Source organism: Bacillus sp. V33-4, from assembly GCF_002860225.1.
Taxonomy (GTDB): domain Bacteria; phylum Bacillota; class Bacilli; order Bacillales; family Cytobacillaceae; genus Bacillus_BJ; species Bacillus_BJ canaveralius.
Map to the genome: position 1 here is coordinate 1 of NZ_PGVC01000035.1, position 56276 is coordinate 56276.

68 protein-coding genes, 4 pseudogenes and 1 riboswitch are annotated in these 56276 nt (G+C 39.6%); of the genes and pseudogenes, 20 read left to right on the plus strand and 52 right to left on the minus strand.

The window, feature by feature from the left end; all coding sequences use genetic code 11:
• Positions 1 to 93 precede the first annotated feature (93 nt).
• Positions 94 to 176, minus strand: a riboswitch (cyclic di-GMP riboswitch).
• Positions 177 to 331: 155 nt separating this feature from the next.
• Positions 332 to 474, minus strand: a pseudogene (locus tag CVD23_RS22505) (transposase); the annotation flags it as partial.
• Between the two features lie 176 nt (positions 475 to 650).
• On the minus strand, positions 651 to 1883 hold the full coding sequence (locus tag CVD23_RS13465; protein WP_101666296.1) for an ArsR family transcriptional regulator: 1233 nt from the start codon (positions 1881 to 1883) through the stop codon (positions 651 to 653).
• Between the two features lie 211 nt (positions 1884 to 2094).
• Here CVD23_RS13465 and CVD23_RS13470 point away from each other — a divergent pair, with 211 nt between their 5' ends.
• From CVD23_RS13470 to CVD23_RS13490, 6 genes and pseudogenes are all read left to right on the plus strand, one after another.
• Positions 2095 to 3465 carry a HAMP domain-containing sensor histidine kinase gene (locus tag CVD23_RS13470; RefSeq protein WP_101666297.1) on the plus strand — a complete coding sequence of 457 codons (1371 nt, stop codon included), beginning with the start codon at positions 2095 to 2097 and terminating at the stop codon, positions 3463 to 3465.
• Between the two features lie 309 nt (positions 3466 to 3774).
• A pseudogene (locus tag CVD23_RS22510) lies at positions 3775 to 3912 on the plus strand (HNH endonuclease); the annotation flags it as partial.
• A 69-nt stretch (positions 3913 to 3981) separates the two neighbouring features.
• Positions 3982 to 4242, plus strand: coding sequence for a hypothetical protein (locus CVD23_RS22515; RefSeq protein ID WP_257988474.1), 261 nt, complete (start codon positions 3982 to 3984; stop codon positions 4240 to 4242).
• A 261-nt stretch (positions 4243 to 4503) separates the two neighbouring features.
• Positions 4504 to 5181 carry a response regulator transcription factor gene (locus tag CVD23_RS13480; RefSeq protein ID WP_101576165.1) on the plus strand — a complete coding sequence of 226 codons (678 nt, stop codon included), beginning with the start codon at positions 4504 to 4506 and terminating at the stop codon, positions 5179 to 5181.
• A 3-nt stretch (positions 5182 to 5184) separates the two neighbouring features.
• Positions 5185 to 5757 (plus strand): TVP38/TMEM64 family protein, encoded by a 573-nt coding sequence (locus tag CVD23_RS13485; RefSeq protein WP_101666298.1) that lies wholly within the window; start codon positions 5185 to 5187, stop codon positions 5755 to 5757.
• 100 nt (positions 5758 to 5857) lie between these two features.
• Positions 5858 to 6121: a hypothetical protein gene (locus CVD23_RS13490; protein ID WP_101666299.1), complete on the plus strand. Its 264-nt coding sequence runs from the start codon at positions 5858 to 5860 to the stop codon at positions 6119 to 6121.
• A gap of 104 nt (positions 6122 to 6225) precedes the next feature.
• On the opposite strand, the gene CVD23_RS13495 is transcribed toward CVD23_RS13490, so the two are convergent.
• The 7 genes from CVD23_RS13495 to CVD23_RS13525 form a co-directional block, all read right to left on the minus strand.
• The gene (locus tag CVD23_RS13495; protein WP_101666300.1) at positions 6226 to 7164 is read right to left on the minus strand and encodes a F510_1955 family glycosylhydrolase; all 939 of its coding nucleotides are present in this window, start codon (positions 7162 to 7164) and stop codon (positions 6226 to 6228) included.
• A gap of 22 nt (positions 7165 to 7186) precedes the next feature.
• Positions 7187 to 8551, minus strand: a complete 1365-nt coding sequence (locus CVD23_RS13500) for a 4Fe-4S binding protein (protein ID WP_101666301.1) — start codon at positions 8549 to 8551, stop codon at positions 7187 to 7189.
• Positions 8526 to 8951, minus strand: a complete 426-nt coding sequence (locus tag CVD23_RS13505; RefSeq protein ID WP_101666302.1) for a hypothetical protein — start codon at positions 8949 to 8951, stop codon at positions 8526 to 8528. Before CVD23_RS13505 ends, CVD23_RS13500 begins: the two co-directional genes overlap by 26 nt.
• A gap of 175 nt (positions 8952 to 9126) precedes the next feature.
• Positions 9127 to 9453, minus strand: a complete 327-nt coding sequence (locus CVD23_RS13510) for a four-helix bundle copper-binding protein (RefSeq protein WP_180955664.1) — start codon at positions 9451 to 9453, stop codon at positions 9127 to 9129.
• A 304-nt stretch (positions 9454 to 9757) separates the two neighbouring features.
• On the minus strand, positions 9758 to 10576 hold the full coding sequence (gene lgt, locus CVD23_RS13515) for a prolipoprotein diacylglyceryl transferase (RefSeq protein ID WP_101576158.1): 819 nt from the start codon (positions 10574 to 10576) through the stop codon (positions 9758 to 9760).
• Positions 10577 to 10747: 171 nt separating this feature from the next.
• Positions 10748 to 11029: a DUF2933 domain-containing protein gene (locus CVD23_RS13520; RefSeq protein ID WP_308314941.1), complete on the minus strand. Its 282-nt coding sequence runs from the start codon at positions 11027 to 11029 to the stop codon at positions 10748 to 10750.
• A gap of 38 nt (positions 11030 to 11067) precedes the next feature.
• Complete coding sequence (locus tag CVD23_RS13525) at positions 11068 to 12297, minus strand: murein hydrolase activator EnvC family protein (RefSeq protein WP_101576157.1); 1230 nt, start codon at positions 12295 to 12297, stop codon at positions 11068 to 11070.
• A gap of 932 nt (positions 12298 to 13229) precedes the next feature.
• Here CVD23_RS13525 and CVD23_RS13530 point away from each other — a divergent pair.
• The gene (locus CVD23_RS13530; protein WP_257988438.1) at positions 13230 to 14453 is read left to right on the plus strand and encodes a hypothetical protein; all 1224 of its coding nucleotides are present in this window, start codon (positions 13230 to 13232) and stop codon (positions 14451 to 14453) included.
• A gap of 203 nt (positions 14454 to 14656) precedes the next feature.
• On the opposite strand, the gene CVD23_RS13535 is transcribed toward CVD23_RS13530, so the two are convergent.
• The 10 genes from CVD23_RS13535 to CVD23_RS13570 form a co-directional block, all read right to left on the minus strand.
• Positions 14657 to 15274 carry a hypothetical protein gene (locus CVD23_RS13535; RefSeq protein WP_101576156.1) on the minus strand — a complete coding sequence of 206 codons (618 nt, stop codon included), beginning with the start codon at positions 15272 to 15274 and terminating at the stop codon, positions 14657 to 14659.
• An 18-nt stretch (positions 15275 to 15292) separates the two neighbouring features.
• Positions 15293 to 16483, minus strand: a complete 1191-nt coding sequence (locus CVD23_RS22520) for a molybdopterin dinucleotide binding domain-containing protein (protein WP_257988440.1) — start codon at positions 16481 to 16483, stop codon at positions 15293 to 15295.
• 123 nt (positions 16484 to 16606) lie between these two features.
• Positions 16607 to 18391: a molybdopterin-dependent oxidoreductase gene (locus tag CVD23_RS22525; protein ID WP_257988441.1), complete on the minus strand. Its 1785-nt coding sequence runs from the start codon at positions 18389 to 18391 to the stop codon at positions 16607 to 16609.
• Positions 18381 to 19658 (minus strand): NrfD/PsrC family molybdoenzyme membrane anchor subunit, encoded by a 1278-nt coding sequence (gene nrfD / locus CVD23_RS13545; protein WP_101576154.1) that lies wholly within the window; start codon positions 19656 to 19658, stop codon positions 18381 to 18383. The genes CVD23_RS22525 and nrfD overlap by 11 nt, the downstream gene beginning before the upstream one ends.
• A 13-nt stretch (positions 19659 to 19671) precedes the next feature.
• Positions 19672 to 20565: a 4Fe-4S dicluster domain-containing protein gene (locus CVD23_RS13550; protein WP_101576153.1), complete on the minus strand. Its 894-nt coding sequence runs from the start codon at positions 20563 to 20565 to the stop codon at positions 19672 to 19674.
• Between the two features lie 16 nt (positions 20566 to 20581).
• Complete coding sequence (locus tag CVD23_RS13555) at positions 20582 to 20794, minus strand: twin-arginine translocase TatA/TatE family subunit (RefSeq protein WP_101576152.1); 213 nt, start codon at positions 20792 to 20794, stop codon at positions 20582 to 20584.
• Positions 20795 to 21031: 237 nt separating this feature from the next.
• The gene (locus CVD23_RS13560; protein WP_101576151.1) at positions 21032 to 22363 is read right to left on the minus strand and encodes a sigma-54-dependent transcriptional regulator; all 1332 of its coding nucleotides are present in this window, start codon (positions 22361 to 22363) and stop codon (positions 21032 to 21034) included.
• On the minus strand, positions 22351 to 23784 hold the full coding sequence (locus CVD23_RS13565; RefSeq protein WP_257988443.1) for an ATP-binding protein: 1434 nt from the start codon (positions 23782 to 23784) through the stop codon (positions 22351 to 22353). The genes CVD23_RS13560 and CVD23_RS13565 overlap by 13 nt, the downstream gene beginning before the upstream one ends.
• Before the next feature lie 12 nt (positions 23785 to 23796).
• A complete protein-coding gene (locus CVD23_RS22530) occupies positions 23797 to 24450 on the minus strand; it encodes a cache domain-containing protein (protein ID WP_257988446.1) in 654 nt (217 codons plus the stop codon).
• Positions 24447 to 25454, minus strand: coding sequence for an ABC transporter substrate-binding protein (locus tag CVD23_RS13570; protein WP_101666304.1), 1008 nt, complete (start codon positions 25452 to 25454; stop codon positions 24447 to 24449). The genes CVD23_RS22530 and CVD23_RS13570 overlap by 4 nt, the downstream gene beginning before the upstream one ends.
• Before the next feature lie 117 nt (positions 25455 to 25571).
• Here CVD23_RS13570 and CVD23_RS13575 point away from each other — a divergent pair, with 117 nt between their 5' ends.
• From CVD23_RS13575 to CVD23_RS13600, 6 genes are all read left to right on the plus strand, one after another.
• On the plus strand, positions 25572 to 25922 hold the full coding sequence (locus CVD23_RS13575) for a multicopper oxidase domain-containing protein (protein WP_374702639.1): 351 nt from the start codon (positions 25572 to 25574) through the stop codon (positions 25920 to 25922).
• A 198-nt stretch (positions 25923 to 26120) separates the two neighbouring features.
• Positions 26121 to 26828, plus strand: coding sequence for a cytochrome c biogenesis CcdA family protein (locus tag CVD23_RS13580; protein ID WP_101576148.1), 708 nt, complete (start codon positions 26121 to 26123; stop codon positions 26826 to 26828).
• 24 nt (positions 26829 to 26852) lie between these two features.
• The gene (locus CVD23_RS13585; RefSeq protein WP_373270880.1) at positions 26853 to 27548 is read left to right on the plus strand and encodes a response regulator transcription factor; all 696 of its coding nucleotides are present in this window, start codon (positions 26853 to 26855) and stop codon (positions 27546 to 27548) included.
• Entirely contained in the window at positions 27535 to 28635 is a 1101-nt protein-coding gene (locus CVD23_RS13590) for a sensor histidine kinase (RefSeq protein ID WP_257988448.1), read from the plus strand. Before CVD23_RS13585 ends, CVD23_RS13590 begins: the two co-directional genes overlap by 14 nt.
• Positions 28632 to 29255, plus strand: a complete 624-nt coding sequence (locus CVD23_RS13595; RefSeq protein ID WP_101666305.1) for a hypothetical protein — start codon at positions 28632 to 28634, stop codon at positions 29253 to 29255. Before CVD23_RS13590 ends, CVD23_RS13595 begins: the two co-directional genes overlap by 4 nt.
• Positions 29248 to 29835, plus strand: coding sequence for a peroxiredoxin family protein (locus CVD23_RS13600; protein ID WP_101666306.1), 588 nt, complete (start codon positions 29248 to 29250; stop codon positions 29833 to 29835). The genes CVD23_RS13595 and CVD23_RS13600 overlap by 8 nt, the downstream gene beginning before the upstream one ends.
• Before the next feature lie 91 nt (positions 29836 to 29926).
• Here CVD23_RS13600 and tsoY read toward each other — a convergent pair.
• The 5 genes and pseudogenes from tsoY to selD form a co-directional block, all read right to left on the minus strand.
• Positions 29927 to 31082 (minus strand): annotated as a pseudogene (tsoY, locus tag CVD23_RS23000) (selenoprotein TsoY).
• Positions 31083 to 31097: 15 nt separating this feature from the next.
• Positions 31098 to 31418: a DsrE/DsrF/TusD sulfur relay family protein gene (locus CVD23_RS13615; RefSeq protein WP_101666308.1), complete on the minus strand. Its 321-nt coding sequence runs from the start codon at positions 31416 to 31418 to the stop codon at positions 31098 to 31100.
• 200 nt (positions 31419 to 31618) lie between these two features.
• The gene (locus CVD23_RS13620; protein WP_374702642.1) at positions 31619 to 32521 is read right to left on the minus strand and encodes an MFS transporter; all 903 of its coding nucleotides are present in this window, start codon (positions 32519 to 32521) and stop codon (positions 31619 to 31621) included.
• Complete coding sequence (locus tag CVD23_RS22905; protein ID WP_374702640.1) at positions 32515 to 32916, minus strand: hypothetical protein; 402 nt, start codon at positions 32914 to 32916, stop codon at positions 32515 to 32517. Before CVD23_RS22905 ends, CVD23_RS13620 begins: the two co-directional genes overlap by 7 nt.
• A 281-nt stretch (positions 32917 to 33197) precedes the next feature.
• Positions 33198 to 34184 (minus strand): selenide, water dikinase SelD, encoded by a 987-nt coding sequence (selD, locus tag CVD23_RS13625; RefSeq protein ID WP_101666309.1) that lies wholly within the window; start codon positions 34182 to 34184, stop codon positions 33198 to 33200.
• A gap of 121 nt (positions 34185 to 34305) precedes the next feature.
• On the opposite strand from selD, the gene CVD23_RS13630 reads away from it, so the two are divergent.
• Entirely contained in the window at positions 34306 to 35193 is an 888-nt protein-coding gene (locus tag CVD23_RS13630; RefSeq protein WP_101666310.1) for a LysR family transcriptional regulator, read from the plus strand.
• Between the two features lie 55 nt (positions 35194 to 35248).
• Here the strand turns inward: CVD23_RS13630 and CVD23_RS13635 are convergent, their stop codons facing one another.
• The gene (locus CVD23_RS13635) at positions 35249 to 35485 is read right to left on the minus strand and encodes a hypothetical protein (protein ID WP_101666311.1); all 237 of its coding nucleotides are present in this window, start codon (positions 35483 to 35485) and stop codon (positions 35249 to 35251) included.
• Positions 35486 to 35705: 220 nt separating this feature from the next.
• Here CVD23_RS13635 and CVD23_RS13640 point away from each other — a divergent pair, with 220 nt between their 5' ends.
• The 5 genes from CVD23_RS13640 (at position 35706) to CVD23_RS22210 (ending at position 38145) form a co-directional block, all read left to right on the plus strand.
• Positions 35706 to 35966, plus strand: a complete 261-nt coding sequence (locus CVD23_RS13640) for a metal-sensitive transcriptional regulator (RefSeq protein WP_101666312.1) — start codon at positions 35706 to 35708, stop codon at positions 35964 to 35966.
• A 30-nt stretch (positions 35967 to 35996) separates the two neighbouring features.
• Positions 35997 to 36395, plus strand: coding sequence for a DUF302 domain-containing protein (locus CVD23_RS13645; protein ID WP_101666313.1), 399 nt, complete (start codon positions 35997 to 35999; stop codon positions 36393 to 36395).
• A gap of 291 nt (positions 36396 to 36686) precedes the next feature.
• Positions 36687 to 36890, plus strand: a complete 204-nt coding sequence (locus CVD23_RS22200; RefSeq protein ID WP_219619925.1) for a hypothetical protein — start codon at positions 36687 to 36689, stop codon at positions 36888 to 36890.
• Entirely contained in the window at positions 36887 to 37234 is a 348-nt protein-coding gene (locus CVD23_RS22205; protein ID WP_219619926.1) for a multicopper oxidase domain-containing protein, read from the plus strand. The genes CVD23_RS22200 and CVD23_RS22205 overlap by 4 nt, the downstream gene beginning before the upstream one ends.
• 137 nt (positions 37235 to 37371) lie before the next feature.
• Positions 37372 to 38145 carry a hypothetical protein gene (locus tag CVD23_RS22210; RefSeq protein WP_219619927.1) on the plus strand — a complete coding sequence of 258 codons (774 nt, stop codon included), beginning with the start codon at positions 37372 to 37374 and terminating at the stop codon, positions 38143 to 38145.
• Between the two features lie 203 nt (positions 38146 to 38348).
• On the opposite strand, the gene CVD23_RS13655 is transcribed toward CVD23_RS22210, so the two are convergent.
• The 25 genes from CVD23_RS13655 to CVD23_RS13770 form a co-directional block, all read right to left on the minus strand.
• A complete protein-coding gene (locus CVD23_RS13655) occupies positions 38349 to 38537 on the minus strand; it encodes a hypothetical protein (RefSeq protein ID WP_101666314.1) in 189 nt (62 codons plus the stop codon).
• An 80-nt stretch (positions 38538 to 38617) separates the two neighbouring features.
• On the minus strand, positions 38618 to 38968 hold the full coding sequence (locus tag CVD23_RS13660; protein WP_101666315.1) for a hypothetical protein: 351 nt from the start codon (positions 38966 to 38968) through the stop codon (positions 38618 to 38620).
• Positions 38969 to 39016: 48 nt separating this feature from the next.
• Positions 39017 to 39265 (minus strand): SHOCT domain-containing protein, encoded by a 249-nt coding sequence (locus CVD23_RS13665; protein ID WP_101666316.1) that lies wholly within the window; start codon positions 39263 to 39265, stop codon positions 39017 to 39019.
• A gap of 151 nt (positions 39266 to 39416) precedes the next feature.
• Positions 39417 to 39656 carry a hypothetical protein gene (locus tag CVD23_RS13670; RefSeq protein ID WP_101666317.1) on the minus strand — a complete coding sequence of 80 codons (240 nt, stop codon included), beginning with the start codon at positions 39654 to 39656 and terminating at the stop codon, positions 39417 to 39419.
• Between the two features lie 10 nt (positions 39657 to 39666).
• Positions 39667 to 40341 (minus strand): response regulator transcription factor, encoded by a 675-nt coding sequence (locus tag CVD23_RS13675; protein ID WP_101666318.1) that lies wholly within the window; start codon positions 40339 to 40341, stop codon positions 39667 to 39669.
• A gap of 41 nt (positions 40342 to 40382) precedes the next feature.
• Entirely contained in the window at positions 40383 to 41756 is a 1374-nt protein-coding gene (locus CVD23_RS13680) for a sensor histidine kinase (RefSeq protein ID WP_101666319.1), read from the minus strand.
• Positions 41757 to 42067: 311 nt separating this feature from the next.
• Positions 42068 to 42628 (minus strand): hypothetical protein, encoded by a 561-nt coding sequence (locus CVD23_RS13685; RefSeq protein WP_101666320.1) that lies wholly within the window; start codon positions 42626 to 42628, stop codon positions 42068 to 42070.
• Positions 42629 to 42642: 14 nt separating this feature from the next.
• Entirely contained in the window at positions 42643 to 43782 is a 1140-nt protein-coding gene (locus tag CVD23_RS13690) for an NAD(P)/FAD-dependent oxidoreductase (RefSeq protein WP_101666321.1), read from the minus strand.
• A gap of 38 nt (positions 43783 to 43820) precedes the next feature.
• Positions 43821 to 44060: a sulfurtransferase TusA family protein gene (locus CVD23_RS13695; protein ID WP_101666322.1), complete on the minus strand. Its 240-nt coding sequence runs from the start codon at positions 44058 to 44060 to the stop codon at positions 43821 to 43823.
• Between the two features lie 87 nt (positions 44061 to 44147).
• Positions 44148 to 44549, minus strand: coding sequence for a DsrE/DsrF/DrsH-like family protein (locus CVD23_RS13700; RefSeq protein ID WP_101666323.1), 402 nt, complete (start codon positions 44547 to 44549; stop codon positions 44148 to 44150).
• A gap of 264 nt (positions 44550 to 44813) precedes the next feature.
• Positions 44814 to 44984 carry a hypothetical protein gene (locus CVD23_RS22540; protein WP_257988458.1) on the minus strand — a complete coding sequence of 57 codons (171 nt, stop codon included), beginning with the start codon at positions 44982 to 44984 and terminating at the stop codon, positions 44814 to 44816.
• Entirely contained in the window at positions 44962 to 45402 is a 441-nt protein-coding gene (locus tag CVD23_RS22545; protein WP_257988459.1) for a 5'-nucleotidase C-terminal domain-containing protein, read from the minus strand. The genes CVD23_RS22540 and CVD23_RS22545 overlap by 23 nt, the downstream gene beginning before the upstream one ends.
• 48 nt (positions 45403 to 45450) lie before the next feature.
• The gene (locus CVD23_RS22550) at positions 45451 to 46080 is read right to left on the minus strand and encodes a hypothetical protein (protein WP_374702641.1); all 630 of its coding nucleotides are present in this window, start codon (positions 46078 to 46080) and stop codon (positions 45451 to 45453) included.
• Positions 46081 to 47020: 940 nt separating this feature from the next.
• Positions 47021 to 47797: a sulfite exporter TauE/SafE family protein gene (locus tag CVD23_RS13715; protein WP_101666324.1), complete on the minus strand. Its 777-nt coding sequence runs from the start codon at positions 47795 to 47797 to the stop codon at positions 47021 to 47023.
• Between the two features lie 49 nt (positions 47798 to 47846).
• The gene (locus CVD23_RS13720; protein ID WP_101666325.1) at positions 47847 to 48074 is read right to left on the minus strand and encodes a sulfurtransferase TusA family protein; all 228 of its coding nucleotides are present in this window, start codon (positions 48072 to 48074) and stop codon (positions 47847 to 47849) included.
• Positions 48075 to 48100: 26 nt separating this feature from the next.
• On the minus strand, positions 48101 to 49228 hold the full coding sequence (locus CVD23_RS13725; protein WP_101666326.1) for an MBL fold metallo-hydrolase: 1128 nt from the start codon (positions 49226 to 49228) through the stop codon (positions 48101 to 48103).
• Positions 49229 to 49275: 47 nt separating this feature from the next.
• On the minus strand, positions 49276 to 49671 hold the full coding sequence (locus CVD23_RS13730) for a DsrE/DsrF/DrsH-like family protein (protein ID WP_101666327.1): 396 nt from the start codon (positions 49669 to 49671) through the stop codon (positions 49276 to 49278).
• 2 nt (positions 49672 to 49673) lie between these two features.
• A complete protein-coding gene (locus CVD23_RS13735; protein WP_101666328.1) occupies positions 49674 to 49916 on the minus strand; it encodes a glutaredoxin family protein in 243 nt (80 codons plus the stop codon).
• A gap of 18 nt (positions 49917 to 49934) precedes the next feature.
• Positions 49935 to 50510, minus strand: coding sequence for a sulfurtransferase TusA family protein (locus tag CVD23_RS13740; RefSeq protein ID WP_101666329.1), 576 nt, complete (start codon positions 50508 to 50510; stop codon positions 49935 to 49937).
• Positions 50511 to 50558: 48 nt separating this feature from the next.
• Positions 50559 to 50855 carry a rhodanese-like domain-containing protein gene (locus tag CVD23_RS13745; RefSeq protein WP_101666330.1) on the minus strand — a complete coding sequence of 99 codons (297 nt, stop codon included), beginning with the start codon at positions 50853 to 50855 and terminating at the stop codon, positions 50559 to 50561.
• Between the two features lie 12 nt (positions 50856 to 50867).
• Positions 50868 to 51227, minus strand: coding sequence for a rhodanese-like domain-containing protein (locus CVD23_RS13750; protein WP_101666331.1), 360 nt, complete (start codon positions 51225 to 51227; stop codon positions 50868 to 50870).
• 42 nt (positions 51228 to 51269) lie between these two features.
• A complete protein-coding gene (locus tag CVD23_RS13755; RefSeq protein WP_101666332.1) occupies positions 51270 to 51749 on the minus strand; it encodes a DsrE/DsrF/DrsH-like family protein in 480 nt (159 codons plus the stop codon).
• Between the two features lie 106 nt (positions 51750 to 51855).
• Positions 51856 to 52119, minus strand: a complete 264-nt coding sequence (locus CVD23_RS13760) for a metal-sensitive transcriptional regulator (protein ID WP_101666333.1) — start codon at positions 52117 to 52119, stop codon at positions 51856 to 51858.
• Between the two features lie 28 nt (positions 52120 to 52147).
• The gene (locus tag CVD23_RS13765; RefSeq protein ID WP_101666334.1) at positions 52148 to 52513 is read right to left on the minus strand and encodes a hypothetical protein; all 366 of its coding nucleotides are present in this window, start codon (positions 52511 to 52513) and stop codon (positions 52148 to 52150) included.
• 144 nt (positions 52514 to 52657) lie between these two features.
• Positions 52658 to 53041 carry a DUF302 domain-containing protein gene (locus CVD23_RS13770; protein WP_101666335.1) on the minus strand — a complete coding sequence of 128 codons (384 nt, stop codon included), beginning with the start codon at positions 53039 to 53041 and terminating at the stop codon, positions 52658 to 52660.
• Positions 53042 to 53437: 396 nt separating this feature from the next.
• Here CVD23_RS13770 and cdr point away from each other — a divergent pair, with 396 nt between their 5' ends.
• On the plus strand, positions 53438 to 55087 hold the full coding sequence (cdr, locus tag CVD23_RS13775; protein WP_101666336.1) for a CoA-disulfide reductase: 1650 nt from the start codon (positions 53438 to 53440) through the stop codon (positions 55085 to 55087).
• A gap of 203 nt (positions 55088 to 55290) precedes the next feature.
• Here cdr and CVD23_RS13780 read toward each other — a convergent pair.
• Both CVD23_RS13780 and CVD23_RS13785 read right to left on the minus strand, forming a co-directional pair.
• A pseudogene (locus CVD23_RS13780) lies at positions 55291 to 55574 on the minus strand (heavy metal translocating P-type ATPase); the annotation flags it as partial.
• 50 nt (positions 55575 to 55624) lie between these two features.
• Positions 55625 to 56248 (minus strand): class I SAM-dependent methyltransferase, encoded by a 624-nt coding sequence (locus CVD23_RS13785; protein WP_101666337.1) that lies wholly within the window; start codon positions 56246 to 56248, stop codon positions 55625 to 55627.
• Between the last annotated feature and the right edge of the window lie 28 nt (positions 56249 to 56276).

A 56276-nucleotide genomic window follows, 5' to 3' on the forward strand; every position in this document is an offset into this window, starting at 1 on the left:
AACACAAAACAGCTCCTTTCATGAGGCACCGCCGGCTAAATAGCAGAAGGATACCGCACACAACAAGAAGCTGAAAGAAGCATCTTTAATCCATTCGGTAACCCGGCTGTCATGGCATCTGCTTTAGACCCGTGGCTTTGCGCCTCCAACTTTCGTCGGATTTGCCTTTATCATTGGTTAATATTGTTGAATTATGTAACTTTTTTCCTGATCATATATTACTATTTTAAGTAAAACATTTCAATATTTTTCTATTAAAATTAAATATTGTCTGCAGAACAATTTGTCTTCCATACGTTTTCACCAGATGTGAGCAATGATAAACATTACCTATCCCTTTATACTCACATAATTGGCGGAGAATCCTTCCGATTTCTCTTCTGTATTTACCATATACATCTTCCTACGATATTTTGGTATAAATATGATGTGATATTTACAGTTCCATTTTGTATGTGATAAGCTTTTATCCATAGGTCAGTCTCCGGTTTTGTATATTTTTAGGCTTGAATCACTTGCTAATATACAAAATGGAGCTGACCTTTTTCATTACATAAGCATAGCTTCTTAATGCCACAGGCATAGCCTGTGATTTTTTAAACCATTAAAATAAAAAGGCTTTCAACGAAAGCCTTTTGCTTGTGTATATATTAATGTCCTCCATGTCCTCCGCCATCGGCAGATACAATTTCCAGCATCATATCAATCATGCCCTGGTTTTCCATGGTCACTTCTTTGCCCGACCCGATAATAAATGCATGATTGTATGGCCCGACTGTTGGATCATCGGTAAATTTCGGTTGTAATTGGCCGAGGAATTCATGTGTCTCCCCAGTTAATTCACCATCTTTAAGCCAGATTATCGGAGCGTGCTTGCCAAGATGGGCGAACGGCGCCCCGGCAATTGCATAGTCGGCGCTTTTTGTTGAGACGAAGCCTAGTCCATGACCCGGTTCTGTAAGACCCCAGCCAAATCCCGTCTGCTCATCTTTAAATCTCGCAAAAGCGATTGAAGCCGCAGCCGGAGTTTCTCCTTCTATTCTCGTTATGGTCCCATATTTATCTAAGTCATTGAAAATGTCATTTGAAATCGCGGATTCCGGTCCGAGCACATAAATATTGGCATTATTATTCCTAAGCTCCAGCGCTTCCCTGGTCGCATCGGGAATCCCGTCTTTTGTCACATATAGTACAGGCTCCGGCATGTGGGCAATCCAGTTTCCGGCAATAAGAGAAAATAGTTTTGCCTCCTCTTCAGCTGACACAATAATCAAACCTTGCGGAAGTTCTCCGGATACATCAGCATATTTTTGGTCGGCTGCTTTGGCAAACTCCGCCGGATCATCACCTTTAATTTGTTCAACGGAAAAATCATCAAGCTGATCCAACACTTTTTTGCTTGGATTTCCCACTACCATTACCTCTGTGCCATCGACATTTCCAGTCGGAGCAAGGCGCTCCAACTCAGCTAAAGTCGCCTCCGGGATTTCATCGTCCTCATAAAACAAGACTGGCCCGTTGTTTGGATGATGGATTAACGTTGTCGCCGCAAGTGAAATTTGCCAGTTATCGGTTGGGACGAGTATAACCGCACCAGGCTTGTTTTCATCATGAGTCGCCGGCCACACTGTATTTGAAACTTTAACCGCAGCATCTACTAAATTTGCCGCATCAAGTCTCGTTACGTTTTTTGTGCTGCTAACCTCCGAAGAACTATCAGAAGTCCCACTGCCTTCTTTATGGTTCGTGTCACCATGATCCATTCCATCCATATTTTCCGATTGATCCTTGTTTTCATTTTGATTGTTATTATTATCATTCGTACATGCGACCAAGCCAATCGCTAATAAAGCAACTAAACATATTGCCAGAAACTTTTTCATTTTGAAACTCCTTTCGTTACTATGACTACAGTAAAAAGATACAGCAAGCTTTTGCAGAAATTGTGCAGTAAGCTCGCAGCTTACTGAAAAATGGTTCTAAATATGTATACAGACAACTTCTTTCATTCTAAAATGAATGAGATTATTCTGCACAGAATCTCCAAATTTATTAAATATAATGAAAAAATAGATTGAAGAAGGTGAGCCACCAATGAACAAGCTTTCGATCAAGCTGGGAACAGTATTTTTTCTGATCATCTTTGGCCTTGAAACATTTATGTTTTTCTTTTTGCATTCGGCGATTGTCGATTCACGCATAGAAGAAGAGCTGCTTTCATTACAGGCAAGGGGGAACTCACACAGAGCCATTCTCGAAAAACATTTCGACTCACAAACCATATCGCATGTTACTTTGATGGAGTCTGAAGCGGATACGGATGTTGTCATTACGAACACAGCCGGGGAAATTCTTGACTCTTCAGCCCAAACCCAGCCCTTAACTAAATATTTAAAATCACAACCTTCTAATATTTCGCGCAAAGGACGAATTGTAGAAGATAACTGGCAGGATGAGCCTTTCATTGCGACCATCAGTCCAGTCGAAGTCGATGGGCAGATTGTCGGAAATGTGTTTATGTTTCAAAATACAGAATCTGTGCATTCGTTAATTGAACGTCTGAATGAACACTTTTTATTGGCAGGCTTAATAGCGGTTTCCCTAACTTTTATTATCATTGTCTTTCTTTCAAAAGCACTCACTAAACCGCTGATTAAAATGAAAGAAGCGAAGTCGCAAATAAGTCAAGGCGACTTCTCTGTTACACTGCCCAAAACAGGAAACGACGAACTCGGGGATCTGGCGCAATCGATTGAGTTGCTGGCAACTGACCTGAATTATTTAACACAAGAGCGCAATGATTTTTTAGCAAGCATCTCCCATGAGCTCAGGACCCCTTTAACATATATAAAAGGATATGCAGACATTGTTCATAAGCGAAAACTATCGGGGGAGGAACGGGAAAAATATTTACAAATTATTCTCGAAGAGACGAACCGGCTTTCAGCATTGATTAAGGATCTATTTGAACTTGCGAAAATCGACAAAAATTCATTTGTTATTCAAAAAAGGACCATTGATTTGAACGATTTTTTTAAAAAAGTTGAAAAGAAATTTTCCCCTGCTTTCCGGGAGAAAAATATGATTTTAATAGTGAAGTGCCCTTCTGATTTGTTTCTGGAGGCCGATCCTTCAAGACTTGACCAAATAGTTTTTAATTTACTGGATAATTCGATTAAGTATTCTCCTTCAGGGACGAAAACGATTGTTACAGTAAGAAAAAAGAAAGAAGCAGTCCATATAATAATTAAAGACAACGGCAAAGGAATACCTAAAGATGATATACCATACATCTTTAACCGCTTTTATCGAGTAGACAAAGCGCGGACGAGAGCTCTGGGAGGATCAGGCCTCGGTCTCGCGATTGTTAAAGAGCTGGTTCATGCTCACGGCGGTACAATTACTGTTAAAAGCATTGAAAATGAAGGTACAGAATTCGAGTTAATATTTAAGGGAGCCGATTGACGGTCAATTACCCCCGCCAATTCTCACGAATTGGAAGGGGCTTGCAAAGCCATGCAAGCCATGTTGACTAGCCTAAGTCACAAAATGTGTGTGACTACGTTGGACAGGTCACGACACCTTACGGTGCGAATCCTAGCTGTAAGCCCTGTCGTTTGTGATTAAAAGCCCTAAAGGGTTGTGGGCGGTGTTGCAAGCATGACAAGCCTTTCCAACATTGGCAAAGGATAACTGACTCCATACATTGATTGTAGGAGGTACGCTAACCATGCTAGTGTACGTGATTAACAAGCACGGCAAGCCTTTGATGCCGTGCAAGCCAAGGAAAGCAAGAAGCACTGCAAAGGGAAATCCAAGGACAAAATCCTAAATGTGCATCATATCGAAAGCCGGAAAACAGGTGGGGACAGCCCGGACAACCTCATAACATTATGTGAAACTTGCCATGATTACATTCACTCCAATGAGTTGGAACATTTATTCACTCGAAAAAGTCTCACCCTTCGGGATACCTCACAAATGACCGTGATGCGTTGGTTCATCTATAATGGTTTAAAGAAAGTATTCGAGGGTGCAAACATTACGTATGGCTACATCACGAAGAACACCCGAATTAGAAGTGGACTGGAGAAATCCCATCTAGTGGACGCACGATGTATCAGCGGGAACCCGCTTGCCGTACCGCCGCACCACATATACTTCATCAAACAAGTCCGCAAGAACAACCGCCAGCTTCATAAAGCGACCATATTAAAAGGCGGCAAACGAAAATCAAACTAGGCAGAGCGATGGGTGAAAGGGTTCCAGCTTTTTGACAAAGTAGAATTTGAGGGAGCCGTCTGTTTCATATTCGGACGGCGTATGTCCGGTTACTTCGACCTTCGCCAGTTAGATGGAACGGTCATCCACCGTAGTGCAAGCTATAAGAAACTCAAACCGCTCAAAAGAGCGAGTACATGGCTTATCGAAAGGAGAGAAGGGCAATTCCTCCCCGTCTAAACGCTACCGCGTTTTAGACGGGGTCTCCTTGCCCGAACTGCGATGAAAACCATTTTACTAGTAGATGACGAGCCAATGATGCTCGATTTGTTATCCTTGTATATTTCCCCCCGGGGATATCATTGTATTAAAACCGGGTCAGCGCTCGATGCGATTGAATATTTAGAGTCTAATCCAGCAGATCTGATCCTCCTCGATGTGATGATGCCTGAAATGGACGGTTGGGAAGCCTGCCAGGAAATTCGAAAGCACTGGGATATCCCAATTATTATGCTTACTGCCAGAAGCGAAAAAAACGATATTGTGAAAGGATTAAACATCGGAGCGGATGATTACATTGCCAAACCGTTTGATGAGGAAGAGCTGATGGCAAGAATTGAAGCGGTATTAAGGAGAAAAAAGAGTGAAACCGGAAGGGTTTCATTTCAGGGTCTCTTGCTGGATCACGACTCTTTTGAGCTTAAATATCACAATGTTGAGATCCCGCTGACACCGAAAGAATTTGCAATGATGAGTCTGTTTTTGAACAACCAAAACAAAGTATTTACCAGGGAACATTTAATCACTTCCATTTGGGGTTACGGTGTCGCAACCGAAGACCGGACGATCGACTCCCATGTAAGAAATTTACGGGAAAAACTTCGCAAAGCCGGGTTTCCCGCCGATGATTACTTAATTACAGTCTGGGGTGTCGGATACAAATGGTCCGGGAAAGAATAGGGAATGGATGACTTCTTGCTTGAGTGGTTCCCTGTTAATCCAATTGTCGCGGCTTTGATCAGCATAGTCTTTAATATTGCGATAGCGATTTCAGGTGTTGTCCCGAGCGCTTTCATTACCGCAGGCAATATTGCGTTTTTCGGCTTTGAAACCGGATTGATTGTTTCAATTGCAGGTGAGGCAGCAGGAGCGATCGTCAGCTTTGTGATTTATCGAAAAGGGATCAATAAATTTACAACTGATCGGAAAATGAAGAATACGTTTTTGCGAAAGCTGATAAATACTGGAGGGGTTGAGGCAGCCATTCTCGTACTTTTGCTGAGAATATTGCCGTTCGTTCCTTCTGGTGCAGTTACACTGGCAGCGGCGTTGAGTAAAATGGGGCTGATTTCCTTCAGTATTGCGAGCACTGTCGGTAAAGCTCCGTCCTTATTGATTGAAGCCTACTCAGTTAACACTGTGTTTAATTTGAAAATGGAGTGGCAGCTGGGGATTTTGATTTTTGTTATTGTTGTATTATTTGCATATTTCGTTAGGAAAAGAAGAAAGATTAAACAGGAAATCGCCGAAGAATGAGAGTTGAACTGGCTTTTATTTCACATAGAACTTTCACAACTTCTCGATAAATTCTCCATTTGTTTAAGGTATTCTTGGATCAAGAAAGGAGATGCTAAAAATGAAAAAATTAGCAATTGGGATTTTAAGTGCAGCCTTTATTTTCGGAGCAGGAACGTATGCTTTTGCACAGGCAAACAATGATGGCGAAGGAACAATAAACTTTGGCCAAATGAAACCAAAAATGGAGGAAATGCATCCTGATTTATCCGAGAAGGAATTGAAAGATATGTATGATTCCTGCCATGGCAACGGAGGAACAATGAGAGAAGAGAAAACGGATAATATGATGAATGACAATAACAGCATGATGAACAACTTATAAGCAGGGGTTACTTTATTTTTTGGATTGGCTTTTGCCAATCCTTTTTTGCTCAACAAAAAGCATTAGAAGAACGCTCCTCTAATGCTTTCCTGCTTAACTGCGAATCAATTTTGCAATTCGCCTTTTTCCATTAAGGTACTCCAATTTTCTCCTCCGTCTTCTGACACAAGAAGATTATTTTCAAATGTGACGACCGCTATTTTATTTGGCTCCTTTGGATGGATGCCAAAATAGGAGACGGCATCTTTTCCGAGATCCAACCCGATCTTCTCCCAGGTTTGTCCGCTATCCTTGCTCTTCATGATACCTGCTTCCGCTTCTGTTATTGAATAGCTGATCAGCTCTGATGAACCAGGGATGACGCTGATCGCGGTAATCAACCGGCTCGGATCAGCGGGCTTCCATGTCTTGCCGCCATCTTCAGATCGAAAAACTCCTTCGTTTGTACCGGCTATCAATACATTTTCATCATCCGGCAGGGAAAGCAGCGAATACATGCCATGCAAGTCATCAGGCAGTCCTGTGGCTTTCAGCCTTTCCCAATTTTCTCCCCGGTCCGTGCTCTTATAAATACCTGCCTTATAGTCCCCGCTATCCATCTGGTTTACCCCGTAAATCATTTCGGGGTTATGATAATTTGAAGAGAGAATATGAAAATCTACTTTTCCTAGCAAAGCTTTAGTTTCCCATTTTTTTCCGTTATTAGTGCTTTCCAAAACTCCAAGCGGATTGGGGAGGTCAGATTTAGCGCCCGGATGTCCGCTCGTCAGCATCGTGCCGTCTGATTGGACATGAAAGCCCATAAAATCAAAATCCGTGTTTCCGGCTGTTACCCAATCTTTGCCCTCATTTTTAGTCATAATCATTCCCTCATGTGAGGCCACATAGATCGAATTATTTTCTGTATAGGCAAGGCCGTGGATATGCTCCACTTTATACCCGCTTTCAAGAGTTTTCTCGTCGCCATTACCACTTTCATTGCTGCAGCCTGATATAAGTATTGCTCCTGTTGCGATTAACCCTGCCAGTATTTTAATTTTCATTATTGTGTGTCTCCTTTTGCTATTATCCTACCCGGTGTGCCATTGGCAATGAAAACATGTAAAGATTTGCTACTGTCAGAACGAGCATCAGTCCATAATAAGGCGCCAATTGCTTAAAAGTCCCTTTATTGCCGATTCGATAAACCGTATAGCCCGACCCTGCAAAGCCAAGCAAAATGATTGCATATTGTATCAATTGAACGGCAGAGACAGACGCAAGGCTTAAATCACCGCTCATTTTGATTCCAAACAATGCTGCCGAATTAAACCAGATTGCTTTTCCTTCAGTAAGAATATGAAAAAGATTGTGGCCTAAATGTCCGGCTAGGTCCAATGGAATAATCGCATAGCCGAATTTCACAAAATTTTCTTTTACCTTTGTCGCGTTTCCCTTCAATGCAGCAAGCTTGGCTGTCCCTAACAACAGAAAAATCGGGATTACCATCGAAATCACATAAGCAACAGTAAAGTTTACCGTGTAATTGGTTGTGTTCGTAAAAATGCCAATCACCCGTAAAATATCTTCCCAGATTGAAAGCATCGTGATATTTTGAACAAACACGATTCCCATAATGACGGCTGCCAGTGAGGCATGTTCCAGCTTGGGATTTTTTATTCCCCATAATTCCTTGGTCGGGACTCTCATTGTGACTTTAATCGAATTGTTCGGACATGATTTAACACAGTTTGCACAGAGGTTGCAATCCGCGCTTGAATCCATTGTGCGTACATACTGGAACATCGGGCAGCCTTCCACTTTTTCATTACCCTTATAACATGATTGCGTTTTGCAAGTCCGGCATATTTCCGGAGTTCCCCTTAATTGCAGCATCCCTGAGCGGGAATAGTTGCCTGCTAATCCGCCAAGGAAGCAAAGAGTTTTACAAAATGTCCTTCTCTCATATAAAACTGATGTGATGACAACCATTGTGACAAGAATCAGCAGCAAGTATCCGGACCCTCTAGGCGATTCAACGATCCCCCAGACATGGTCGCTCCATGTAATCATAATAAAAAAAAGGTCAATCAGCCAGATTCCATACTTTTTTAAAAACTTCGGCATCGGCTTTTCACTGCCCGTAAACTTTCTGACAAGATCGCTCAGTTTGCCGAATGGACAAACCGCACACCAAAACCGGCCCGCGACAATAAACAGAACGGGCACAATCGGCCACCACAGCACCCACGTCATCGACGTACCAAAATTACTATGCGAGCTGGCGGTGCCGGCAACCAATTGGAATACGATCACCGAAAAAACAATAAAGGCCGTCCATTGAAAGATTCCTGGATACCATTGGCTTTTCATAAATTTTTTAATCATTGGTATATCTAAAAGGTTAAAAGGCTGCTTGGATGAATTAAGCTTTTTTTCGGGCATCGACATGCGGCTGAACCTTCTTTCTCAGTCTTTTATTCCACAAGCCTGCAATTAGAAACGAAAAATTGATTGCTCCAAAAGTGCCTAACACCTTATAATTTGGTGGAGTTTCAATCACTGTTTCGTCCGCATGCCCATGCGTTCCTTCTTCACTATGTACAGTTTCACCGGAGTCATCCACCGGATCAGTATGCTCCGCTTCATGATCTGCCTTTCCATTATGCTGTTCATGTACGTTCTGATTTGAATGTCCTGAGTGTTCACCATCAAGACCCTGATTACCATTTCTGAACGCTTCGGTATCCTCTATAATGCTTTTTTCATCCGTATGCCCTGCATCTGCCAATGCAAAAGAAATAGGAAATAACAATAAGACCATCGCATTTAATAAAAAAATGAACCCCAACCTCAACACTCTTTCACCGCCTTAAGTTAACTTTCCTAAATCTAATAAAATATGTTGCAGAAACTGTGCTTTTTTTATGGATAATTGGTGACAGCGATGAGTTATATTACATTTTAGGAGAAAGCCAATGGAAAAGCCTGTCCACCATTTGGTGAGCAGGCTTTTGTATGGGCGCTTATGAGGCCATTTTTCGACACTCTTCCGCACATTTGTAACAAGCTTCGGCACATTTTTGGCAGTGGTCATGATCATGCTTTTTGCACTCATTTCCGCACGCCTCGCAAATGTCGGCGCATAACTGGCAAATTTGTTTGGCAAACGGACTATTTGATTGCATCGCTTGTGCCGCAAACGCACAAATATCGGCGCATTCCCGGTCGAGGCGGATGCAGTCTGCCATCATCTTTACGTCTGTTTCCTGTAAACATGCATCAAAGCAAACATTGCAGGCTTCCATACATTCGAGACAGGCTTTAATACATTGTTCATGAGTTAAACTCATCATAACATCCCCTTAAATAAGATTTGTGTTCTTTAAAGTTTTCCCCTGTGATAAATGGAATAAACTGCATAAAAAATGCATATTTAAGTTGATAAAAAAGAAGAAAGGAATATAATCACCTTCCTTCTTTTTTCTTTATTTACAAATTCTTCGAACGAAAAAGCCCACGCAGGGCCTAGCCCGTCTTTAGACGTGGGATGAAAGTGAGGTCAGACAAGAGGTAGTTTTTGCTACCTCAATTGTCTGAAAAGATGCTACCGTTACACCGTAAGGTGTAGGACTTGCGCCTTTAGGCGTGGGAGTCTCAATTATGAATACTTTCCGCATACCTGAATTTCGCATATCCCTTCCATCTTCTGAAGCCAATCAAGAAAGTGGCCGTTACAATAAGGAACAGAGACATCATCTGGGCGATCCGTAACGTATCAGTCAGCATTAAACTATCGGTTCTTAAGCCTTCGATAAAGAACCTGCCGATTGAATACCAAATGACGTATGAAAGAAATAGCTCTCCTTGTTTAGGCTGAAACTTCCTAAGAAAAATCAGTAAAACAAATCCGCTCAAATTCCAAATTGATTCATAAAGGAATGTCGGGTGATGATAGGCGCCATTTATATACATTTGATTAATGATAAACTCCGGCAGATTTAAACCTTCCAAAAAGGATCGTGCAACTTCTGTACCATAGGCCTCCTGGTTCATAAAGTTGCCCCAACGCCCGATCGCCTGCCCGAGAATAATGCTTGGTGCCGCAATGTCAGCAAGTTTCCAAAATGAGATTCCCTTCTTTTTCGCAAAAACAACTGCTGTCACTGCACCACCGATTAAGGCACCATGAATCGCGATGCCGCCTTCCCAAATCGCAACGATTTCTCCAGGATTTTCTGCGTAATACTCCCATTTAAATAGAACATAATAAATTCTTGCACTAATAATCGAGATCGGGATCGCCCACAGCAATAAGTCGGAAAAAATATCTTTATTGAGACCAAGCTTCTGGGACTCCTTTGTGGCAAGCAGCCAGCCCAATAATAATCCTGTTCCTATTATAATGCCGTACCAATAAACAGTGATTGGACCAAGTTCAAAAGCCACTCTGTTGAGATGCTGCATTTGTTCCATAACTCCTTTGCCTCCTTTTCACTTTTAAAAAAATATTAGCATAGCAACAGTTTAAATCATCGATATCAAGATTTTGTGCAATACCAAAACTTTTGTAGATGATTTGAAAATATAATTTTCCAGTTATTTAGCTGCAAAACCGTTGCTCATTTAAGCAACGGCTTTCATCTGCTAAGATTCTTTTCTCACAATTGATGAAAGAGCATCGATTTCTTTACGCAGCTTTGCATTTTCGGTCTCCAGATTGTCCACTTTATTATTGAAATCCTTCGAACTGTGTGAATCATGATGTTTGTGTCCCCCTCCGTGCCCCTTCATACAAAAGATCATCATAAGCGGACAAAGTAATAACACCAGATATGACAGCCATTCCATTTTTATCACTCCTCTTTTCTTTATCATATAAAATAATAATGGATTTTTTATCGAGAAAATTTGTATAGACTTTAACATTCACCTGGCTCTTGATCGATCTTTTCGTAAATTCTCTGCTACCTTCCTGGCAGAACATCCATCGGATTCAGTAGTTTGCCATTATAATAGACTTCAAAATCGAGATGGATTCCTGTTGAGAACCCGGTAGAACCCATGATACCAATCTTACTTCCCTGGCTGACTGCTTCTCCAGCATTTACATTTAAAGAATCCATGTGTGAATATTGAGTTTTATATCCGTTGTTATGTTCAATAACAATCGTGTTCCCATAACCATTTTTCCAGCCCGCAAAAGTGACCTTGCCACTGTCTGCCGCCAAAATGGAATAGTCCGCCGGTCTGGCAATATCGATTCCTTTATGGAAACTGCCCCAGCGCATTCCCTGATAGGTTGTGATTACTCCGCCGATCGTTGGCCAAATAAATGACCCGTTCCCATTCGCTTGTGCAACTTTGGGACTTTCTGATACAGTCCCGGCAGAACCTTGGCCATTCTGATTATTTTGGGCATCTGCAATTGATTGATTCTTTTGTTCTGTTAATTTTTTATTCTCTATTTCTGTCTTTTTATTAACAAGTATGATTCTTTCTTTTTCTAATGAAAGGACTTCGGCTTTAACAGCTTTTTCACTTTCTTGTAATTGACCAATTATGCGATTCTGCTCTTCTTTTTTTAAGTTTAAATCTTCTTTCAATTTTTCCAATTCAGCCAGCATCGCTTCTAAAGAAAGCAATTGTGCTTCCAATTCTGATTGAGTTTTTTCCAATGAATTTTTATCTGTCTCATGTTTCTCAAGAAGGTCACGGTCAGCTTCCATAATAACAGCTACTGCTCCAGCCCGGTCGACGAAATCAGTAAAGCTTTTTGCATCAAAAATAACATCTATATAACTAACTTCTCCCCCATTCTCCTGGAAAGAGCGGGCACGGTCTTTTAAGAGACCATTTCGTTTTTCGATCCGGCCTGTGATTTCACTGATTTCTTTTTGAAGCGTTTCAATTTTACTTTTTGCCTCTTCTGTTTGTTGATTTTTTTCATTTATTTGTTGAAGGGTGCCGCTGATCGCATTGTTCAGCTTCTCGACTTCCTGGCTGGCTTTCGCCTGCTCTTCCTGAAGTTTACTAATTTTGCTATTTGCCTTATTAATATTATCTTCAACGTCCGTCTGTTCAGCTTCGGTAGATTCTTGAGTCAATTCCACAGCTTTTATAGGAATTGTTTCTGCCCATAAACTTCCTATTCCCAATATGGCGGCCACTGACACGATTTTCATAGAATTTCGCAAACCTGATTCTCCTTTACGTTAATATTGTATGTACTCTTAAAATAGGACTTTTCTGATAGCTTTCTTTGCTGATAGAGGACTCTATAGTCGTCCGGCAGTCTGGTTGTTTGATCACCATTTCACAAACGATAGCTTCCTATGCTGTTTTCCAGCTTCCAGTACAACTGCCTCCTTTTCTTTTCCCATTATAAGATTAGTGTTGAAATATGGAGAATTTTAGCGTTTTTCATTTCATTTTTGTAACAAAATAAATACAAAGTGATAACATCGGCTTTTTTGGCACATAAAAAAGAGCTGATTCTCGAACATCAGCCCGGTGAATAATTCCTGTTATAATGAAGAACCCAATCAATCAAAGCCCAAATTTTTTTACGATAATTCCTTCTTAATTTGTCAGATCATTTTTTCCCCACGTAAAAATTCTTAAAGGAATATTATCAATATTTTTTAATTAATCGCTGTCGTTGCCTGAACCTTATCAGCCCACGTACTTTCCGCCTGTCTCGGATCTACGGTAACAACAGCTTAAAATAAAACCATCCTATAAAAAGAATGATTGCTGCTGATCCGGCTAACATGAATACTCTCTTATAGCCCATGGGCTCCCTCCGTTCTTCATTAATACAAATAGAATCGCAAAAAAATATGCAGATTGAATTGAAAAGATATGGAGAATTCATGAATCGCGTTCTTAATGATTAGCTGAAAATAAAACTGCCCTGGAGCAGATTCATAATTTCTGCAAAGAAATACTTTAATATATTGTCAAGGTTATATAACTTGTCCCCCCTTGTTTATATAACTCATCTAAAAAAGCGTCCGGTTACGGGCGCTTTTTATCATTCCAATTAATCCCTATCTGCACATAAACTGCAAATATTAAATATAAAATAGAGATCATTTATTTCTTAGCTATTCAGGGGGGACGCGAAGTGGCAAGCTATTATGAACGAATGATCCGGGAATACCGGGCTGATGTTGAATCTGTCTACCAAACTTGGTTCATTAATAATGATGAAAGATTGAAAGCTTTCCGGACGATTCGAAACGGGATAAAGGCAGTTGTTGAGGATATTGAGAATGATCAATTCGGGTCTGATTTTAAAGGGTCTTCTTTAGAAACCGTTGTAACTGCGATCGCAGAACAAAAGCAGGTATTTGAAGGAGCTGCACATGCTTTCTATTGGAAACCGAAGCTGCGAATCCCGGATATATACGAAAATGAAATAAATAAAAAAACTTTTGGAAGATTCCTTAAAAGCTGTCTGTATGGCACGAATGAAAAACAGCTTCTCGAAGAAGTCTATAAATTAAACGGAGAAAATATTAAAGGACTCGGACCTGCTGTCGCAAATATCCTGTACTTTCTTCATCCTACCGTTTTCCCTCCATTCAATACTGCAATAGTCAAAGGATTTAACCTGCTTTTTAATGAAAAAGCCAAGCTCGGATCATGGACGGAGTACCTTAAAATGAAAGAAGTGATCCAAAACTTTAACAAAACATATAGTTCCTTGCTGTCAAAGGATCTTGGTGCGGTTGGCGGCTTGCTTTTTGAAATTGGAATAGGAAGATTGGTGATTAGTGAAAATCACAATTTCGTCCTGAAAAATATAGAAAAACTCGAAAAAACGAATAAGAAGCGCCATTCAGAAGTTATGAACGAAGTACTTGAAAACAATGGACATTCCGAGATGCAGTACCATTTAGCCAAATTGGGAGGTTCTCTTGGTTATCGTGTCTGGATTGCAAGAAATGATCATAAGCGGGAATGGAACAATCAAAAACTTGGTGAACTGTCGGCACCGCATCTGAAACTGCAGGATATACCGTCCCAGGTAAAAGAAACAATCTCTTTAATAGATGTGTTGTGGCTCGACAGCAACGACCAAATTGTTTGTGCCTTCGAAGTTGAAAAAAGCACTTCCATCTTTTCCGGAATTCTAAGGCTCTATGATCTTGCCCTTACGATGGGGGGACACAACTGCAATTTTTACCTGGTCGCTCCAGATCAGAGAGAAAAAGAAATAAAAGCACAACTTTTAAGACCTTCCTTTCAACATTCCCAGATGTGCAATATTTCCTATATCCTTTTTCTGATCTTCGCTGTGATTGCGAGGCAATGTGCAAATTCGGCACGAACGCCAGCGTTTTAGACAAGATTGCCATGAATGTTGATACTGCTGTATAGGAGGATTCCCGGCAAAAAAAGATGTGAACCTTTCCGCGCCAAAGCCTCACTTAGGATCCATATTTTGAGTTCCTTAGTGAGGCTTTGAATTTTTTCTATAAAACAAACTATTTCTGCAGAAGGGTGTTTATTTTAATACCTTTCTAAGGGTTTCAATATTCTTTTCCATCAAGGAGAAATAATCTTCATTGCTCCTGCCTCAATCCAATCGTTTCTAATAGCTTGAAAGTAAAAATTTAAAAACTCTTTCAAGAATAGATTAGAAATTTTCTCATTTGCCTTATCAAGAAGTGCTGGAAGAACTGGAGCTATATAATCCTTTGCTATTTGCATCTCGAAATTGATAAGCCTCCCTAGATATTGATGATCGTTCCTTTCCGCCGATTTTATCTGTTCAAGCAAAACCGAACTCAGAAACGCAGTCAAACATCCCAAGTGGTCGGGATACCGTTCTTTTTCCAATGGATAATAAAATCCTGTCTTTTCAAACAGGCCGATCAGGCATAACAGATCTTGTTTTCTATCATCTTCTTCTTCCCCTTCTCTTTTGCCATAAGAAGAAAAATACGGGGAAACAAAGTAGTCTCCGGGAATACTGAAATGATTTTCATGCCAGAGCATGACCTCCTCCCGGTCATAATATTTATGAAAAGGAAAGTGAATACGAATTTCATTCGGCATATCATTAAATATTTCTTCATAACGGTCCCAGTCACCGAGCCATACAGATGTCAAAATATTTGCTAGCGCCAGTTTACCGTGCAACTCTTCCAAATTTCTGATCACTTTATTCACCTTCTCTCGCTATGCTTTTTCCACATCCACAAAAACGTCTTGCTGAGCCGGGCCGCCAGCCAACGGGTCTACTAAGTATCCCTCAAAGTAACTGTCGTCTTTGTCAGACAGGGCATTGACCGAAAAGCCCTGCCCGCGCGGCTTTGCAAATCCTGATTCCTCATGAAGCGGTTTGTTGAATTCAAACGGTACATGACCGTATTTTTTTGTGCCTTTCTCAACCTTTCCGTCAATCTTAACGTCCTCTGAACCGTAAGCAAAATGCCCAAAGCTGAAATTCGTACCGACAACCCCCGGCTTAATTCCCGGAGTAACTAACACCCTGCCTTTTATCTTTGCACTGGTTGAAGTGATGAACACTTCATCATCGGTTTTCAAGCCGCGTTTTGAGGCATCATCAGGATTCATCCACAGAAAGTTTTCTGAACGTATTTCACGGAGCCATACATTGTTTTCTGTTCTGTGGGTAGCCATATTTCTTGATTTCCAGTTAATAAATTGCAAAGGCTTCGTCGGTTTGTAAACTTCGTCATTGTATTGTCTGATTTCATCTGCAATCGGAACTCCTTCAAAGAATTCCCCCGTATATGCGCTCTTAAAACCGGCTGCTTTTTCATCATAGAAATGCACAAGATTGTTCCACTGATATTTAAGATGATTTCCTTTATACTCATCTCCCTGGGGTTCAAACCTTCCGCCTCGGTTTAATACATAAACAACTTTTCTCCATTCTTCCGGTTTTACGGCATTTCTCAATTTATTGATATCAAAATATTTACCCAAAGCATTTTTCCTTGCCTTTTCAAAGACGCTGATTTCTTCTGAATTGGCATCCTGGACCGGTTTTTGGCCGTCGAATGCTATATTGGCAATCCTTTTTAAATAATAGTCTTCCGGACTGTGAATCGGCGACCCGTCTGCAAGTGCCTGATCGCCAACACCCGGAAGCCCCATTGCTTTTAACAGGTCTATATACACTTGTTCTGTCGGGCGCGCATCAGGGACAATCCGGGTTACCGGCTGAATAACTCCCGCAAATTTATATTTTAAGATTGGGAATATATCTTCTGTATTCCAGCTTTCCAAATAGGATAAATCCGGAAGAACGAAATCCGCATATTTCGTGGATTCTCCGATAACCGTATCTGATGAAACCACCAGTTCCACTACTTTTGGATCTTTCAAGAACTTCTTCTGCATTTCTGAACGCGGTCCTGACATGATGATAGATGTTCTGTTAATGATCAAAGCTTTGATTTTATACGGATAGCCCTCCGCTGAGCTTGGCAGCACCTCCTGGATAAGGTTATTCCCTAACGGGTATCATGGTCGTTTTGCTGGATAGCCGTTTTTTACAAATAAAGATGTTTTTTCATAAGGTGTTTTCTGCCTTGATATCGGGATGCCCCATGCTTTATTTGGATTAGGTACTTTCACAAGATCATACCGGCCTTCTGTTCCTTTGAACTTGGCACTAAGTGAGGTATCTCCGCCCTTCCAGTCATGATTGCCGACCAAATGGTTCAGCATGTTAATGGCACGCACGCTGTAGTAGCCGTTTGCATGCATGGCAGGTCCGCGGTATGCATGAATGCCGACCTTTTTCCCGTGAGAGGTGAATTCCCTGGCAACCTGGGCAATTTGCTCAACTGGAACATCACAAATCTGTGAATATTCTTCCATTGTTTTTTCCATTACTTTGTCTTTAAAAATTTTGAAGACAGATTTGACCTTAATCCCATTTATGACTGTATCAACCTCTAAATCTCCGTTTACTGCTTTTGAGTGCGGAAGCGGCTTGCCGTTTTCCATAACCACAAATTCTTCTGCACCGAGGCCAAGGTCTTTGGCGCGCAGGAACGGCCGTTTTTTATCTCCAGAATTGACTAAGTAGGAAGCATCACTCCAAGTTGCCTCTCCATCTTCGGCTGCGGCCTTTTGGTTCGGGTTTCTTAAATAAATTTCATCAAAGCGGTTGTTTTCGATGATCCATCTGCACATCGCAAGCGCCAGTGCTCCATCTCCGCCTGGCTTAACCGGAATCCACATATGGGCTTTCTCAGCCGTTTTGCTGAAGCGCGGGTCAATCACGACCATTTTCATGCCCCGGTCAATCGCATTTGTCATTTGCGGAGCAAAGGTAGTTGGCCCTCGGTTTGCCACCATTGGATTTGTTCCCCAGACAAGCACAAATTCTGCGTTCTCATAATCAGGAATCATTCGTTTTTTTGTTTTTTCTGCATCATGGGAACGGACATTTCCGATAACACTGGTGATCCCGCAAGTTCCGCCGTGGTCATAGTAGTTCGCTGTCCCAAGGCTCAGTCCGGCAAGCCGGGCGATGAATTCCCTTCTGTGCCCAGACATGATCGCAATTTGATTTGATTTAGGACCGAAGTCCGGATGGTTTGTATCAATTAAGACATCTTTATACTTCTGATTAAAAGTTGTCTTATCCATGGCTCCAGACTTTAGTTTTTCCCAGTCAGCCATCACGGCTTCTTCAGGAACAAATGCCCATAGGCTTTTCAAACCGGGCGTTCCAAGATCTTTACTGCCTTCAAGGATCTCTTTATAAGCTTCTTCCCAACTGATTGATTTCCAGACTCCGCTTCCCCGTTCACCTACACGTTTCAGCGGCTTTTGAACACGATAGACATCGTAGGCGGTTTGAATACCTGCCTGACCTTTCAAACAAGTCCGAGCCCCTCTGAAGCCCCGTCCTGATTTTGCAATATCCCCTGTTCCTTTTACCGCCTGGGCAACAGGCGTATCGTAGTTTATGTGGCCGTATGGGACCATATTAATCGGGCTATATTGATTGCCGGCAATCTTGCGGATGATTGAAGAGTAAGGGCCTGCTGTACTGCCTGCTACGACATATGCCTTAATGGTGCAGGTTGAGTTGCACTGCTGGCACGAAGTAAAAATGATATTTTCGGCTGTATAATCCTGATAGTCTGTACCTGCTCCGTGTGCTTCATCAATCCAGACACCATTCATGACCTGCTTCACCGGACCGACGAAAGCAGGGCCGACAAATGCAATTGCTCCGAGTGTTCCAAGGGCTTTTAGAAATCCACGCCGCTTCATTCTTTTATCTTCCATTGTTGATCACCTCTTTTGAATTCGATGCCGTTTCTTCAATCGGCAGGAACTTTTCGCCGAAAGAGTAGATTAATAACCCCATAGCGACCACTCCAACACTGACCATCCACTCGTTAATCGTCGGGAAATAGTTGCCCCAAGGGAGTTCATGAAATACAGGCACAATGAGCGGAGGCACAACGATATTGAATCGAACGCCGATGATACCGATAACGATTAATATGGCTGCGAGCAATAGTGCGTTAACCGAATCTCTTGTTTTTTTCCAGAATACAATCGCAATCGGAATTATGGCACCGAGGAACATTTGTACTCCCCTGAACGACCAAGACAGGCTCCCTGTCATCATCGTGGCTAATGTATCAATATGCTCTTTTTCAAGACTGTACCAACTTGTTAAATATTCATAAAATTGAAGGCCAAGATCGATGATCAGAAATGCCACCATCAATTTGGCTAATGATTGAACCATATTTTTATCAATGGACTGTTTATTTATTTTTTTCTTAATAACATACATGGCGAGTAATAACGCTGTACCGGATACCATTGCGGAAACAACAAAGATAATCGGGAACAAGGCAGTGTTCCATCCCGGACGGGCTTTGACAAGAGCAAAGATCGTTCCCGTTCCGCCGTGGACACCGAAAATAGCAATTGGAATTCCGACTGTTCCTAAAATTTTCATCCACATATGGTCCCGCTTTTTAGTCAGCTCATCAATTGTTGCGTTTTTAAAGGTAAGCCATCTGGCTACTTTTCCTTTTATGGAACTTGTTTTAGTCAATCTGACTAGATCTTCTCTCATCGCAATATAAAGCTCGACACTCAGCAGGGCAATATAAACGAGATAAAAGTGGACTTCCCAGGCGAGCGGTGATGTTACATTCCAGTAGATAATGGCATTAAGCATCCGATCAGGGCGGCCAAGATCCATCAATACAAACGTTAAGGCAACGATCATGCAGACGATCGCTGTAAACAGGGCTGCTTTCCCAATCCGTTCGTATTCTTCCATGTTAAAAACATAGATGAGTGTCGATAACAAAAAAGATCCTGCACTTAAACCGACAAAGAAAATATAAAAGGCAATCCATGCTCCCCACGGAGTAATGCTTGATAGATTCGTAGCGGAAAGGCCTGTTATAAAACGATCGACAATGAAATATCCGCCCGCTGCAAAAGCGACAAATAAACATGACACCCATATTTTAAATGCTGAAGATGTTCTTGCTTGCGTATTTGTTTTAACTGCAAGATTTGCCATAATTAAATCACCCCTATCTTAAATAAATAACGCTGGGCTGCGTTCCCAGTTCTTCTTTTAGCCGGAAAGCGCGCGGACTTGCTGCAAGCTTTGAAACAATACTGTTTGGATCATTAATATCACCAAAGTAACGTGCATCCCCGATACAGGTTTCAACGCATGCCGGCTCTTCGCCGCGCTGCAAACGGTGGAAGCAGAAGCTGCATTTGCGGACCGTTCCGATTGGTGTTTTTCCTTTCTTGCGCTCACCGCGTTCCATTCCGTATTCAGGGCTTGAAACATCGTTATAGCCGGCCATTTCCTGTTCATAGCTTTCCCCGAAGTCAAAGGAGCGAGCTCCGTATGGACAGGCTACAATACAATAGCGGCAGCCGATGCAACGGTCATTGTCGATAGCAACAATTCCGTTCTCCATTTTATAAGTTGCTCTTGTCGGGCAGACCTGTGCACAGGCAGGTTTATCGCATTGCATACAGGGACGGGGCAGGTTAATCGCTTGAATGTTCGGGAAATCCCCTTCAAGCTTTTCCATGACCACATTATATGAAATTCCCGGCGGGGTCCGATTTTCTGCTTTACAGGACACCGTACATGTATCACAGCCGACACATTTTTTAAGGTCAATCACCATCACCCATTTAGGCCCGGATCCCTTTTTCGTTTCTGCTTCTGCGCCGGAAGCATAGTAGTTTCCAAACTCTTTCGTTAAAGATGCTGAATAAACTTTATGAAAATCTTCAATTTTCATTTTTCCTCCTATTACTTTTCTTGCGTCTTGAGCCATGTTCAGGCCCAGCGCTGTATCATATGGAGATTGGTTTAATTCTTTTTTTCCGTCAGGCAGCACCTTTTCAACCATTTGACCGTAATCTTCAGGCTTCATCTCCCATTTTGAAAAAAGATTCATCATTATCACCTCTTTTTTACTTGTTTAACGTTTGATTCATTTGATTCATTTCTTTAATTTCTTCGACTTCCTCCGTAATATCGCTCGTAAGCTCCCTGGCAGATTTTTTAAATTCCTTCAGTGTCTGGCCAAATGCCCGGCCAATTTCCGGCAGTTTTTTCGGTCCGAAAATAATAAGTGCCAGAACAAGAATTAAAATAAGACCGGGTATTCCGATATTAGATAACACGGTACTTCACTCCCTTAGAAAAAATTTTTTACTCATTACTTAAGATGCAAGAAGCGTGCCAACATGAAATTTTATACGGAATTTGTTTAAAAAGTTCTGGTTTAAATCCAGGCGATAGCATTTGGCCTGGTTTAAAAAACCAAAAAAAGCGATAACCGGATTAAAAAAACCGATTATCGCTATTAGATCATGTCATTTTGTCAGATTGTCCTTTATGTTACATGCCATTTTGTCATATTATTGTATAAGGCTGTAAAGCTCAATTTTTCGGTATAAGTTTCTAACACTGATACCAAGTACTTCGGCAGCTTTTGTTTTGTTCCAATGTACTTCCTTTAACACTTTCTCTATATGCACTTTTTCCAACTCGTCCAGCGTACAAAGCAAATTTTCTTCATCAGATACATTTTTTCTTTGATGAGAGAGAAGCAGATCTTCCTCTTCTATTATATTTCCTCTTGACAGTAGCAGCCCTCTTTCTACCAGATGGTGCAGCTCCCGTACATTGCCCGGAAAGCTGTAGGATTGTAATTTCTTCATGGCATCTTCCGAAAATATTTTTTCATGCTGCTTTGCCTGTGAACTAAAGTAATTGATTAATAGCGGAATATCTTCTTTTCGTTCCCGTAGCGGAGGAACAGTGATCTTTACCACATTCAAACGGTAATAAAGGTCTTCCCTGAAATGACCGTCCGCCACTTCTTTGTTCATGTCCCGATTTGTTGCTGCAACAACCCGGACCTTCACGCGGCGCTCTCTTACATCTCCTACACGCCTGAACTCTCCTGATTCGAGAAATCTGAGCAATTTGACTTGAAGGCTTAAAGGCATCTCACCCAATTCATCTAAAAATAGTGTTCCCCCATTTGCAGCTTCGACCAAGCCTTTTTTGTCCTGGTTTGCTCCGGTAAAAGCGCCTTTAATATAGCCGAATAGCTCACTTTCAAGCAGCTGTTCAGGCAGTGCTCCGGAATTAACAGCTACAAAAGGTTCATCAGCACGGCTGCTCCAGTAGTGCAGTGCTTTTGCGAAAAGTTCTTTTCCTGTTCCGCTCTCTCCTTCAATTACGACTGGAACATCACTGTCTGAAACCCGTTTCGTCAGCTCCAGGACATCCTTAAATTTAGGGCTTTGCCCGATAATATGAAACTGATTTTGTTGTTTAATAATCTTCTTGAAGCTTTCATTTTTTTCTTTTAAAATTTTATTCTCCATCGCCTTGGCTATTGTTAATTCCAGTTCTGAAAGGTTATAAGGCTTTGTTAAATAATCAAACGCTCCAAATTTCATTGCTTCAATCGCTGTCTCTATCGTTCCGTGCCCTGTCAACATTAACACTTCCATCTCGGGCTGTATTTTCTTTGTTTCTTTTAATAATGTAATCCCGTCTACAATTGGCAGCCGAATATCGTATACGGCTACATCATAATATCGTTCTTTTAATAACGGCAAAGCCATTTCCGCATTTTCTGCACTGTCTACATCATATCCTTTCCGCTTCAGACGTTTTACAAGAAGTTCAAGCAAATCCTTTTCATCATCCACGACTAAGAGCTTTACTGCAGCCATTTGTCTCTCTCCCCTGTTGTTAATCCCGACGGTAAAAGAATGTCTACCGTTGTTCCTGCTCCATGTTCACTTTGTATCTGGATGGTTCCTCCGAATTGTTGGATGATTCCATAGCATACGGATAAACCCAGTCCCGTTCCTTTACCTACCGATTTTGTTGTATAAAAAGGATCGAAAATTTTCGGCAAAACTTCTCTTGAAATCCCGGTCCCAGTATCCGCTACCTTAAGGAGAATGGAATTCCCTTCTTTTTTAGCCAATAATGTTATGGTACCCCCTTCTTCCATCGCATCCACAGCGTTGTTAATAAGGTTTACCAGCACCTGCATCAGCTTTAAGCTGTCACCGAATAATTCAGGGAGATCCTTTTCAACATTTACATCAAGCTGGATTTGATGTTTTTTTAAAGAATATTCAACCAAACTAACGCTGTTTTGAACCGTCTCGTTTATATCCACATATGATAAAGACCACTTGGATTCCCGAGAAAAATTCAGCATATTCCCAGTTATTTTCTTGCATCTCTCCGTGTTCTCTTTGATTTTATTTAAATAAGAATTTATTTCTTCTTGATCCAACTGTTCATCATTTGTGTGAATTCGGTCAAGTAAATCCTCTGCGTATGCATGTATAGTCGCAAGAGGATTATTTACTTCGTGTGCAAAGCCAGAAGCCATCAGGCCGAGCGCAGAAAGTTTATCTGTTTGAATGATTTTTTCTTCCATCTGTTTTTGTTCTGTAATGTCCTCGATCACCAAAAGAAACTCTCCTTCTTCTTCAATAGCATGGTTTAGTGGAAAAACGCGGTGCCTGAAAATTTTTTCTTCACCGTTCGCCGTTTTTTGATTCATCAATTTATCGATATTGACACCCGATTCCGGACGTGTAACAGGGCAATTTTCGCATGGAGCATTCACACCGCCAATTAAACTATAGCAAGGCAGGCTAAGCTGAGCTTCGTTTAACCAGCCCTGAAGGATCGGATTCATCCAGGTAACTTGATATTCTTTTGTCACAAGAGCTAGCCCCGCACCTATTCCGTCAACAACCACATCAAGCCGCTCTTTTTCCTGGGCCAGTCGTACCGATTTTTCCTGCAGTACCTGGCCCATTTCGTTGAAAGACTTTGCAAGCTTACCTATTTCATCGTTTCTCGCCATCTGGACAGGTTCTATTTGGTAGCCGAACTTTAAGTTTTTCATGGCTTTTTCTAAAATAACGATCGGTTTTGTAAAATTTAATCCTGAGTATATACTGATAAGACTGACGATTAGCGTTACAATCGCAACTGCCATAATCGTGTTTCGCATCATTTCATTAATGGGCTGGTAAGCTGTTGAATGTGGCTGTTCCATGACCAAAGTCCATTGGAGTTCGTCAATTTTGGTTTTTACTCCAAGCACATCCTCGGAACCAGCCACTTCCCGATCTCGCTACAGTTTACTGTAATCCTGATGGGCAATCACTCTACCACTCTGGTCCACTAAATAAAGATAAGAAGAATCATCCTGTCGCAATGATGAAATTTGTCCAATAATTTTTTGCAGCTGCACAATCACCCCGACACCTTTTCTTCGGCCATTTTCATTAAAGGAAACAGCAAGCTTCATGACCGGTTGGCCAAATTGATTAAACTCTACTTCACCATAGATTTTGTCTTTTGTCAGAAAAGATGACCACATTTCATCAGTAAACCAATTTTCATTTTTGCCTGGAAGGTTTAGCCTGGTTCGGGATACCCGTTTTTCTACCATCCCTTCTTCGTCAGTTATCACCACTTCTTCTACTGAACCGCTCTGCTGCAAAAGCTCATAAAAAGCATTATTTTCTTTCTCCAAATGTGTTAATGTCGAGAATACCTGGATACGTTGAAATGTCTTGTTGAATTCCAGCTCAATTTCATTTGACAGGTTTTCAAGCATCAGCTTTTGTTTATCCAGAATTCTCTCTTCCAAGTCTCCCTTTACATAAGAGTAATAATAGTAACTGATCAACAGCAAAGGAATCGTTGACATCAAAATGCCGAAAACAAGAACCTTATTACGAATCGACTGAGAGTCCAGCCACTTTAAAATTGCCCTGTTCATTCGCTATTCTCCTCTTTGCCATCCCCATCAATCAAGTCGGCTATATACAAGAGGTTTTTATTAAGATTGATCCCCAGCTCTTCCTGAACCTGTCTATTTACAAGAAAGCGAATACTATCTGGTAACTCAACGGGAATATCTCGCGGAGAGTTGCCCTGGATAATTAAGCTGACATAGCGGGCAGATTGATAACCCTGATCATAAAAACTTGCCCCGTAACTGGCAAGATATCCCTCTTTAACCTCTTGTTCATATAATCCCATTACGGGAAGCCCATATTTCTTAGATAACTGGACAATTTCATTTGTTAATGATTCAATCCGAAACCCGGGGAGAATTATGATAGCATCACCTTTTCTTAAGTTAGTTTCTATTTTTTGAAAAAAATCAGGCTCCCCAACATTGCCTGGAATAATCATTATCGAAAGTTCTCCGGCAGCTTCCCTTGTCTTTTCGAGGCTTAAGCGACTAGTTTCAATTTCTTCATCATATAAAACATGGAATCTCTGAATAGATGGCACCAGGTCATGAAATATTTCCATCCTCTTTCCTGAAATGCTCGTATGGTAATTATTAATTCCAGTGAATTGCCCTCCGGGGGATTTGTAGTCTTTAATTAGTCCTATTTCCTTTGGGGCTGCCACTCCAGCAAAAACGACGGGTATATTTTGTTTACTGTTTTCCAGCCGTGCTTGTAGGTCCAATGTTTCAATACCGCCAAGTGTGACAATTACATCGGGATTCTTCTTTAAAAGACTGTCGATATCATTGATTAAGTTTTCTTTCCGATCATGCGCATTTTTAAACAGAAATTTTATATCTTTATCATCATATCCTAGGTCCGTCATCCCTTTTTTCAATCCTGAAAATTTTTCAAGGCGACTGTCTCCTATCATCAATACTCCAATTTTGATAGGCGAGTCTGCTTTTTTTTCAACATAGTTATATAAAACAATCGATACCGTCAATATAGTTAAGAAAAATAAATACCATTTGAGTTTCATAGAAAATGGCTCCCGTCTTTTTTACTTTAACTACTTTAACTATATCGAAAAAAACACCGCTACTTACTTAGAAAAAAAGATCATTTTTTGAAATTTAAACAGTAGGTATGGACTTTTTTGAAAATTAAATTACAGTTCAGCAACAACCAAAAATTTTACCAAATCGCCAGTGATGGCGGGCTGCTTGAAAAACCGGTGGAAATGACAAAAGTTGTCCTCAGCTCGGCAGAAAGAGCGGAAATCATTGTTGATTTCTCTGATTTCAAAAAAGGCGACGCTGTTCAATTGGACCGTGACGGAAAGCCGCCGCCTGCTAACGAGACTGGCTGGAAAGACACCATTCTCGTTTATCCAGGGGAAAAGGTTCGGGCTATTGCCACGTTCGACCAAGCCGGTGTGTTTTTGTATCATTGCCATATTCTCGAGCATGAAGATGCAGGCATGATGGGACAATTCCAGGTTAAGTAAGTGGCCTAATCATAACGTGGGATACGGAAAGGAAAGGCATGAAGGTTAACTTCTTCATGCTTTTCGTGTTTATTGATTATCTGAAGCCATTTACTTGCTATTAAGTAGATATGATCAACAGTGGATTATATTTTATCCCCCGTTCTTAATAAAACCTTAACAAAGAACACAGATAATATAAGAAAGGAGTGATAACCGTTGAACGATATTGGCTTGTTTTTTGCCTTTGCAGCAGGTGTTTTATCATTTTTTTCTCCATGTGTTTTCCCGCTTCTGCCGGCATACATCACACACTTAACCGGAGGAAAGCTTGAAAATTCGAAAATCGAAGTAGATAAGAGAAAACTATATATACGTTCATTTGGATTCATAGTAGGCTTCAGTTTGATCTTTATCATTATGGGGGCATCGGCAAGCTTCCTCGGCAAATTATTTTTGAACTACCGGACCGTCATTATGCAAGTTGCCGGTTTTTTAATTATTATCTTTGGTTTGCAAATGGCTGGTTTATTAAATATAAAATTTCTCATGATGGAAAAGAAAATTTACTCAAAGAGGGGAGAAAAGGGAATTTTCAATTCAATTACTTTAGGTATGGCCTTTGCCAGTGGATGGTCACCATGTGTAAGTCTTGCTTTGTCATCGATTCTTCTGCTCGCAAGTTCAACTGATACTTTATACCAAGGAATCTACTTGTTAACTGCCTATTCATTAGGCATGGCAGTCCCTTTCCTGATTATTTCAACCGTCATTTCGTATTCAATAAAAGCAATGAAGTGGATTAATAAATATTTACCAAAGCTTGCATTTATAAACGGATTAATTATGGTGAGCTTGGGGCTCTTAGTCTTATCAGGCCAAATGCAAAAAATTAGTGCCTGGCTTTCCGTTTATAGTTTATTCTAGAAGAAAAAAGGATGCGAAGGTTTGATGAGTAATGATTTAATTGGGAAATCAGTGTTAATTGTTGAGGATGACCCTAAAATTCGTAACCTAGTCAAAATATATTTAATAAATGAGGGCTATGAGGTTCTTGAAGCCAAAAACGGGCTTGAAGCGAAGGATAAAATTGAAAAGTACGACCCATGCATACTCATTCTTGACCTTATGCTGCCTGGCATAAGCGGCGAGGAAATATGCCGATGGATAAGAAGCGACTTAAAAAGTGTAATGCCTATTATTATGCTGACAGCAAAAGCTTCTGAAAAAAGTCGGATTGAGGGCTTCAAACTCGGGGCCGATGATTATGTTGTAAAACCATTCAGTCCTGGGGAATTGATGGGCAGGATCGAAGCGGTATTGCGCAGAACAGCGAGCCGCTGCGGAAAAATCAGTTTTAACGGATTAACCATTAAGCCGGTCAAAGGTGAAGCATTGGTAAACGGCGAACAGCTTGATTTGACCCATTTTGAATTTAAGCTGCTCCACATGTTTATGCAGCATCCCGGTCAAATTTTGTCGCGGCCACAAATTCTTGACTTTATCTATGAAAAAAGTGAAAAGAATGTAACTGAAAGGACAATCGATGTCCATATTAAGAACCTGAGGGAAAAAATCAAACAACAAACGCCAGTAGATTACATTCAGACAGTCAGAGGGATGGGGTATAAATTTGCGGCGAATTAAGCAAATTACCAGTCAGCTTTTATCTAGGCTCATCGCTGTCAACAGTCTCGTTGTTTTAACGGTCATTCTCGTTGCCGGTATTTCCGTAAAAGATTATGCCTGCTATTTAGTTAATTATGAAAACGTATCCGGCCCTGACCTTGTTGAGACATTAAATGCCTTTTTAATTAAGGTAAGCATTCTCGCATTTTTAGTGGCAGGCCTGTTTCACTATTTTTCTGTCAAAAGAATTGTAAAACCAATAAAAACGATGTCAATGGCTGCAAAAGAAATAAAAGAAGGAAAAATTCCTCCAGAGATAAAAATTCAAACATCTGGCGAATTAGGGGAACTCGGAAAGAATTTCAATGCAATGGCGGATACTCTATCTTCTATACAGTTACGTCGTGAAGAAATGTTGAAGGATATCGCCCATGAGCTCAGAACCCCACTGACGAATATTAACGGGTATTTAGAAGCATTGCATGGCGGGATCATTAATGGAAATCGGGAATTATTCGGATCATTGCTGGAAGAGTCACGTCGGATTACGAGAATTGTTGAGCTACTTACCGAATTAAATTCATGGGGAAAAGAAATTTATTTTTTGGAAAAGCCTTTTGACTACACTAGTATAGATGAAATCCTTAATGAGTCCATTACCGCCTTCCAACTTAAATTAAATGAACAGTTCGAAAAAGTGAATATCCGGATTGAAGCAGCTTTCATTATTGGCCATAAGGATGGTCTTAAACAAGTATTTTCTAATTTAATCCAAAACATTATCGATTATGATTTAGGAAAAAAGCTTTCCATAAGCGGTTTCTCCGATGCGGGGCAATACAGAATCACTTTCACCCATACAGGCCTGTTTATTGATTTCGCTAAAAAAGAACTCATTTTTGAACGCTTCTATCGATTGGAAGAGTCAAGAAGTACGAAAGCAGAAGGTGCCGGGCTTGGCCTGGCAATTGCCAGAAGTATTATCGAGGCCCACAAAGGGGAGATTGGGCTCTCCACCGATGGAAACAACCATATTTTTTGGATAAATATTCCTACTCCAAACAATTCTTATGTATCCTCTCTCAGTAAAGGAGAAAAGCAGTGAGTTATATAACAGTTGGGAGATTTACGTTGCCGGCTGATTTGATTGCAGCCATTGTAGCTATTGTTATAAGCGCATTAGTCTATAAGCTTTTGAATAAAAAGAGCATTGGTGATTGGTACTGGAACAGCTTATTTATTTACATTGCTGTTTTCAAATTAAGTTACGCGTTATTCAATTTTAAGCTTTTCGTCGATACTCCGTTATCACTCATCTATTTTAATGGTGGGATGAAAGGGCAAATCCTCGCGGCTATCAGCCTGGCAGTATATACGCTTTTCCTTTCAAGGAAGACGCCAGGAATGATTCGCAATGAATACGTCCCTATCTACTTGATGTTCTTCCTGCTGTACGAAATGACACTTTACATCGTGGAGAAAAATGTTGCAGCAGTCGCTTTTCAGTTTTTTATACTCATCGTTTTTTATATCTTATATCTTAAAAACAGCAAATCTAATCGAGTAATGTCAACGAAAGTTTTTATCTTATTGATCCTACTGGAGGCCTTGTTGCTCAGTTTATTTGATGGGTTAATAGCTGCTGAGAATCTGCCAATCCTATTGATTGGACTTTTATTAACAGTGATTCAAAATATAAAAAAGGAGGCATCATATCATGAATAAAAATTTATTGTCAATCGCCATCCTCATCTTGGCAGCTGCAATTGTAGTCGTGAATGTTTGGAAACCCTCATTCACAGAAGGAGAAACAGAGAAGCCCACCGAAACAGTAAACTCAGCTTCACAAGAGGATATACCAGGTGCAAAGCTTTCAGAACTTGAAGAAGGGTCAGAAGCTCCAGATTTTGAATTAACAACACTTGCTGGCGAAAAGGCGAAACTTTCCGACTATCGGGGACAAAAAGTGATTTTAAATTTCTGGGCAACCTGGTGTCCCCCTTGTAAAGCTGAAATGCCGCATATGCAAAGCTTTTACGAGAAAAATAAAGATAAAGGCATTACCATACTTGCCGTTAACTTAACCAATGTGGATAAAGGAATGGATGCAATTAACGCCTTTGTAAAGGAATATGGCCTGACATTTCCGATTCTTCTCGACGAAGACGGAACAGTCGGTATGACTTATCAAGCGTTTTCGATTCCAACAAGTTATATCATCGATAAAAACGGCAAAATTGCAAAAAAAATCGTAGGTCCCATGGATGAAGAAAAGATGAAGCAGCTGACTGCAAATTTAAAATAGAAGACGTGAAACCCACATTCGGCACCTCAGAAGCGGATTACTCCCTTTTTCTAAGGTGCCTTTTTTAAAATAAAATATTTGGTATTACTTATCAACCTGATACTTTCTGGTTTGCAATCAGAGGTGAAATCTCTGCTTTGTTTGCTTTATGGAATTTTACAAAAATCAATACATACAGGATTGCTGCAAGAACTGTGCTAGCATAGTTCACGACCGATAGCACAGTCCCAGGGTAATAAACCCCTTGAACATAAACCCCCAAAACTTGAGAGCCAACCAACGCTCAAACCATTCCCCACTGTGTTGGTGAAAACTGACTCTTATAGAAGTCCTTTCTTAAATAATCAACCAGTAAGTATACGGTGAATATTCCCCACCCGATGGTGATTACATAAGAAACAGTAATGAAGTAGAATGAAATAACACTAATATCAAAAGAAAAGACATTTTGTAAATGTGTCATTATACGGTAAAAACTTAATCCTAACAAACAAGTAATAGGAATCACTAGGAAAAAAGCTGGTAGGATAGGTTTATCAGGTAACTGGGCATTTTTTATTTGCATGTAAATCAAAAAGGATAACTTTGCTATAAACAGGAAGACCCCAATGCTCAAAACAAACAATGAAGAAACCGATGCAAGGGATACAATGGTACTGTTTTCCGCCATGGAAGCGATGCCTGTTCCAGTCAAACTTACTAAACCAAAAGCGAAAACATCAAGCAGCCATACAAAGTTTAATTTGCTAATTTCAACAGGCTTGGTGAACCAGCTTTTAGCAACTTTGAATTCAAGAAAGAACAGTGAAGTTCACAGAACCCCAAAGTAAATCAACGACGGCACATCATAGTCTGTATTGAGAGTCCAGGAATATAAAATGCCAATGGTCCCCACACGACATTAGCTGTCATCGATAATGATGCAATTGGAACAAAGATTGTGATATTTGTAAGTGGGTTATCCATTAAGGCAGTGAATTGATTTTTTGTTCCCAACCATTGTGTCAATCCCATCAGAAATACAGCCGTTAGAATTAAATTGGCGATAGAAGACGCCAGCATGATAAACACAAGCAACGCGTAGAGCGATGAATGTAATAAGCTCAATTGAGACCAGACAATGTCTGAGATTTTAATTAAGCCTTCACCATGGGGGTGGCAAATTGAAGATAGTTGAAGGCCATCAAAGCAACACCTCCAGCGGCAAGTGCAGCCTGGAACTTGATCGGAACGAACTTTAATTTCATTTTTCCTACCTCCCTTTAGAATGTTATAACCTTGTCTGCCCATTCAACCATTTCGATGCAATCCTTCATCGTTGAGATTGGACAAACCGTCTGTTCTTCAAGCTTGCGGGATTGTATGCAAGTGCCACATGCTAAAATCATACCGTCATTCTCGATAAAATTGTTTAATTCCCTTGCGGTGTTATATTTTTCATGGTCGATTCCTTCACACTCAACGCCTTCTCCCATTAAAAAAACCTTCACTTCATGGCCATGGAGCAGTGATGCGTTTGCAAACCGAAATGCGTTCCAGCTTTTTTCGGGCTCTTTCGTCTCGATGATCATCCCAAATTTCATGTCACTTTCCTCCTAGAATTGATTTCTTAATTCCATTATAGGATCGTACAACTTATAAAGGAAATGCATTATAATCATACTTTTATTACTTTTTCGCATAGCTATTTTTCACCATAAAAAAAGAGCCAAGAACCATGATGATACTTAACTCTTAAAGACTATTTTAATTTATTCTTCGTTTTCAAAGTAACAGCCAGCCCTTATTTGTTACTAGACCAGATAACGACTGGAATAAGCAGTAATGAAAGGATGCCCCCGGCAAGTGAGAGTGTTGCGTAACTTGATTGAGCTACAACCATCCCGGAAAGCGCTCCCCCAGATGCCCCAGCCAAAGCGATCAAGACATCAACAGATCCTTGTGTCTTTGCACGAGTGGACGGGTTAGTTGCATCCACGATGAGCGCCGTTCCGCTAATGAAGCCAAAGTTCCAACCAAGCCCAAGCAGAGCAAGAGCAATAATGAGAACCAGCGTGGAATCGGCAGGTGCAACTGCAGTGAGAATACCAGCAACAAGCAGGGTGGCCCCAGAAGCGATTGCCATTGCAGTGCGTCCAACCTTGTCAACGAGGATACCAGTCACAAGGGATGGAAGGAACATTGCGCCGATATGGAAACCAATTACCAATCCCGTTTCACTCAAACCATGTCCGTGATTCCCCATATGTACTGGCGTCATAGTCATAATTGCAACCATGACAATCTGGGTTAAGACCATTACCGTGGCTCCAACAACGATCCCTCTTTTGTTTATTGCTAGTGTAAGAGATTGCGTGTCTAAGAAATTACTCTCGTCCGTTTTCTGTACCTTTGCTATTGCTGAGGCAACGACCAGAGGGTCTGGGCGAAGTAAAGCTAGAAGCACCAAGCCGGCAAGAAGGAAGGCTACGGCTGCTAGAATGAACGGACCGGCCAGAGCAGGGACTCCGATTGACGTAGCAAACCGGCCCATTACATCAACCAGATTTGGCCCCGCAACAGCACCGAATGTGGTTGATACCATCGCGACACTGATTGCTGTTGCCCGTTGTGTGGAATTTGCCAGGTCTGTACCTGCATAGCGTGCCTGTAAATTTGTAGCAGTTCCGGCACCATAGATTAGCAGTGAAGCAAAAAGGAGAGAATATTATTAGTTAATGCTGAGATCACTACTCCGACCGCGCCAATACTGCCAGCCAAGAATCCTGCCGCGAGTCCTGAACGGCGTCCAAAACGTTGGGAGAGCCGCCCTACAAGCAGAGCTGCTCCAGAAGAACCCAAAGTGAACAACGCAGCCGGAACCCCTGTGAAACTATCTGTACCTAGCATATTTTGTGCAAGAAGTGCTCCGACGGTTATGCCTGCTGCAAGTCCTGCACCGCCGAAAATTTGTGAAATGACAACAATCATCAGCGTCCGTCGATATAATCTTTGTTGCTTTTTTGGGGAATCAATGTAACTTTGTAACCAAGCCGATTGACTTTCTAAAGCTTCTAAATCATCATGTTTATGCGGCATCACTCAGGCCGCCCTCCCATATTGTATAATTTCTTTATTCACTGTGCCCTCCTGCTTAAGAAAAAAAGCATTCCTCTTTTCTTAGACTCTTTTGTCTCCAGAATTATTCCGAATTTCATGCTTAATTTCCCCTCAAATTGTAATTGTAAAATCTTGTTCTCACTTTAATTATATGAACATTCATTTTATAAAGGAAATGCATTATAATTATCTTTACTATTACATTTTTGCATGATTAGAGGATCAAAAAAACTAAGCATCAATTTCGATGCTTAGTTTTCCATTCATTTTATTGTATTCTTGGTCTCTATCCTGGCATCTCTTGCTTCAACTACTTTTCCAATATGGAATGCTGTTACATTATTTTTTTCGAATTCCTGCAATAAATTTTCCGATTCCGCAGGAGAAACGAAAATGAGTAAGCCGCCAGATGTTTGTGGGTCATACAATAAATACTCTTCTTCCCGTGACAATGAGGTTAAGTGCTTTACATTTTTATGGAAAGAATAATGGTTTTTTAAGATTCCCTCAGGCACTGCACCATTTTCTATGAACTGAAAGACGTCTGGCAAGAAGGCAATTTGATCGTTGTAAAGTTCGATTGAAATGTTGCTTTTTTCGGCAACATCCGTAAGATGCCCCACCAAGCCAAATCCAGTTACATCCGTACAGGCATTTATTTGAACCTTGCGAAATGCTTTGGAGGCATCATGGTTTAACTTCATCATTAAACTAACCACTTCTTCCATTTGCTCAACACTGGCCAATTTTTGGTCTATGGCAGTTGTATAAATTCCGATTCCCAGTGGTTTCGTCAAGAAAATAAGGTCTCCTGGCATAGCTCCTGATTTACTAATAAAATTTGCACCTTCCGGTATGAATCCTGTAACGGCGAATCCATATTTCGGTGAATCGTCGATCGTGTGTCCGCCAACAATTGAAACCCCTGCTTCTAATGCTTTGTCTCTTCCCCCTTTTATCATCTCTTGAAGATAGCTTAAAGGCAGCGAAGATATGGGGAACTCGATTATATTTAAACCATATTTGGGGATTCCGCCTTTTGCATATATATCGCTAAGTGCATTAGCAACTGCAATGGCACCAAATTGATAAGGATCATCAACGACAGGTGTAATGATATCTACCGATTGAACAATCGTTCCATTAGTATGTTCAAACGCAAATACGTCTTCTCCTATCCCGGCGATAATATTTTTATCTTTTGAACTGGGAATGTTACGCAAAACTTGCGTAAGGTCCGAAGACCGAATTTTGCATGCTCAGCCAGAACCTGAAGAATATGAGGTCAAAGCGATATGAGAGTTATACATATCTTTCTCCTTTTTGTTTAATACGTCCATCATACCATGTAAAAAAATCGAGGTGTAATAAGTGGAATTCCATCAATTAAAAACTTTTTATTATGTAGCAATTTACCTTAACTTTTCTAAAGCAGCAGAAAAAATTTCTTTAAGCCAGCCAGCTGTTTCAAGGCAAATTGAAGTGTTAGAAAGCCACTATAAACTCCCGCTATTCAATCGGGCAGGCAGGAAGGTTGAATTAACAGATGCCGGGAGAAGACTGCTTCAATATGCTGAGCAAATCCTCTTATTAGTTGAAGAGACCGAAAAAGCAATGCACTCCTTGAATAACCTGGAAGCAGGTGAAATCAATCTAGGCTCGGGAACAACTATAGGGAATTATCTTCTTCCTTCTTTAGTAGTTGAATTCCAACAGAAATACCCTAATATCATTATAAACCTAATGATAGACAAGACTGACTCGATAATTGAGAAACTAAAAAAAGGAGACTTGGATGTCGCCATAGTAGCAAAAACAATGAGTTATCCGGAGTTTAATTATAAAGCTCTTTTAAATGACGAGATTATCTTAATAGGGGGATCCGGATACGAAAATAATAGTAACGACATAAAATATCTTAAACAACTTTCTAATGAAACATTTTTACTTAGGCGCCAAGGTTCAAATACAAGAGAAAACACCGACAGTTTTTTTAAAGAACATAATTTCAGTCCTAATCGAATAATTGAATTTGATACGAATGAAGCAATAAAGCAAGCAATAATCAAGGGCTATGGGATTGGTTTCTTGTCTAAACATGTGACAAAGTATGAAGTGGATTTAAAATTATTAGAACCTTTTCTGTTAAAAGATCGCTGCAAGAGAAATTTTTCGTTAATATTCCCAAAAGGAAAATTCACTTCTCCTATCCTTCTTATATTCAGCTCCTTTCTCAAAAAAAATATTTATAAACTGTAGCCAATATAAAAAACAGCAGCGGATAGCCTGCTGTTTTTTATAATTAAAGAAGCTTCTAGGCGATCAAATTCGCCGTTGTTTTTCCGGTTTGCCCTTTATACCCTTCGTTAAGGTCGTAACATCTGAAATGACCTCCCTCTCCAAAGTTAAAAGTGTAGGGCTCACCATCATCAGCCATCCATAAAAACAGTCCTTTTCCATTTTTCCAATTTGTACACTTTCCTTCCAGAAATAAAGCTTCTGGAAGCTTAATTAAAATAGAATCTCCATTTTCAGATACCTTTAGAAACATTTACCTCATCCTTTCTCCTATTTTTGCTCTTTCTAATTACAAACTTATCCTGAAAAAGTAAAGAAAGTATGTAGAAACCCGATGAATTTGTGAAGAGTACGGCTTTTTATTGGGATTTGAATTTCTCCACAAATTCTTCATATATACCCCTTATAGTATTCAAGTAAAAAGAACTGTTATTTTTAGATACTCGCCTATGTTTCGGTAAGGAGGAAGAGGTGTGCATTACGCGAATGATATCAAAAATCGGTTAAGAAGGATTGAAGGACAAGCTAGGGGAGTCCTTGGGCTGATGGAAGCAGAAAAAGATTGCAGGGATGTTGTCAACCAATTGTCATCGATAAGAAGTGCAGCGGATAAAGCTCTGGCTTATATAGTTGCCCTTAATCTACTGGAATGTATGCAGCAAGGAGGTGATGCAGGTACCGACTCTTCAGTCATAGTGGAGGATGCTGTCAATCTTTTAGTAAAAAGCCGATAATCTCAACAATTGGAATGATAAAAAAAGGAGATGTTAAAATTGGATTTCCACTATACAGTTACAACTAATAAGAGCGTTGAGGAAACAATTGCGTCACTAGAACAAAACTTAAAGGAGAATAAATTCGGAATCCTCTGGCAACTGGATATCCCGGAGAAGCTTCAAGAAAAAGGCGTTGACAGTTATACAAAGCCATACTGGGTTCTTGAAGTTTGTAACCCCCATGAAGCAGGGCGTGTTCTAAACATAAATGAGCTTGTTGGCTATTTCCTGCCGTGCAAAATTACGGTATATGAAAGCCAGGGGAAAACGAAAATAGGATTGCCAAAACCGACATCTCTCGTAAGCATGTTGAATAATGATGAACTTAAGGAGATCGCCATGGATATTGAAAACACGCTAATCCGTGTACTGGAGGAAAGCAAGTAGAGGAAATATTGCACGGGAAAACTAATCACCGAATGTTGAAAATCTCAACATAAAAAGCTGCTGTTGTCTCAGCAGCTTTTTATTATAGGTTATGAATGCGTATAGATTAGTTTATTTTAAAAATAGGCCAGAAAACCGGCCTATTTTTTCAGTGATGCCTTAAAGCCAATTAACCTTGAGATATACACAATCCATACAAAGGTACGACGAACCATGAAGTAAATCTTACATAAAATAATCAAAAGCCTATATTGGTAGGCTTATTTTTATTTATAGAGGGGAGTTCTCCTAGTGTCAGTAAGGCATTATGTTTTATTAGCAACCGATGGTTTTATTGATCTGCCTGTCAGTAAAACCATTTGCCCTTCTCAGGAAACAAAGCAGCGGATCTATGCTTTTGGATTCGTCGGTGGACTTTTTAAAGTTGATGAAAAAATAATTAATCCAGTACTTGATTGGACTACCGCAAAAACTGGGGGAAATTACTTGAAATGAAGGGTACGAGTACAATTCCTTCTCCCCTTATTGTTGGAGAAGTTGATGATCGCGTCTACATTACTCTCATAAATTTAGGAATGAAAGAACGTCCGGATTTGATGGACTATCATACCATCCATATGCACGGGGCTCATGTGCCTTCACAATTGGATGGGTTTCCAGAAACTTCTTTCGGTGTTCCGGTTTGGATTGACCTAACGACCGAGCCTCCAGCAATGACATATTTTTTTCAACCGGAAAATCCGGGAACGCTTATGTATCATTGCCATGTTGAAGCATCCGAACATATTCAAATGGGAATGTATGGGGCGTTAATCATTTATCCATCTGAAAAAGCCTGACCTTAGCAGGTATCGAACAAAGTGAAAATAAAGAATGGTTTTACAACGGGAAGCCACAAGCCCATATTCCTAAGACAGCGACAAACAGAAATTTTGCTTATAATGACATTCAAACCTACTTTGATAAAGAATATGTTATGTTATTATCAGACATTGATTCTGTGTGGCATGAAAGTGTCCATAAAGGCTCATTCTTCAATGCAGTCAACTTCAAACCAGACTTTTGGTTAATTAACGGCCGTGCATTTCCAGATACTTTGCTTCCTCATCCATTAACGGATACTAACATTGAATTTGATTCTGATTTAACTAGAATTAATTACGAATCATATGTGCATATAAAAACCGGGCAACAATTTTTACTCAGGATGATTAATATGGGGTATCAAGTTGTTCCATGGCACATTCACGGTTGGCATTTTACAATCATAGGAAAAGATAGTCACATAGATCCTTTTATCCATCTCGCTACTCTCCTTCAGCTGGACGATTCCTCTCATGGTGCGCTCAAAAATAAAGGTTTTACTGTGAGTATAGGTTCTGGTGAAACATATGACTTACTTCTAACCTCAAATGATAAGCGACTTGAATATTTAAAATATATGATTTTAAGGCAAGATGGTTTTCACTCTTTCTGCTCCCAATTAAAAAAATTGCATAAAATTGATGGTAATTCTATCTTTAATATTCCTACTGAACCTGTTAAATGCAGCTCACCTGAATTAATAAATCACCTTAAAATTTGTCAACAATCATTAACCGATATAAACGATCAATTTTTCCCACAATTTTATCCAATGCATAACCATGACGATTACATAATAACGAATAAAGGAATTTACCCGGGAGGTCAATTAACATATATCCAAACGGATACTCCCGATTATTATGTTGATGAGGACTTAGATTAATAACTCAACTTTCGCACCTTAAAAAGTACTTTAAATCCGTGATATGGCTGAGATTTGTGAGATAAAAGAAAAGAAAAACACCCTATCCTTTGGTAAAATTAAGCTACCAATACCAAATCCACCAAGGAAGGATGTTTCTCATGTCTATCATACCAAATTCCTCGGCTATAACGGTAATTTAACAAAGTAACACTTGCGATAACCTATAAAAGATTTTTAATTTTGCTGTACTCTTCTATAGAAATATTACCGGCTGCATACCTGAAATCAATCACTCGTCTAGCGTCGCTAATATTAATGCTTTCTTTTGCTTGAAACTTGCTGAGTATCCTCTGAAGTTCTCCTGTATGGTATAAGTAAACACCAATTACTAAAATGAGCAGTAAAAACATTATTTTTCCCTCCCACTTTATAGATTAGTTTTATTTTAAAAATAGGCCGGGAAACCGGCCTATTTTTCCTCAATGATGCCTTAAAGATTTCCCATCATTCCTTGAAAATTCTTACTGTTGGCAGCGCCTCCTATGCCATGCATGCCTTTATAAAATTCCTCCAATTCCTGGTCGCTTAAATCCGGGTGCATTTCCTTCATGTACGGCTTCATCTGGCCAAAGTTAACATTTTGGTCATCCATAAATTTTTGCATGTCCTCAAAGTTACCAGTTTCCATCATCTCAGTCATTTGATTCACGTCAACTCCCTGCTGTTTTATGAAATTAAGTGGATTTACGGGATTTTCTTTTGCTGAGGCAATGTACATCCCTGTTCCTCCTGTTGCAATGAGCGCTGCTGCTAATACGCCTGTAACCAATGTCTTTTTCATAATAAATTCTCCTCATCTTTTAGTTTTTTTAATTCCCATTTCATTGTTTTATAAAAGGTTTTTTTTGATTTGTTCAAACTCTTCTACTGAAATTTCACCACTCGCAAGTCTGGACTTGGCAATTTCGATTGCTTCTGAATTTGCAGCTTTTTGTGGAAGATGGTAACTTCCATTACCAGTATTTTGTTTCTTCATCAACATATAAATCAGTATGCCAATGACCACAAACCCCAATAACATCATCGATGATCCACCTCCCATGCCATATCCTCCAAAACCATATCCTGGTCCCATCATTTTTTTCAATCCTCCTTTCGTGTCAATCAATATTTGTTTCTATAATTAAAATATAAAGTGCAATCATGAAGAAAATATGTAGAGATATAAAAATAATAAAAAAGCTGATAGAGACACTGCTGGCCTCTATCAGCTTTTCATTAAATGTGTTTCAATTCTTGTTTTTTTTATTAATTATCAGCCAAATGAACATAATTACACCGATAATAATCAGGAAAATCCAAAACATTTGTCCAAACCAGAAAAACATGTGCTGGAACATCATTGTTCTTCCCATCATCATTCCCATGGACCCGGGAGGAAACCAGACCATTCGTAATACAAAGATTAATAATGAAACTCCCAGCAAAATTAAGATTGTTAAAAACATCATTGGCAATAATCGTTTCATATTCTCACCTTTATTCTACTTTATATCCGATTCCCCAGACCGTTTTGACGAGTAACTTATCAATTCCTGATGCTTTTAATTTTTCCCTGAGATTCTTAATATGAGAGTCAACCGTTCGGTCATCTCCCATAAATTCAATGCCCCAGATCAGCTCCACAAGCTGCTCTCTAGATAAAACCTTCCCTCTATGCTTGATGAGAGCTTCGAGCAGATCGAACTCCGTTTGGGTGAGATTAATTTTTTTTTCCTGATACATTACATCACGAGCAGTAAGGTTCAAAATGATTCCTTCATATTTCAGCACTTCATCTTCTTTATCGTCATGTTGCGCCCTGCGGAGCAAAGCTTGAACCCTTACCATCAATTCTGCTTCTTCAAAGGGTTTTACCAGGTAATCATCAGCCCCTGTGGACAAGCCGGTGACTTTATCCTGGACCGACCCTTTTGCTGTTAACATGATGATAGGTATGTCCGATATTTTTCTCACTTGTCCGATCGTCTCCCAGCCATCCATCAAAGGCATCATGACGTCAAGAATCATTAAATCATAATCATTATTTTCAATTTTCCGATATGCTTCGCTGCCGTTTTCCGCTTCCTCCACTTGATAGTTTTCTTGCTGTAAATACAGGCGCAACAGCTGTCTCATTTCAAATTCATCATCGACAATTAATATCTTCTTCATTTTTCTTCTCCTAAGTTGATTTGATTAATCGTGAAATAGCATCACTTTTTAAAAAAAATCGTGAAAACAGAACCTTCGTTTTCAGTACTTTTAACGGTAATATCCCCGCCATGCGATTCAATGATCTGCTTGACAACATATAACCCAAGACCGGTTCCCCCGGTTTTTCTCGTCCGGGATTGGTCAACACGATAGAACCGTTCCCAGATTTTCGCTAAATCTTCTTGAGGAATTCCAATACCGGTATCTTTTATTTCAATTGCAATAAACTCTTTTTTTACATAAGACCGGACAGTAATCCCGCCATGATAGGTATACTTAATTCCATTTTCTATCAGGTTATAAAGTACTTGTTCCATTCTTTGTGTGTCTACCTGGACAGCAGGCAAGTCCGTTTGAATGCTCTCATTTAACACCAGGTCTTTTTTTATGGCCTCAGGCTTAAGATTAGAGATAACTTTCTCAATAATGGTATTAATGTTGGCCCACTCTTTATTTAATTCAAATTTCCCCACCTGAAGCTTGCTCATCTCGAACAAATCATTCACCAGAAAAGATATCCGCTTTGCCTCTTTATTAATAATCTTCAAGTATTCCGCCTGTTCTGCGCTGCTTTTTATGATTCCCTTATTAAGAATATCGCTGTATCCTTTAATATAGGTTAATGGAGTGCGAATCTCATGAGACACAGCTGCCAGAAAATCGTTCCTGCTATCTTCATAATACTGCAGCTGTTCTCCCAGTTTCTGAATGGAATTTCCCAGCTGGGCGATTTCATCGTTACCTTTAATCGCTATTTTTTGCTTATATTTTCCCGATGCCATTTCATTGGTTGCCTCTTTCATTGTGAGCAGGGGTTTCGTCAGCTTGCGAGACAGAATTCCTATGAGTCCAAAAGCCAATAGCACGATTCCAATACTTGCGACAGCGATTAAAACATTCAATACCAAGACAATCTCCCTTAGAATGTATGAGGGATAGTACATAAACACATAACCTGCATTTTTTTCAATTGGCGATACAGAAATAATATATTTGTGCTGCTGCCAATCACTTTCTAAAATACGTCCCGCCTTGCTATTCTCCCAATCAAGAATATGCTGCTTCATTTCCTGGTCAGGGACAATCGATGAAGCAAGAATTTTTTGCTCGGTATCAGTTATTAATACTCTTGTTCGAACACCTCTTTCCATTTCAATTACATGATTTAGAGTTGTCTTGTTAAATTGATCCTCCAAAATTCTCGCATGGTTATTTCCCCTTGCCATTAAATCCTGTTTGATGTAATCAACAAAAAAATTAGTAAAAACTCCGTATAAAAGGAACGCAAGAACCAGAAACAGGGAAATAAAAATCCCACTAAATAATAACCCGAGCTTGAAGGAAATGCTTTTAAATTTAGTCAACACTTTCATCCATTGCTCCTTAAAGCTTCACAAAAGTTTGTGAAAACAAGTATTCAGCATGACGTTGTTATAACCATCTTATACAGCTGCAAACCCAGTTACAAGCAAATAGAAGATGCGGCTGATTTTATCATAACTTACAAAAGTGAAGAAAAGATGGAGGATTATATCTATCTTTTATAATCCTAAACTAAACAGGCAGGCGATTTACCGCCATTCTGAGATTTTTTTGGCAAAAAGGCTGCAAACCATAAAAAGCAGGCAAAAAAACAGGGTACCCCTTAAGAGTATCCTGGCATGTTGCTCTCTTTTTATATCTTCTATTTGGCTAATTCATTTGGCAAAAATTTTAGAAATGAAACCAGTAAGCTCATACCTTCTCGTGTTTCCTTGCTTGTCATAGCCTTCATAAGCTGCATGGAAGTTAGCGGAGCTTTTCCAGCTCTGTCCTTTTTAGCTTCATCGAATGCTTTAAGCATGCCTTCGACTAAGTCAAGCGCTCCAAGCTGGATTAATGAGTCCGCGATTTCTACGCCGCTGACGGCTTTTTCAGCCATATCCGTTACCATAGACCCTGTCATGCCTTGTTTCATGCTTGCGGCTAAATCTGCCAGCTGCATCAAAGACTTTAACACACCGGATTCTTCAAGACGTTTGACTTCCATTAAAGTTCGTTCCAGGCTTGCACTCACTTCCGGAAGGATCTTTAAAAGAGAGATCGTTTCGGGTTGGAGAATATCATCGGCCATTTCAACCACTTTAACGCCTTTTTCGGCCATCGAAGACACCATTTCAGCGGTAATCCCCTTTAAAACTGCATCAGTGAAGCTTCTAAGCTGGTCTTGTTCAATTATTTGTGATTGAGGTGTTTCCAAAGCCATTGTACCCACCCCTTCTATAAAATTCCTTTAGCATTTAACCAGTAAAGCTCATTATAAACAGCTTTAAACCAGTGAAACAGGTCGGAAGTCGCTGCGGGCTTTGGAGGGTGATTGTAATCAAAAGTGATCATGCTTGCATCATCCAGGCTGTTTTCAAGGAAACAGGCAACCTTGCCGTTATATACGGCAGTTTCCGGGAGACCATTTAGACGGCTGATAATATTCGCCACAAGCGATTCTGACTGATAATGAGCAGTCGATCCTGCTTTGCTTACAGGCAGGTTGGTCGCATCTCCAATAACATAGATATCATCCCGTCCTATCATTTTCAAATTAGAGCGGCCTGTAGGAATAAATCCTGATTCATCACCGATTCCTGAATCGATAACTGCTTTTGCACCTGTATGAGCAGGAATGGCAATGAGCATATCATACTCATGTTCCTCGCCGTCCATCGTAATCGCGACTTTGCGCTTAGGGTCAACTTCTTCGAGGTTAAAGAAGGTTTCGTATTTGATGTCTCGCTTTTCAAACTCCGGCAGTGCCCATTCAGCGACCGGAGCAAGTGAGTGAATTCTTCCGATGGGATACGTGTACTTAATCTCAATGTCTTTGCGTTTTCCATGCTTGCGGAAATAATCATCCAGCATCAAGGCAAGCTCAAGCGGCGCAGCCGGACATTTGTGCGGAACATCAACGGTAATCATAATCCGTCCTTTTTCCATGGCAGCAAGATCATCACGCAAACGCTCCGCACCTTCAAGACTATAGAAATTATGTGCTCCTTCTTTCAGCCCCGGGACACTGTCGAAATCCAGATGTGATCCCGTTGCAATAACCAGATAATCATATGGGTATTGGATTTTTGCAGATGCTACCATTTTCTTTTCCGGCACGATTTTAATAATATCGTCAAATACCAAGTTTACATGCCTGTGTACAAGGGTTTCTTGCTTGCGGATAAAGTGTTCAGAAGGCTTTTCGTTAAAAGCGATAAACAAGTATCCCGGCTGGTAAATATGCCTTTCAGTATTTGAAATAAGCACAACTTCAGCTTCACCGTTTTTCACTCGCTCGCCAAGCTGCCTTGCAAGCTTGTTCGCAACCATTGTTCCTGCACTTCCGCCGCCAAGCACGACGATTCTGTTCTTCATTGATTACACCTCTTTATTTCGGTCTTCATGGTAAGATTTCATTTTGCTTTTCTGACCGCAATTCTGAATTCATCTCCATCATTTTTTCTGTATACGATTTCGTGGCCCATTTTGTTTACCCATTCAGGAATGTCTTTGGCTGATCCTTTATCAGTAGAAATAACTTCGATGACATCGCCAATGGCTCCTTTTTTAATTCCTTTTACAAGTTCCATTAACGGACCGGGGCAATATGCTCCTCTTGCATCAATTGATTTAGTTACGACCGCTTCACTCATGATCTTACCTCCACGTTAGTTAAATAAATTTTGCACGAGTGGAAAAAAAGAATCATCGGCCCTATTCTTTTTTCCCTCATCCGCGAATCACATAGTGATAACTTGTGCTCCCTGCGCCATTCCCAAAAACTTCGTTACACCGATAACATCATCAAAGATATCAACCATATCTTCTTTTTCCCAGCCCATAATATCCATTGCAAGCGCGCATCCATAAATATGGAGAACACCGTTTTCCTTGCCTCCCTTCAGCAATTCGTTAAACAAAGGAATCTTCTTCGCAAGCATTTCTTTTCCGATTGTGCCAGTTACAAAGTTTTCGTTTTCAAAGTTTTCCTTTTTAAAAGCCTTCAGTGCGTTCATCGTCACGAATACATTTACTGTCATTCCTGACATAGAAGCAACAGATCCTACTAATGAACCAGCATGCAGCTTTTCAAGATTTTCAGATAATAAAATAATCGCTAAAGATGGTACCTGCTGTTCCATAGCAATTTCCTCCCAGATAACTAAGTATTTTTCTTACACCGTTATTATACCCATACCCCTATATCTATGTCTGTTTCTATTGTGTGAACTTTTCGCATCTAAAAAGTGACAAAACAAGGCAGAGATAGGGTTAAACAGAAACAAATGACATGCAGCATTTCCCAACTATTTGAGCAGGAGAAAACAGAACCCCCCATTTCAAATCGAAAATTTGAAATGGGGGGTCTCTCATCAGGCCGAGACATGACAGCCACGTCTTTTATTTTAAACACTTATGATTTGCTGTTCGCTTTCAAAACTAACCATTTTTTTACCATTCAAATAGGACTTAATAATGTCGATCGCATGTACCCCTTTATAGGATTTAGCGTCTTCGGACTCTTTGAAAAGCTGCCGGCCTCCCCCGACGATTTTATACGTTTTGGTTAATTCCACTTCCTGGCCACCCTATTTGTAAGCTTTGAATTCGATTCCCTTCTGGATTGTAGGGTTTTAGCGTCATAAACAAACCGGATGAACGCAGAATGTACCCGCCCTTTTGCTTGAATGGATCTGCTGAAAACACCTGTTCCAAGTTTTTTTCGATTGCTTTTAATAAACGATGTCCGTCCATTTCCAACGTAAACATCTCAGGATTAGTTGGAATGATACTATGCAAATCATCCATGCTGATTGGACCGGGAGCAATCGGTGTACCGTACCTCCAGCCATGTGAAAAGGTAAGATCACAATCGTAGGAATGCAAATACGAATCTGTAATCAAACGATCCATAGGAGCTTCGTTTAATGTCATTCGATGGAGAATTGAATTTGTCCTGCCGACAATCTCGGCTTTACTTTTGATAGGGTTCAATAATGGTACTGATGATATCCGTCATTTCCTTATCTTCTTTAAAATGTTCTAAAACGGGAATGAGTTCATAGTTGTAATTAGCAATTTTTTATTGTCTACCGTTATATCCAGCCTCCCTATAAAAGAGGAGCTGGATCCAGCCTGTACGATCAGTGTTTCGTCCTGAAAAATCGGCTGAATCACCCTGTCATGGCTATGCCCGGATAAGATCACATGAATACCCTTTACTAAAGAGGCTAATTTTACGTCAAGCGGCAGCCCCATATGACTTAATATTATGACCAGATCAACATCTCCTCGGATCGTTTCTACAATCCGCTCTGTCTCCTTCACACCAATCGAAAACGAAAGCCCTTTTGAAAAAGTGTCGGGCATGGTTTGGTCTACAAAAGGATACGTCATTCCAATGATTCCAACTTTGACTCCCTGAAGTTCTTTGATTATATAGGGATATAAAAAGGGCTGGGCTGTGTTTTCATCTAAAACGTTAGATAATAGGGTTGGAAAAGGGAGGCTATCAACGAGGGATTTCAGTTGTTCTTTCCCGTAAGCGAAATCCCAGTTCCCCGGCACAAAGCCATCCACGTTCATCTTTTGTAAAGCTGGAAGCAGCGAAGTTCCTTGCGTTGTAACTAAGGGTAGAGTCCCGTGAAATAAATCGCCGCCATCAAAAAACAATACATTTGGCTTTTTACTTCATTTATATATTGGCTGATCCTTGAAAATCCCCCGACTTTTTTTTATACTGGACCGTCCGAACTCCAAAATAGCTCGTTATGTAACTCTAAGCTGCCATGGGTATCATTTTGTTGAATGATCGTGATTTCCTTCCTCATAATATGCCTCCTTAAAGCAATTTGCTTTATTTTACCCATTTTTGATTAGAGTAGGCCTTTACAAGTCTGTATATTTTTATTGTTGTTTGCTTTAACGTTTCTTTCCTCTAATGTTTATTCCAGCTTTCGAACTTGAATTCCACACTGCCTTCCCCCTATTTTCATAAAGTTCTTAAACAGAAAAGCCTAAAGAAAAGTGATGAAACCAAATAAAAAAGAACCAATCCACTTTCTGATTGGTCAATGATTAAATGTGTTATTAAAAATATTTCTAACTGCTAAAGTAACCATTAAAATCTGTTTCATAATATTTTTAGAATCAATATTATGACTCCTACCAGGAGCCAAACCAGAACCCCGGGTCATATTGGCGGAACTTTTTTCATTTTGGGTTCTGTCTTACTGATTCCTCAAGTTCTATTTCCACAGTTTTTTGAAGCTTGATTTTTCACATTAATCACCTTGTTTCCTTATAAAATTTAAAAGTGGACAAAAAGGTCTGCAGAAACGGCTTCATTTAAAACCCATTTAATGGGTACCTGGTCAGCTGGATAGAGAAAATCCCTTTTTTTTAGATATCTTTGATCTCAAACTCGAGCACCATCAAGATCGAAAAAAATGGTCACTTCATTTTGTTGATCTGCCATTTGTAGAGCTTCCTTTAATACAAAGGGGACATTTGAACTTAATGATGCAAAATAGATTAATCGCTTGCCAGCCAAATTGACACCCTTCTTTCTAGATCTATAAGCTACACCCTTACATTCACACTTACCCGAAACTTATAATATATCCATCCAAATCTTAATCGCTGTCCCTAAAATTAATAAAGCTAAAATAACTTGTAATACTTTTGTATTTACCTTTTTCCCGGCCACAGCCCCAAGCGGTGAAGCGATTAAGCTCGCCACTACCATAATTAATGCTGGCAGGAATTCCACTTGTCCTGTTGTAATCTTCCCAACCGTTGCACCTATTGAGGAAATAAAGGTAATCGCTAAAGAGGATGCAATCGTCATTCTCGTTGGAATCTTTAAAACGACCAGCATAATAGGCACTAATAAAAACGCACCTGCTGCTCCTACAATACCAGCTCCAATACCTACGATTAGTGAAAGTGATGCAGCAAGCCATTTATTAAATTTCACCTGATCAAGAGGAATATCGTCAATGCCTTTTTTAGGGATAAACATCATGACAGCTGCAATTAAAGCCAAAATGCCATAAACTAAATTGATTCCACCCTCTGTCATTATCTTTGAACCAAATCCACCTGCAAAACTGCCCATTAAAATACTAACACCCATGTAACCGATTAATGTTTTATTTAAATATCCGCCTTTTCGATATGCCCAAACTCCGCCTATCGTCGCAAAAAACACTTGAACTGCGCTTATTCCGGAAACTTCGTGGGCACTAAATGCTGCTAAGCCAAATAATGGCGGAATATAAAGAAGCATCGGATATTTGATAATCGAACCGCCAATTCCTACCATTCCTGAAACATAAGAACCTATAAATCCAATTAAGAAGATGGTGATAATGAATGAAAATTCCATCGTCTTTCCTCCCTTTAAGAAAAGGGAACCTGAATGGTTCCCTCTTATTTTACCCTTTTTTAAGCCAAAACTTAAAGACGTCATTGTCTTCTTCGTGTTTTATAAGTTCATGTCCACCCGATTTTGCCCAAGCAGTGAGGTCATTTTTGGCACCTTTGTCCGTTGCATGAATTTCCAAAATTTGACCAACCTCAAGCTCATTCATTGCTTTTTTTGTTTTGACAATCGGCATTGGACATGCTAATCCTTTTGCATCCAATACTTTTGTTACTTTCACAATTAAAATCCTCCTATTATTTTGATTTATCGAACCGCACAGCGATTTGGCCCGATTTCCATTTCACGCTGTTTTTCTTCTTCAAGGTTTATTTTCCCCATATTAGTTTCGCGAATTTCTTGATATGCATTTGGCTGTGGCGGTAAATTTTCTGTTACTAATTTCCTAAATTCATTTTCATCTTCAATGTTTAGCCCATGATTTTGTGCAAACAACGTACCCAGCTTTTCAGAAACACTACCATCTTCATTCAATTCATCAATGATCATAAAATGGGCTGGAAGAACAATTAGTTCTTCGGATAATTCTTTGTAGCGTTTATAAAGTGTTTCTCTTAGATCGCCCACCCAATCTTCTGCCAAACCAGCAAGGTCTGGTCTTCCAATCGAGTCGATGAAAAGGATATCCCCAGAAAGCAAGAATTTTTCATCAACTACAAAAGACGTTGATCCAATCGTGTGACCTGGAGAATACAAAGCATGAATATTAATGGTTGTGTTCCCAACTGTCACATCATTACCACCTTCCAATGGCTGGTAATCAAACGTTACTTCTGTTGCATCCTTCGGTGGCAGCCAGTAAGTTGCGTTTGTTTTTTCAGCAATCTGCCGTCCCCCGGAAATGTGATCTGCATGAAGGTGTGTATCAAATACATGTGTTATATTTACATCCATGCTTTCCGCAAATTGTAGATAGATGTCGGTCATACGTGTAGAATCGATAATTGCAGCCTCACCGTTTGAAACAACCATATAAGATAGGCATCCTTTACCGATGCGCACAAACTGATAGATTTCGCCTCCATCTTTTAAATCTCCCACTTTAACAGGTTCCAAATGTTCGCTCCAAGCTTTCATTCCACCTTTTAGGTAAGAAACTGTTAAACCTTTTTCAGAAAGCATATCAGCTATTAAAATGGATGAACCTTCCTTGGCACATACGACCAAAATTTCTTTATCAGTCGGAATTTTTTCGATAATTCCTTCTACACCATCAAGCAATTCAAAATATGGAATATTTAAATGGGTAAAGTTTTCTCCTTCAATTTTCCAATCTTCAAATTCAGTTTCATTACGTACATCAAAAATAAATAATTCTTCTTTATTAAATACTTTTTTTGTTAATTCCTTCGATGTCATTTCATTAACAGGCATCTTCTTTACCCCCTGTGGTATAATTTATTATAAAAAAATATGGCTATTTAAAATGTCAGTGTTACATCGGCATCTTTAGCAAACTCCAAAAAGGTTACAGCCCCACCTACTTCAATTCCATCAACAAAAGAGTCTTTCTCCAATCCCATAACATCCATTGTCATCTGACAACCGATGAATGTGACGCCCATTTCTTGCGCCATTGCGACCATTTCAGGAATAGCCGGGACATTTGTTTTTGCAAAACCTTCTGCAAAGTGTTCTTTTCCTTCAGGCATCGGAAGTTGTTTGTGCGCTTCTTTATGAATTAAGTTCAACCCTTCAAATGTGAAGAAAATGGCTACTTCCTGGTCGGTTGCAGCAGCTGCTGTCGCGATATTAAACACCTTATATGCATCAAATAATCCGCCATTACTTGCAATAATTGCTACTTTTTTATTCATCATTATTCCTCCTCGTTTTTCAAAGTCATCATTATGTTATTTGGATCAAAACCTACGATCCATTTTCCGTTTACCTCAGTCTGTGGTACTCCCATTTGTCCAGTGGTTTTGACAAGTTGCAGCATGATTTTAGGATTTGTTTCAACATTCACTTCTTTAAATGGAACGTTTTGGTCTGATAAAAAGTTCTTTAACATTACACAATATGGACATCTTGTTGTTGTATAAACTGTTATTGAATTCATTTCTGCAAAAGCCTCCTCTTAGCCATTTATACTGGTAGATTGTCCAGTCCAACCGCTCATTCCCGGTACTACATTAATCACTTTATTAAATCCTTTTTCTGCTAACTTTTGTGCGGCAAAATCGCTGCGGTTTCCTGTACGGCATACAACATAGATTTCATCCTCTTTGTTTAATTCATCAAGACGGTCTTCCAATTCACCCAAAGGAATAGATATTGCATTTGGGATATGATTAAAGGCATATTCGGCTGATTCCCGTACATCAAGAACAACAATGTTTTCATTTGCTTGCAGCTTCTTTTCAAGTTCTTCATTATTGGCCACATTTGGATGTTTTCGTTCGATGGTTTCTTCACCAGATGCTTTTCTTAAATAATGCTTTAAAACTTCTCCTTCTTCAACTGTACCAATATATTGATGTCCTGAACTTTGAGCCCATGCTTTAATGTCAGCTTTTGAACCTTTATCAGTTGCTTGAACTTCTAATACTTGGCCTGCCTCCAGTTCATTCATAGCCTTCTTTGTTTTAACAATTGGCATCGGGCATGCTAACCCTTTTGCATCTAAAACAAGGTTTGTTTTTAATGATTCCATAATAACCTCCTGTTTTTTACCATGGTGGGTATATACTTAATTAAAAAATCACTCTATATTGCCTTCCCAGGCAAGCATTCCGCCTGTCATATTAATCACATTATATCCATAACTTTCAAGGAACTGTGAAGCACGGCCGCTTCTCGCCCCTGAACGGCAAACCAAAATATATTCTTTTGTTTTGTCTAATTCATGGATGCGAAATTCCAATAAACCAAGTGGAATATTAATCGCTCCAGGAATTTTCCCTGATTTCACCTCATCCACTTCACGGACATCAATTAAGTTCAAAGAATTGCCCTCTTTTAATAAATTTTCTACTTCTTTTACAGTTAATTGTTTCATGTTGTTCACTCCTTATCTCCAAGCACTTACGCCGCCTTTAACATTGGTCACTCTTGTGAATCCTGATTTTTTTAAGATCTTACTTGCCTTTTGGCTCCTCATTCCACTTTGGCAAATAACTACTACTTCTTTATCTTTGGAAAGCCCCTCCGTTTTTTGTGAAAGTTGATGTAGAGGGATATTTTTAAATCCTGGGATATGATTCCCCTTGAACTCTTCAGGTGTTCGGACATCAACGAACTGCTTATTCTTGTCTTGCATTTCGCTTTTTAAATCAGCTGTTGTTATTTGTCTAACACCTTTTGCAGGTACAAACCGTTGTATGATAAAGAGAATAACTAATGATAAAAGCAATATATTAATAAACTCCAAGTTACTTCCTCCTTTTTTATGCAGGAGTGCGTACCCCTGCGGTTAGATAAACAGATTTACATTGCCTTCTTCAGCATCCGCTAAATAAGCTGCCACACCTGCATACTCAATACTATCCAATAGCTCTTCTTGCTTCAGGCCTAAAAGATCCATCGTCATCGTACAGGCAACAAGCTTAACATCTTGTTCTTGTGCCATTTCAATTAGCTGCGGAAGCGGCATCGCATTGTGTTTTTTGATAACGTCTTTAATCATTTTCGGACCTATTCCAGCAAAATTCATCTTAGAAAGTCCCATTTTATCGGCACCTCTAGGCATCATTTTCGCAAACATCTTTTCCATAAAGTTTTTCTTAACTGTGTTGGGTTCATCTTTTCTCAGAGCGTTTAAACCCCAAAAGGTATGAAATATCGTTACTTCGTGATCATATGCAGCAGCACCGTTTGCAATAATATAAGCTGCCATTGCTTTATCATAATCCCCGCTGAATAATACAATCGTTGTTTTTTTCTTTTCTGCCATGTTAATCCTCCCTGTTGTTTTATGAGGGTAAATTTTTATTTTTACCATTACCCCTATGGGTATAATGATATTAAAAATAAAAAAGGGTGTCAACCCTTTTTATTGTTTATCGACTCTTGACGAGTAGGTTTACTGCCTCTTTTACTAATTCTTCTGTATTTTTATCTCCCTCTTCATTTGCATTTCGTACACACTCAACTAGATTTGAACTAACGACTACACCTATTGTTCGATCAATTGCAGTTCTAGCTGCCGATAGCTGAGTAATAACATCCTTGCAATCATTATTTTCTTCCATCATTCTTAAAATCCCTCTTAACTGCCCTTCAATACGTTTTACTCTATTTTTCATTTGTTCATTGTAATCCATTTTCCCCCACCTTCCTGATACGCAGTTTTTATGGTAATTGTATTTCCTTTAAGTTTATTTTGCAATTATCTGTAACAGTATATCCAACAACCCGAATACCTTTTCTGCGCAAAAACCGGATGCCCATATTTTTTTCAAGTTGGTCTGACGCAACTACATGGATGCTGCTATTTTGGATTTCCGTGTAATGTCTTTTCAAATAAGCGACCGGAATATTGATTGATCCCAGGATAGGGTTCTTATAAGCTACATTATAATCCCTTAAATCAACAATATTAATAATTTCCAAATCATGATTAAACCAATAAATATTGCGCACTCCGGATACTGGTATATACCTTTTATAAATATTTACAATCATAACACCCAATATAATTAAAACAAGAAATGTCATCAGAACCTCCTCGTTACAAAGTTGAGAAAATAGTTTTACAAGATTTAATTTTATACCCGTTAGGGTATATTGTCAATGACAAACTTCCAATTTAAATAGAGAAGGCGGATGTATGAATTACAAACATACATCCGCCTTTACACCTTATATACTTTTATCGATACAGCTAATCAATCGATTTTCAATGTCTTTTGCAAGTTGTTTCAGTTTATCATCATTCAGCATGCTTATAAGTGCTGTTGGTTTTGGCATCCCTATTTTAGTTTGATGCTTATCTTCATAAACAACTAGCTTACAGGGCAAAAAGTATCCCGCCATCCCATTTTCATTTAATACTTTTTGTGCTTCATGTGGATTACATACTTCTAATACTTTAAACTCTTTTTGGAACTCAAGCCCTTTTTCTTCGAGCTTTTCTTTAATATCAAACATCCATAGAATGCCAAATTTTTCTTCTTTTAAATTTTCCTCTAAACTTTTAATGGCGTCATCGATACTTTTATTGGTTTCAACAGTATAATCAAACATATTATTCTCCTCTCATTTTTATTTCATATCAATTACTAAAGCATAGATTGCCTTATTTAATGAGATCGCAGTAGATTTAAGTCCATTCTCCAGAAAAAATTGCTCCATATCTTTTGACTCCTTGCCACTATAAATTTCCCGAAAATTTAATAATCATTTTCTAAATTATTATAATTGTAAACATACTTTAGATGAAGTGTCCAACAGTATCATTCACTTATTTTTAAAGAAGTATCCTACATTGAATTGAAATCTCAAGTCATTAAGAGCATGTGAAAACCTACTTTATGGTATGAACATCTTATATTTGCAAGTTAATCCAAAGTCTGTATCATCATTTTCTAATCTGAGGTATACGGGTATCCGTATAAAATTGTTTTAAGGAGCGTAATATATATGAGTAAAAAAATCTTAATTGTTGGTGGAGTTGCTGGAGGCGCTTCAGCCGCAGCAAGAATGCGCAGATTAGACGAAAATTCAACAATTATTCTATTTGAAAGAGGAGAACATATTTCTTTTGCAAACTGCGGGTTGCCCTACTACATTGGCGAGACCATAAAAAACAGAGAAGAGCTTTTGGTTCAAACTGTTGAAGGAATGAGTAAAAAATTCAATTTAGATATTCGAAATTTAAGTGAAGTTACGAAAATTAATCGTAATGAGAAAACGGTATTGGTAAAAAATCTAAAAACAAATGAAACATTTGAAGAGAGTTATGATGTGTTAATCCTATCGCCCGGGGCAAAACCAATTGTTCCTCCCATTACTGGACTTAATGATGCAGATAATGTTTTTACCCTTCGTAATATCCCGGATACTGATAAAATCAAGGCCTATATCGACCATGAGAATCCAACAGAAGCAGTCGTTGTAGGCGGTGGATTCATAGGGCTGGAGATGGCAGAGAATCTGGTTGACCGTGGTGTGCATGTGACACTTGTTGAAATGGCAAACCAGGTGATGGCACCGCTGGATTATGAAATGGCCACGATTGTCCAAAACCATCTTATCGAAAAAGGAGTAAATTTGATTTTGGAAGATGGTGTTCAGTCGTTTGAAAATCAGGGAAGAACTGTAATTTTATCGAGCGGAAAAAAGATCAACACAGAGCTCATTATTTTGTCAATCGGTGTTAAACCAGAAAATACACTCGCAGCGGGTGCAGGTCTTACGATTGGTGAACGCGGTGGAATCAAAGTTAATGAATATCTTCAAACGAATGACGCAAATATTTATGCAATTGGTGATGCCATTGAAGTAACCGATTATATAAGTGGAATTCCTGCGATGATCCCGCTCGCCGGACCTGCCAATAAACAGGGGAGAATTGTTGCTAATAACATCTATGGAAAGAAGGAAAAATACCGCGGTACATTAGGAACTTCTATTGCAAAAGTTTTTGATTTAACAGTTGCTGCGACAGGAAATAATGAAAAGGTGTTAAAACGATTAGGGATTGATTTCAAAGTGGTTCATATTCATCCTGGTTCCCATGCCGGTTATTATCCTGGAGCTTTTCCAATAGCCTTAAAGCTGATATTCGATCAAAATTCCGGGAAAATTTACGGAGCCCAAGCTGTAGGAAAGGACGGTGTCGACAAACGGATTGATGTAATTGCAACCGCCATTAAAGGTGGATTAACTGTATTGGACCTTGCTGAACTTGAACTCGCCTATGCACCACCATTTTCATCTGCTAAAGACCCTGTTAATATGGCAGGCTACGTTGCCAACAATATACTAGTAGACGGTATTGAAACAGTTCAATGGAATGAAATTGATCAAATCGTTGATAATGGCGGCTTGTTAATTGACGTTCGTGAACCGATTGAAAGAGAATGGGGTTATATAAAAGGTTCAATAAATATTCCTCTTGGAGAAATTCGTACTCGTATACATGAACTTCCGAAAGAAGAAACTATTTATGTCTCATGCCAAGTCGGTCTAAGAGGTTACCTGGCATCAAGAATTTTAGTATCCAATGGATATAAAGTGAAAAATTTGGATGGAGGCTGGAAAACCTACTCCTTAGTTATTAACAGCTAAAACTGCCTAAGTGGTCTAAAAGAAATTATTAATCTATTGTAACTACTCAGGTCGATTGTAGACAACAGTAATAAGCCAAGCGACACTGATAATATTATTTAAGGAAATCTAATAGATTGCGTATTAATGAGCTTACCCCAAAAAACCTAATCCTTATTAATATGGTAAGGATTAGGTTTTGTAGATTTTTGTTTTCCTTTAGATTATATTTTTAACAACTTGGCATTTATCGCGACAATCACAGTGCTCAACGACATTAAAACGGCTCCAACAGCAGGACTCAATACAATTCCGAAGTTGTAAAGAACACCTGCAGCAAGTGGGATAGCAATCATATTGTAACCTGCTGCCCACCATAAATTCTGGATCATTTTCCGATCGGTTACTCTTGATTAATGGATCAGGCTCACCGATCTTCAGGGTTGCTTTTAACAAGAATAACATGCGTTGTTTAAATGGCAATATCTGTACCGGTTCCAATCGCGATTCGTCTACCTTTACAAGCAAGGATCATAATAACCCTTTCATGTGTTACCTTTATTTCTTGTAAGGAGTTAATACCAGCTTCCTGACAATCGTCCCCATCAATTGTTCATTCTCTTCCATTTTCAATCCGGCAAGTTTAATATTGTCCAGCGTTTCCCGATTTATGTTGGCTCCCCATAATCTTACTGTTATAGGATTCAACAAATCCATTGCAAGTCCTGCCACAATATTTTTACTTCTCATATGCTCGAGCATATAAACGTGCCCGTTTGGTTTGCACACTCTTCTTAACTCTTTAAGGCCCTGGACAGGATCAGGAACCGAACAAAACACACAGGTCGACACGATCGAATCAAAGGTATTGTCAGGAAAAGGTAACTCCTGAATGTCCGCTTCAGTTAATTTAACAGGATAATTAAAATCCGCATTTTCCAGCTTGGCATCAGCATGTTTGAGCATACCCTTACTAAAGTCAACGCCTGTCAGAGAAATAATATCTGCAGGATAATAGGCCAGGTTTGCCCCAATTCCTATCCCTGCCTCAAGCACTTTTCCCGAGACTTGTGACAACAAATCCTGTCTCCATTGTTCTTTGATCATCCGATCCATTATTTCATAAATTCCCGATATCCGGTTATAGCGCTTTTTGATTTTTTCATTTATATTAGATTTCAAAATAGCACTCCTCGTTCACATGTGATGT

Excerpts from the sequence above, each read along its gene's own strand:
- CVD23_RS13465 (WP_101666296.1), bottom strand. The coding sequence starts at position 1,883 with ATGAAAAAGTTTCTGGCAATATGTTTAGTTGCTTTATTAGCGATTGGC.
- CVD23_RS13470 (WP_101666297.1), top strand. The coding sequence starts at position 2,095 with ATGAACAAGCTTTCGATCAAGCTGGGAACAGTATTTTTTCTGATCATC.
- CVD23_RS22515 (WP_257988474.1), top strand. The coding sequence starts at position 3,982 with ATGACCGTGATGCGTTGGTTCATCTATAATGGTTTAAAGAAAGTATTC.
- CVD23_RS13480 (WP_101576165.1), top strand. The coding sequence starts at position 4,504 with ATGAAAACCATTTTACTAGTAGATGACGAGCCAATGATGCTCGATTTG.
- CVD23_RS13485 (WP_101666298.1), top strand. The coding sequence starts at position 5,185 with ATGGATGACTTCTTGCTTGAGTGGTTCCCTGTTAATCCAATTGTCGCG.
- CVD23_RS13490 (WP_101666299.1), top strand. The coding sequence starts at position 5,858 with ATGAAAAAATTAGCAATTGGGATTTTAAGTGCAGCCTTTATTTTCGGA.
- CVD23_RS13495 (WP_101666300.1), bottom strand. The coding sequence starts at position 7,164 with ATGAAAATTAAAATACTGGCAGGGTTAATCGCAACAGGAGCAATACTT.
- CVD23_RS13500 (WP_101666301.1), bottom strand. The coding sequence starts at position 8,551 with ATGTCGATGCCCGAAAAAAAGCTTAATTCATCCAAGCAGCCTTTTAAC.
- CVD23_RS13510 (WP_180955664.1), bottom strand. The coding sequence starts at position 9,453 with ATGAGTTTAACTCATGAACAATGTATTAAAGCCTGTCTCGAATGTATG.
- lgt (WP_101576158.1), bottom strand. The coding sequence starts at position 10,576 with ATGGAACAAATGCAGCATCTCAACAGAGTGGCTTTTGAACTTGGTCCA.
- CVD23_RS13520 (WP_308314941.1), bottom strand. The coding sequence starts at position 11,029 with ATGTTAAAGTCTATACAAATTTTCTCGATAAAAAATCCATTATTATTT.
- CVD23_RS22520 (WP_257988440.1), bottom strand. The coding sequence starts at position 16,483 with ATGCAGAAGAAGTTCTTGAAAGATCCAAAAGTAGTGGAACTGGTGGTT.
- CVD23_RS22525 (WP_257988441.1), bottom strand. The coding sequence starts at position 18,391 with ATGGAAGATAAAAGAATGAAGCGGCGTGGATTTCTAAAAGCCCTTGGA.
- nrfD (WP_101576154.1), bottom strand. The coding sequence starts at position 19,658 with ATGGCAAATCTTGCAGTTAAAACAAATACGCAAGCAAGAACATCTTCA.
- CVD23_RS13550 (WP_101576153.1), bottom strand. The coding sequence starts at position 20,565 with ATGAATCTTTTTTCAAAATGGGAGATGAAGCCTGAAGATTACGGTCAA.
- CVD23_RS13560 (WP_101576151.1), bottom strand. The coding sequence starts at position 22,363 with ATGGCTGCAGTAAAGCTCTTAGTCGTGGATGATGAAAAGGATTTGCTT.
- CVD23_RS22530 (WP_257988446.1), bottom strand. The coding sequence starts at position 24,450 with ATGAACAGGGCAATTTTAAAGTGGCTGGACTCTCAGTCGATTCGTAAT.
- CVD23_RS13570 (WP_101666304.1), bottom strand. The coding sequence starts at position 25,454 with ATGAAACTCAAATGGTATTTATTTTTCTTAACTATATTGACGGTATCG.
- CVD23_RS13585 (WP_373270880.1), top strand. The coding sequence starts at position 26,853 with ATGAGTAATGATTTAATTGGGAAATCAGTGTTAATTGTTGAGGATGAC.
- CVD23_RS13600 (WP_101666306.1), top strand. The coding sequence starts at position 29,248 with ATGAATAAAAATTTATTGTCAATCGCCATCCTCATCTTGGCAGCTGCA.
- CVD23_RS13615 (WP_101666308.1), bottom strand. The coding sequence starts at position 31,418 with ATGAAATTTGGGATGATCATCGAGACGAAAGAGCCCGAAAAAAGCTGG.
- CVD23_RS13635 (WP_101666311.1), bottom strand. The coding sequence starts at position 35,485 with ATGTTTCTAAAGGTATCTGAAAATGGAGATTCTATTTTAATTAAGCTT.
- CVD23_RS13645 (WP_101666313.1), top strand. The coding sequence starts at position 35,997 with ATGTTAAAATTGGATTTCCACTATACAGTTACAACTAATAAGAGCGTT.
- CVD23_RS22205 (WP_219619926.1), top strand. The coding sequence starts at position 36,887 with ATGAAGGGTACGAGTACAATTCCTTCTCCCCTTATTGTTGGAGAAGTT.
- CVD23_RS22210 (WP_219619927.1), top strand. The coding sequence starts at position 37,372 with ATGTTATTATCAGACATTGATTCTGTGTGGCATGAAAGTGTCCATAAA.
- CVD23_RS13655 (WP_101666314.1), bottom strand. The coding sequence starts at position 38,537 with ATGTTTTTACTGCTCATTTTAGTAATTGGTGTTTACTTATACCATACA.
- CVD23_RS13660 (WP_101666315.1), bottom strand. The coding sequence starts at position 38,968 with ATGAAAAAGACATTGGTTACAGGCGTATTAGCAGCAGCGCTCATTGCA.
- CVD23_RS13665 (WP_101666316.1), bottom strand. The coding sequence starts at position 39,265 with ATGATGGGACCAGGATATGGTTTTGGAGGATATGGCATGGGAGGTGGA.
- CVD23_RS13670 (WP_101666317.1), bottom strand. The coding sequence starts at position 39,656 with ATGAAACGATTATTGCCAATGATGTTTTTAACAATCTTAATTTTGCTG.
- CVD23_RS13675 (WP_101666318.1), bottom strand. The coding sequence starts at position 40,341 with ATGAAGAAGATATTAATTGTCGATGATGAATTTGAAATGAGACAGCTG.
- CVD23_RS13680 (WP_101666319.1), bottom strand. The coding sequence starts at position 41,756 with ATGAAAGTGTTGACTAAATTTAAAAGCATTTCCTTCAAGCTCGGGTTA.
- CVD23_RS13685 (WP_101666320.1), bottom strand. The coding sequence starts at position 42,628 with ATGGCTTTGGAAACACCTCAATCACAAATAATTGAACAAGACCAGCTT.
- CVD23_RS13690 (WP_101666321.1), bottom strand. The coding sequence starts at position 43,782 with ATGAAGAACAGAATCGTCGTGCTTGGCGGCGGAAGTGCAGGAACAATG.
- CVD23_RS13695 (WP_101666322.1), bottom strand. The coding sequence starts at position 44,060 with ATGAGTGAAGCGGTCGTAACTAAATCAATTGATGCAAGAGGAGCATAT.
- CVD23_RS13700 (WP_101666323.1), bottom strand. The coding sequence starts at position 44,549 with ATGGAACAGCAGGTACCATCTTTAGCGATTATTTTATTATCTGAAAAT.
- CVD23_RS13715 (WP_101666324.1), bottom strand. The coding sequence starts at position 47,797 with ATGGAATTTTCATTCATTATCACCATCTTCTTAATTGGATTTATAGGT.
- CVD23_RS13725 (WP_101666326.1), bottom strand. The coding sequence starts at position 49,228 with ATGCCTGTTAATGAAATGACATCGAAGGAATTAACAAAAAAAGTATTT.
- CVD23_RS13730 (WP_101666327.1), bottom strand. The coding sequence starts at position 49,671 with ATGAATAAAAAAGTAGCAATTATTGCAAGTAATGGCGGATTATTTGAT.
- CVD23_RS13735 (WP_101666328.1), bottom strand. The coding sequence starts at position 49,916 with ATGAATTCAATAACAGTTTATACAACAACAAGATGTCCATATTGTGTA.
- CVD23_RS13740 (WP_101666329.1), bottom strand. The coding sequence starts at position 50,510 with ATGGAATCATTAAAAACAAACCTTGTTTTAGATGCAAAAGGGTTAGCA.
- CVD23_RS13745 (WP_101666330.1), bottom strand. The coding sequence starts at position 50,855 with ATGAAACAATTAACTGTAAAAGAAGTAGAAAATTTATTAAAAGAGGGC.
- CVD23_RS13755 (WP_101666332.1), bottom strand. The coding sequence starts at position 51,749 with ATGGCAGAAAAGAAAAAAACAACGATTGTATTATTCAGCGGGGATTAT.
- CVD23_RS13760 (WP_101666333.1), bottom strand. The coding sequence starts at position 52,119 with ATGGATTACAATGAACAAATGAAAAATAGAGTAAAACGTATTGAAGGG.
- CVD23_RS13765 (WP_101666334.1), bottom strand. The coding sequence starts at position 52,513 with ATGACATTTCTTGTTTTAATTATATTGGGTGTTATGATTGTAAATATT.
- CVD23_RS13770 (WP_101666335.1), bottom strand. The coding sequence starts at position 53,041 with ATGTTTGATTATACTGTTGAAACCAATAAAAGTATCGATGACGCCATT.
- cdr (WP_101666336.1), top strand. The coding sequence starts at position 53,438 with ATGAGTAAAAAAATCTTAATTGTTGGTGGAGTTGCTGGAGGCGCTTCA.